General features: G+C 67.9%; 58 protein-coding genes, 1 pseudogene and 1 riboswitch (1 of these 60 cut by a window edge). Of the genes and pseudogenes, 38 read left to right on the top strand and 21 right to left on the bottom strand.

Going from position 1 to position 54,481, the window contains the following annotated elements:
- Positions 1-155, bottom strand: a 155-nt coding sequence (locus ACFQ9R_RS31860; RefSeq protein WP_378996142.1) for an FAD/NAD(P)-binding protein, incomplete at its 3' end; no start/stop codon positions are given.
- A gap of 190 nt (positions 156-345) precedes the next feature.
- Between ACFQ9R_RS31860 and ACFQ9R_RS31865 the strand changes: the two genes are divergently transcribed.
- The 3 genes from ACFQ9R_RS31865 to ACFQ9R_RS31875 all read left to right on the top strand — a co-directional run bounded on the left by ACFQ9R_RS31865 (position 346) and on the right by ACFQ9R_RS31875 (position 2,622).
- Complete coding sequence (locus tag ACFQ9R_RS31865) at positions 346-804, top strand: hypothetical protein (RefSeq protein ID WP_378996041.1); 459 nt, start codon at positions 346-348, stop codon at positions 802-804.
- Positions 805-849: 45 nt separating this feature from the next.
- Positions 850-969: riboswitch (SAM riboswitch) on the top strand.
- A gap of 17 nt (positions 970-986) precedes the next feature.
- The gene (locus ACFQ9R_RS31870; RefSeq protein ID WP_056815009.1) at positions 987-1,403 is read left to right on the top strand and encodes a rhodanese-like domain-containing protein; all 417 of its coding nucleotides are present in this window, start codon (positions 987-989) and stop codon (positions 1,401-1,403) included.
- Between the two features lie 10 nt (positions 1,404-1,413).
- Complete coding sequence (locus ACFQ9R_RS31875; protein WP_378996044.1) at positions 1,414-2,622, top strand: O-succinylhomoserine sulfhydrylase; 1,209 nt, start codon at positions 1,414-1,416, stop codon at positions 2,620-2,622.
- Positions 2,623-2,697: 75 nt separating this feature from the next.
- Here ACFQ9R_RS31875 and ACFQ9R_RS31880 read toward each other — a convergent pair whose 3' ends face one another.
- The 4 genes and pseudogenes from ACFQ9R_RS31880 to fgd form a co-directional block, all read right to left on the bottom strand.
- Complete coding sequence (locus ACFQ9R_RS31880) at positions 2,698-3,096, bottom strand: PIN domain-containing protein (protein WP_378633645.1); 399 nt, start codon at positions 3,094-3,096, stop codon at positions 2,698-2,700.
- Between the two features lie 98 nt (positions 3,097-3,194).
- Positions 3,195-3,344, bottom strand: a pseudogene (locus ACFQ9R_RS31885) (type II toxin-antitoxin system Phd/YefM family antitoxin); the annotation flags it as partial.
- A gap of 87 nt (positions 3,345-3,431) precedes the next feature.
- Positions 3,432-3,776: a hypothetical protein gene (locus ACFQ9R_RS31890; protein ID WP_378996046.1), complete on the bottom strand. Its 345-nt coding sequence runs from the start codon at positions 3,774-3,776 to the stop codon at positions 3,432-3,434.
- A gap of 100 nt (positions 3,777-3,876) precedes the next feature.
- Positions 3,877-4,887: a glucose-6-phosphate dehydrogenase (coenzyme-F420) gene (gene fgd, locus ACFQ9R_RS31895; protein WP_378996048.1), complete on the bottom strand. Its 1,011-nt coding sequence runs from the start codon at positions 4,885-4,887 to the stop codon at positions 3,877-3,879.
- A 159-nt stretch (positions 4,888-5,046) separates the two neighbouring features.
- Between fgd and ACFQ9R_RS31900 the strand changes: the two genes are divergently transcribed.
- The 4 genes from ACFQ9R_RS31900 (at position 5,047) to ACFQ9R_RS31915 (ending at position 8,218) form a co-directional block, all read left to right on the top strand.
- On the top strand, positions 5,047-5,805 hold the full coding sequence (locus ACFQ9R_RS31900) for an HAD-IIA family hydrolase (protein WP_378996145.1): 759 nt from the start codon (positions 5,047-5,049) through the stop codon (positions 5,803-5,805).
- A gap of 77 nt (positions 5,806-5,882) precedes the next feature.
- Positions 5,883-6,974, top strand: coding sequence for an LLM class flavin-dependent oxidoreductase (locus tag ACFQ9R_RS31905; RefSeq protein WP_378996051.1), 1,092 nt, complete (start codon positions 5,883-5,885; stop codon positions 6,972-6,974).
- A gap of 52 nt (positions 6,975-7,026) precedes the next feature.
- The gene (locus ACFQ9R_RS31910) at positions 7,027-7,641 is read left to right on the top strand and encodes an FMN reductase (protein ID WP_378996053.1); all 615 of its coding nucleotides are present in this window, start codon (positions 7,027-7,029) and stop codon (positions 7,639-7,641) included.
- Between the two features lie 28 nt (positions 7,642-7,669).
- Positions 7,670-8,218, top strand: coding sequence for a YceI family protein (locus ACFQ9R_RS31915; RefSeq protein ID WP_378996055.1), 549 nt, complete (start codon positions 7,670-7,672; stop codon positions 8,216-8,218).
- 66 nt (positions 8,219-8,284) lie between these two features.
- Here the strand turns inward: ACFQ9R_RS31915 and ACFQ9R_RS31920 are convergent, their stop codons facing one another.
- Both ACFQ9R_RS31920 and ACFQ9R_RS31925 read right to left on the bottom strand, forming a co-directional pair.
- On the bottom strand, positions 8,285-8,734 hold the full coding sequence (locus ACFQ9R_RS31920; RefSeq protein ID WP_378633660.1) for a MarR family winged helix-turn-helix transcriptional regulator: 450 nt from the start codon (positions 8,732-8,734) through the stop codon (positions 8,285-8,287).
- Positions 8,731-9,363 carry a DJ-1/PfpI family protein gene (locus ACFQ9R_RS31925; protein WP_378996057.1) on the bottom strand — a complete coding sequence of 211 codons (633 nt, stop codon included), beginning with the start codon at positions 9,361-9,363 and terminating at the stop codon, positions 8,731-8,733. Before ACFQ9R_RS31925 ends, ACFQ9R_RS31920 begins: the two co-directional genes overlap by 4 nt.
- 115 nt (positions 9,364-9,478) lie before the next feature.
- Here ACFQ9R_RS31925 and ACFQ9R_RS31930 point away from each other — a divergent pair, with 115 nt between their 5' ends.
- Entirely contained in the window at positions 9,479-9,697 is a 219-nt protein-coding gene (locus ACFQ9R_RS31930; RefSeq protein WP_056814983.1) for a hypothetical protein, read from the top strand.
- Positions 9,698-9,709: 12 nt separating this feature from the next.
- A complete protein-coding gene (locus ACFQ9R_RS31935) occupies positions 9,710-10,807 on the top strand; it encodes a flotillin family protein (protein WP_062986140.1) in 1,098 nt (365 codons plus the stop codon).
- A 56-nt stretch (positions 10,808-10,863) separates the two neighbouring features.
- On the opposite strand, the gene ACFQ9R_RS31940 is transcribed toward ACFQ9R_RS31935, so the two are convergent.
- Positions 10,864-11,286, bottom strand: coding sequence for a Rid family hydrolase (locus tag ACFQ9R_RS31940; RefSeq protein WP_378996060.1), 423 nt, complete (start codon positions 11,284-11,286; stop codon positions 10,864-10,866).
- Positions 11,287-11,380: 94 nt separating this feature from the next.
- Here ACFQ9R_RS31940 and ACFQ9R_RS31945 point away from each other — a divergent pair, with 94 nt between their 5' ends.
- Entirely contained in the window at positions 11,381-11,878 is a 498-nt protein-coding gene (locus tag ACFQ9R_RS31945; RefSeq protein WP_378996062.1) for a MarR family winged helix-turn-helix transcriptional regulator, read from the top strand.
- 10 nt (positions 11,879-11,888) lie between these two features.
- On the opposite strand, the gene ACFQ9R_RS31950 is transcribed toward ACFQ9R_RS31945, so the two are convergent.
- Positions 11,889-12,395: a nitroreductase/quinone reductase family protein gene (locus tag ACFQ9R_RS31950; protein ID WP_378996064.1), complete on the bottom strand. Its 507-nt coding sequence runs from the start codon at positions 12,393-12,395 to the stop codon at positions 11,889-11,891.
- 74 nt (positions 12,396-12,469) lie between these two features.
- On the opposite strand from ACFQ9R_RS31950, the gene pta reads away from it, so the two are divergent.
- Complete coding sequence (gene pta / locus ACFQ9R_RS31955; protein ID WP_378996066.1) at positions 12,470-14,548, top strand: phosphate acetyltransferase; 2,079 nt, start codon at positions 12,470-12,472, stop codon at positions 14,546-14,548.
- Positions 14,545-15,744, top strand: a complete 1,200-nt coding sequence (locus tag ACFQ9R_RS31960; protein ID WP_378996068.1) for an acetate kinase — start codon at positions 14,545-14,547, stop codon at positions 15,742-15,744. The genes pta and ACFQ9R_RS31960 overlap by 4 nt, the downstream gene beginning before the upstream one ends.
- A 2-nt stretch (positions 15,745-15,746) precedes the next feature.
- On the opposite strand, the gene ACFQ9R_RS31965 is transcribed toward ACFQ9R_RS31960, so the two are convergent.
- The 3 genes from ACFQ9R_RS31965 to ACFQ9R_RS31975 form a co-directional block, all read right to left on the bottom strand.
- Positions 15,747-18,059, bottom strand: coding sequence for a tetratricopeptide repeat protein (locus ACFQ9R_RS31965; RefSeq protein WP_378996148.1), 2,313 nt, complete (start codon positions 18,057-18,059; stop codon positions 15,747-15,749).
- Positions 18,060-18,637: 578 nt separating this feature from the next.
- Positions 18,638-19,594, bottom strand: a complete 957-nt coding sequence (locus ACFQ9R_RS31970) for a glutamate ABC transporter substrate-binding protein (protein ID WP_378996070.1) — start codon at positions 19,592-19,594, stop codon at positions 18,638-18,640.
- Positions 19,591-21,072: a hypothetical protein gene (locus tag ACFQ9R_RS31975; protein WP_378996072.1), complete on the bottom strand. Its 1,482-nt coding sequence runs from the start codon at positions 21,070-21,072 to the stop codon at positions 19,591-19,593. Before ACFQ9R_RS31975 ends, ACFQ9R_RS31970 begins: the two co-directional genes overlap by 4 nt.
- Positions 21,073-21,200: 128 nt before the next feature.
- Here ACFQ9R_RS31975 and ACFQ9R_RS31980 point away from each other — a divergent pair, with 128 nt between their 5' ends.
- Complete coding sequence (locus ACFQ9R_RS31980) at positions 21,201-21,839, top strand: NUDIX domain-containing protein (RefSeq protein ID WP_378996074.1); 639 nt, start codon at positions 21,201-21,203, stop codon at positions 21,837-21,839.
- A 56-nt stretch (positions 21,840-21,895) separates the two neighbouring features.
- On the opposite strand, the gene thiE is transcribed toward ACFQ9R_RS31980, so the two are convergent.
- Positions 21,896-22,594 (bottom strand): thiamine phosphate synthase, encoded by a 699-nt coding sequence (gene thiE, locus ACFQ9R_RS31985; RefSeq protein ID WP_378633686.1) that lies wholly within the window; start codon positions 22,592-22,594, stop codon positions 21,896-21,898.
- Positions 22,595-22,672: 78 nt separating this feature from the next.
- Between thiE and thiO the strand changes: the two genes are divergently transcribed.
- From thiO to ACFQ9R_RS32015, 6 genes are all read left to right on the top strand, one after another.
- Complete coding sequence (gene thiO / locus ACFQ9R_RS31990; RefSeq protein ID WP_378996076.1) at positions 22,673-23,764, top strand: glycine oxidase ThiO; 1,092 nt, start codon at positions 22,673-22,675, stop codon at positions 23,762-23,764.
- Entirely contained in the window at positions 23,761-23,976 is a 216-nt protein-coding gene (gene thiS, locus ACFQ9R_RS31995; RefSeq protein ID WP_378633691.1) for a sulfur carrier protein ThiS, read from the top strand. The genes thiO and thiS overlap by 4 nt, the downstream gene beginning before the upstream one ends.
- On the top strand, positions 23,969-24,727 hold the full coding sequence (locus ACFQ9R_RS32000; protein WP_378996078.1) for a thiazole synthase: 759 nt from the start codon (positions 23,969-23,971) through the stop codon (positions 24,725-24,727). Before thiS ends, ACFQ9R_RS32000 begins: the two co-directional genes overlap by 8 nt.
- 85 nt (positions 24,728-24,812) lie before the next feature.
- Complete coding sequence (locus ACFQ9R_RS32005; RefSeq protein ID WP_378633694.1) at positions 24,813-25,748, top strand: ABC transporter ATP-binding protein; 936 nt, start codon at positions 24,813-24,815, stop codon at positions 25,746-25,748.
- The gene (locus ACFQ9R_RS32010; protein WP_378633697.1) at positions 25,748-26,509 is read left to right on the top strand and encodes an ABC transporter permease; all 762 of its coding nucleotides are present in this window, start codon (positions 25,748-25,750) and stop codon (positions 26,507-26,509) included. Before ACFQ9R_RS32005 ends, ACFQ9R_RS32010 begins: the two co-directional genes overlap by 1 nt.
- Before the next feature lie 315 nt (positions 26,510-26,824).
- Entirely contained in the window at positions 26,825-27,679 is an 855-nt protein-coding gene (locus ACFQ9R_RS32015) for an adenylate/guanylate cyclase domain-containing protein (protein WP_378996150.1), read from the top strand.
- Here ACFQ9R_RS32015 and ACFQ9R_RS32020 read toward each other — a convergent pair.
- Entirely contained in the window at positions 27,662-28,000 is a 339-nt protein-coding gene (locus ACFQ9R_RS32020) for a hypothetical protein (RefSeq protein WP_378996081.1), read from the bottom strand. The two genes, ACFQ9R_RS32015 and ACFQ9R_RS32020, sit on opposite strands and share 18 nt — an antisense overlap.
- 49 nt (positions 28,001-28,049) lie before the next feature.
- The gene (locus ACFQ9R_RS32025; RefSeq protein WP_378633702.1) at positions 28,050-28,193 is read right to left on the bottom strand and encodes a hypothetical protein; all 144 of its coding nucleotides are present in this window, start codon (positions 28,191-28,193) and stop codon (positions 28,050-28,052) included.
- 85 nt (positions 28,194-28,278) lie between these two features.
- Here ACFQ9R_RS32025 and ACFQ9R_RS32030 point away from each other — a divergent pair, with 85 nt between their 5' ends.
- The 10 genes from ACFQ9R_RS32030 to ACFQ9R_RS32075 all read left to right on the top strand — a co-directional run bounded on the left by ACFQ9R_RS32030 (position 28,279) and on the right by ACFQ9R_RS32075 (position 38,901).
- Positions 28,279-29,994, top strand: a complete 1,716-nt coding sequence (locus ACFQ9R_RS32030; protein ID WP_378996084.1) for an acyclic terpene utilization AtuA family protein — start codon at positions 28,279-28,281, stop codon at positions 29,992-29,994.
- Positions 29,991-31,142 (top strand): acyl-CoA dehydrogenase family protein, encoded by a 1,152-nt coding sequence (locus ACFQ9R_RS32035; RefSeq protein WP_378996086.1) that lies wholly within the window; start codon positions 29,991-29,993, stop codon positions 31,140-31,142. Before ACFQ9R_RS32030 ends, ACFQ9R_RS32035 begins: the two co-directional genes overlap by 4 nt.
- Positions 31,139-32,737 (top strand): acyl-CoA carboxylase subunit beta, encoded by a 1,599-nt coding sequence (locus tag ACFQ9R_RS32040; protein WP_378996089.1) that lies wholly within the window; start codon positions 31,139-31,141, stop codon positions 32,735-32,737. The genes ACFQ9R_RS32035 and ACFQ9R_RS32040 overlap by 4 nt, the downstream gene beginning before the upstream one ends.
- A gap of 8 nt (positions 32,738-32,745) precedes the next feature.
- Positions 32,746-34,740, top strand: a complete 1,995-nt coding sequence (locus ACFQ9R_RS32045; RefSeq protein ID WP_378996091.1) for an acetyl/propionyl/methylcrotonyl-CoA carboxylase subunit alpha — start codon at positions 32,746-32,748, stop codon at positions 34,738-34,740.
- A complete protein-coding gene (locus ACFQ9R_RS32050) occupies positions 34,737-35,897 on the top strand; it encodes an acyl-CoA dehydrogenase family protein (RefSeq protein ID WP_378633713.1) in 1,161 nt (386 codons plus the stop codon). Before ACFQ9R_RS32045 ends, ACFQ9R_RS32050 begins: the two co-directional genes overlap by 4 nt.
- 61 nt (positions 35,898-35,958) lie before the next feature.
- Positions 35,959-36,741, top strand: a complete 783-nt coding sequence (locus tag ACFQ9R_RS32055) for an enoyl-CoA hydratase family protein (RefSeq protein ID WP_378996093.1) — start codon at positions 35,959-35,961, stop codon at positions 36,739-36,741.
- Positions 36,742-36,745: 4 nt separating this feature from the next.
- Positions 36,746-37,360 (top strand): TetR/AcrR family transcriptional regulator, encoded by a 615-nt coding sequence (locus ACFQ9R_RS32060; RefSeq protein WP_378996095.1) that lies wholly within the window; start codon positions 36,746-36,748, stop codon positions 37,358-37,360.
- 70 nt (positions 37,361-37,430) lie between these two features.
- The gene (locus tag ACFQ9R_RS32065) at positions 37,431-37,637 is read left to right on the top strand and encodes a hypothetical protein (RefSeq protein WP_056814932.1); all 207 of its coding nucleotides are present in this window, start codon (positions 37,431-37,433) and stop codon (positions 37,635-37,637) included.
- The gene (locus ACFQ9R_RS32070) at positions 37,628-38,059 is read left to right on the top strand and encodes a PIN domain-containing protein (protein ID WP_378996097.1); all 432 of its coding nucleotides are present in this window, start codon (positions 37,628-37,630) and stop codon (positions 38,057-38,059) included. The genes ACFQ9R_RS32065 and ACFQ9R_RS32070 overlap by 10 nt, the downstream gene beginning before the upstream one ends.
- Positions 38,060-38,133: 74 nt before the next feature.
- Entirely contained in the window at positions 38,134-38,901 is a 768-nt protein-coding gene (locus ACFQ9R_RS32075) for an SDR family oxidoreductase (RefSeq protein ID WP_378996100.1), read from the top strand.
- A 246-nt stretch (positions 38,902-39,147) separates the two neighbouring features.
- Here the strand turns inward: ACFQ9R_RS32075 and ACFQ9R_RS32080 are convergent, their stop codons facing one another.
- The 3 genes from ACFQ9R_RS32080 to ACFQ9R_RS32090 all read right to left on the bottom strand — a co-directional run bounded on the left by ACFQ9R_RS32080 (position 39,148) and on the right by ACFQ9R_RS32090 (position 43,196).
- Complete coding sequence (locus ACFQ9R_RS32080; RefSeq protein ID WP_378996102.1) at positions 39,148-41,205, bottom strand: glycosyltransferase family 39 protein; 2,058 nt, start codon at positions 41,203-41,205, stop codon at positions 39,148-39,150.
- Positions 41,202-42,500, bottom strand: a complete 1,299-nt coding sequence (locus tag ACFQ9R_RS32085) for a glycosyltransferase (RefSeq protein WP_378996104.1) — start codon at positions 42,498-42,500, stop codon at positions 41,202-41,204. The genes ACFQ9R_RS32080 and ACFQ9R_RS32085 overlap by 4 nt, the downstream gene beginning before the upstream one ends.
- Before the next feature lie 69 nt (positions 42,501-42,569).
- A complete protein-coding gene (locus ACFQ9R_RS32090) occupies positions 42,570-43,196 on the bottom strand; it encodes a class I SAM-dependent methyltransferase (RefSeq protein WP_378996106.1) in 627 nt (208 codons plus the stop codon).
- A 150-nt stretch (positions 43,197-43,346) separates the two neighbouring features.
- On the opposite strand from ACFQ9R_RS32090, the gene ACFQ9R_RS32095 reads away from it, so the two are divergent.
- The gene (locus ACFQ9R_RS32095; protein ID WP_378633734.1) at positions 43,347-44,072 is read left to right on the top strand and encodes a TetR/AcrR family transcriptional regulator; all 726 of its coding nucleotides are present in this window, start codon (positions 43,347-43,349) and stop codon (positions 44,070-44,072) included.
- Positions 44,073-44,218: 146 nt separating this feature from the next.
- Here the strand turns inward: ACFQ9R_RS32095 and thiD are convergent, their stop codons facing one another.
- Positions 44,219-45,067: a bifunctional hydroxymethylpyrimidine kinase/phosphomethylpyrimidine kinase gene (thiD, locus tag ACFQ9R_RS32100; RefSeq protein ID WP_378996108.1), complete on the bottom strand. Its 849-nt coding sequence runs from the start codon at positions 45,065-45,067 to the stop codon at positions 44,219-44,221.
- 89 nt (positions 45,068-45,156) lie between these two features.
- Between thiD and ACFQ9R_RS32105 the strand changes: the two genes are divergently transcribed.
- The gene (locus ACFQ9R_RS32105; protein ID WP_378996152.1) at positions 45,157-46,287 is read left to right on the top strand and encodes a GTP-binding protein; all 1,131 of its coding nucleotides are present in this window, start codon (positions 45,157-45,159) and stop codon (positions 46,285-46,287) included.
- Positions 46,288-46,390: 103 nt separating this feature from the next.
- On the opposite strand, the gene ACFQ9R_RS32110 is transcribed toward ACFQ9R_RS32105, so the two are convergent.
- On the bottom strand, positions 46,391-47,527 hold the full coding sequence (locus ACFQ9R_RS32110) for an epoxide hydrolase family protein (RefSeq protein ID WP_378996111.1): 1,137 nt from the start codon (positions 47,525-47,527) through the stop codon (positions 46,391-46,393).
- 89 nt (positions 47,528-47,616) lie between these two features.
- Between ACFQ9R_RS32110 and ACFQ9R_RS32115 the strand changes: the two genes are divergently transcribed.
- The 5 genes from ACFQ9R_RS32115 to ACFQ9R_RS32135 all read left to right on the top strand — a co-directional run bounded on the left by ACFQ9R_RS32115 (position 47,617) and on the right by ACFQ9R_RS32135 (position 51,495).
- Positions 47,617-48,264 (top strand): TetR/AcrR family transcriptional regulator, encoded by a 648-nt coding sequence (locus tag ACFQ9R_RS32115; RefSeq protein ID WP_378996113.1) that lies wholly within the window; start codon positions 47,617-47,619, stop codon positions 48,262-48,264.
- Between the two features lie 81 nt (positions 48,265-48,345).
- Entirely contained in the window at positions 48,346-48,768 is a 423-nt protein-coding gene (locus ACFQ9R_RS32120; RefSeq protein ID WP_378996116.1) for a VOC family protein, read from the top strand.
- 45 nt (positions 48,769-48,813) lie between these two features.
- Positions 48,814-49,620, top strand: coding sequence for an ABC transporter permease (locus ACFQ9R_RS32125; RefSeq protein ID WP_378996118.1), 807 nt, complete (start codon positions 48,814-48,816; stop codon positions 49,618-49,620).
- A gap of 91 nt (positions 49,621-49,711) precedes the next feature.
- The gene (locus tag ACFQ9R_RS32130) at positions 49,712-50,467 is read left to right on the top strand and encodes an ABC transporter ATP-binding protein (RefSeq protein ID WP_378996120.1); all 756 of its coding nucleotides are present in this window, start codon (positions 49,712-49,714) and stop codon (positions 50,465-50,467) included.
- Between the two features lie 32 nt (positions 50,468-50,499).
- Positions 50,500-51,495 (top strand): aliphatic sulfonate ABC transporter substrate-binding protein, encoded by a 996-nt coding sequence (locus ACFQ9R_RS32135; protein WP_378996122.1) that lies wholly within the window; start codon positions 50,500-50,502, stop codon positions 51,493-51,495.
- A 51-nt stretch (positions 51,496-51,546) separates the two neighbouring features.
- Here ACFQ9R_RS32135 and ACFQ9R_RS32140 read toward each other — a convergent pair whose 3' ends face one another.
- On the bottom strand, positions 51,547-52,791 hold the full coding sequence (locus tag ACFQ9R_RS32140) for a KasA/KasB family beta-ketoacyl-ACP synthase (RefSeq protein WP_378996124.1): 1,245 nt from the start codon (positions 52,789-52,791) through the stop codon (positions 51,547-51,549).
- Between the two features lie 39 nt (positions 52,792-52,830).
- On the opposite strand from ACFQ9R_RS32140, the gene ACFQ9R_RS32145 reads away from it, so the two are divergent.
- A complete protein-coding gene (locus tag ACFQ9R_RS32145; RefSeq protein ID WP_378996126.1) occupies positions 52,831-53,391 on the top strand; it encodes a TetR/AcrR family transcriptional regulator in 561 nt (186 codons plus the stop codon).
- Positions 53,392-53,549: 158 nt separating this feature from the next.
- A protein-coding gene (locus ACFQ9R_RS32150; protein WP_378996128.1) for an MFS transporter crosses the window boundary here: on the top strand, positions 53,550-54,481 show its 5' portion. 592 nt of this gene lie beyond the right edge of the window; only the first 932 of its 1,524 coding nucleotides appear in the window; it begins with the start codon at positions 53,550-53,552; the stop codon falls past the right edge of the window.

Here is a 54,481-nt window from a genome sequence, read left to right on the forward strand (position 1 = left end):
CGGATCAGGCCGAAGGGCGCGGGCATACGCTCGTAGAGGTCGATGCTCACGTCGGCATCGGACTTCATCAACGCGTCGGCGGCGTAGATACCGGCCGGTCCCGCACCCACGATCGCAATGCGAAGTGGGCGAGTCGCTGCACTCTGTTCGGTCATTTCTACGCGCACCCTTTGGTCGAGAACTGATTTGACGGCGTCAACTTAGCTTAGGCTAAGTCGGACATCCGCTTACTGGCAGCTGCCATCGACGTCGGCAGCCGACCGCAATCAAGGCGATTCTAGCTGCGGCGTTGCAGCCACCCGGCGCGCGGTGTAGCTGCCCGCGCGGGTCTGTCAGGATTACAGCATGAACGAGGAGCAAACAGGCTCGGATGACCAGCCCGTAGTGGTGGATCAGACCGACAAGCGTTCCATCGTCCCGTTCGTCGCGGCCGCGGTGATCGCGATCATCGTGCTCATCGGCATCGTGGCGGGTGGACTGCTCTCACCCGCTGAGAAAAATGTCACAGAGGCCGACCGTCTCGCGGCCGCCGTCACCAACTATATCGACGCGCGCTCGCGCAGCGACCTCCGTCCGCCGACCGGTGTGGCCTGCCCCGGGTTCGACGAGGAGAAATCCGGCCTCGGCGAACAGCTCGGTGGCCCGAAATCCACTGTCACGATCGACGGCAAGGGTTTCGAGAACGCCACCGTCAACGGCGACCGCGCCAAGATCGACGCGGCGCTCGTGGTCAACGGCAACCCGGCGGCGAGCAACTGGAAACTGACCCGCGTCGACAGCGCGTGGCTGGTGTGTTCCTTCTGAATCGTTTGACACGATGACCGGTGCCGAGGCAATCTCAGATCGCAAGGTCATGAGTGCCAGCGTCAAGCCCCGGCTCGCTGGTCGGCAACCCTCCTCCGCGGTGGGGTGCTCCGGGTGACGACCTGGCCGTGTGTTCGGGGATTTCCGGCACGGCAAGAGCGGATTCACGCAGGAGGATCGACATGACTTACGCCGGCGACATCACCCCTGAGAAGGCGTGGGAGCTGCTCACCGAGCATCCCGGCGCCGTGCTGGTCGACGTGCGCACCGAAGGCGAGTGGGCACACATCGGCATTCCCGACACCAGCTCCATCGAACGCCCGGCCCACTTCATCGAGTGGGTCGACGGCACCGGCACCCGCAATCCCGAGTTCGGCGTGCAGCTCGAGAAGGCACTCGCCGGTCGCCCCGACGACGCACCCGTGGTGTTCCTATGTCGCTCCGGTCAGCGTTCCGCGCACGCGGCGAACCTGGCGACCGCGGCGGGCGTGGCACCGTCCTACAACGTGCTCGACGGTTTCGAAGGTGGTCCCGACGCGTTCGGCCAGCGCGGCAGCACCGGTTGGCGCGCTGTCGGCCTGCCGTGGCGTCAGGCATAAGGAGAAAAGCATGATCACCGGTGGTTCGTTCGACAAGCCACTGCCCGAAGGCGTCGGTCCCGGCACGCTCGGCGTGCGCGGCGGTCTGCGCCGTTCCGGCTTCGACGAGACCTCCGAGGCGCTGTACCTGACCTCCGGTTTCGTCTACGAGAACGCCGAAGCCGCCGAGGCCGCGTTCACCGGCGACGTCGAGCACTTCGTCTACTCGCGTTTCGGCAACCCGACCGTGGCCATGTTCGAGGAGCGCATCCGCCTGCTCGACGGCGCCGAGGCGGCCTTCGCGACCGCGTCCGGCATGTCGGCGGTGTTCACCGCGCTCGGCGCCCTGCTGAAGGCGGGCGACCGGCTCGTCGCCGCCCGCAGCCTGTTCGGGTCCTGTTTCGTGGTCTGTAACGAGATCCTGCCGCGCTGGGGCATCGAAACCGTGTTCGTCGACGGTGACGACCTCGACCAGTGGGAGCAGGCCCTCTCCGTCCCCACCCAGGCCGTGTTCTTCGAGACCCCGGCCAACCCGATGCAGACCCTCGTCGATGTCCGCAAGGTCACCGAGCTCGCCCACGCCGCGGGCGCGAAGGTGGTGCTGGACAACGTCTTCGCCACCCCCCTGCTCCAGCGCGGTTTCGACCTCGGTGCCGACGTCGTGGTCTACTCCGGCACCAAACACATCGACGGCCAGGGCCGCGTCCTCGGCGGCGCCATCCTCGGTGCCCAGGACTACATCGACGGCCCCGTCAAAACCCTGATGCGCCACACCGGCCCTGCCCTGAGCCCCTTCAACGCCTGGACCTTGCTCAAGGGCCTGGAAACCATGCCGTTGCGCGTGCGCCACTCCACCGAGTCGGCCCTGCGGGTAGCCGAGTTCCTGGAGACCAAGGATTCGGTCGACTGGGTGAAATACCCCTTCCTGGAATCACATCCGCAACACGCACTGGCCAAAGAGCAGATGACCGGCGGCGGCACCGTAGTCACCTTCGCCCTCAACGGCGAAGACGGCAAGAAGCGAGCCTTCGAGGTCCTCAACCGCCTCCGCATCATCGACATCTCCAACAACCTCGGCGACGCCAAAACCATGATCACCCACCCCGCCACCACCACCCACCGAGCCATGGGCCCGGAGGGGCGTGCGTCAATCGGCTTGTCCGACGGGGTAGTTCGCATCTCGGTCGGTCTGGAAGACCTCGAAGATCTCCTCGGTGACCTCGACAACGCCCTGAGCTAGTTCGTCCGAACGGTCCCGAGTCGGCCTGTCGCAACGATCCACGTTCGGCAGGTCGACGTCGGACTCGTGGATCGCCTACCGGACCGGGTCGTAGACCGCGAACCCCAGGTGGCCCGCGACGGTGGCCATGTTCTTGTCGTGGGTCACCACCGTGAGATCGTCCAAGCCGCTGCGCAGTGCCGAGGCGAGATGAATGGCGTCGAGTGTCCGGATGTGCGAGATGATCGCTTCGGCTTCGTTCAGCACAGCGTGATCGATCGGAATGATGTCGATGTGGTCGATGATCTGACCTCGGTCGAGCACGGGCAGGCCTTCCCGGCGAAGGACGCGAGTGATCTCGGTGCGCAACAGTCGCGAAGAGACGATCCGGCACTCTTTGTCCGCGGTCGTCTCATCGAACCACCGTGCGGCTTCGATGGAATGCCCCAGCATGATCCGCATTGCCACCGAGGTGTCGAGGTAATAGGCCCTCACCACTCGCCCTTCTCGGACTCGAGGAGCTCGTCGATCGACGCAGCGCTGCGGAGTTCGTGCCGGGCGATGGCACTCGTGTGTGCCCCGCCGTCGACCGCGCGCCGGATGATCTGGGTCGACGAGACCGCGGGGACGATGTAGCCGACCCGATGGTTGTGGCGCGTCAACTCGTAGACCTCGCCGGATTCGACGTCGGCGACCATCGCGGACGGATTCTGGCGGAGTTCGCCGACACTGATCGACTTCATGAAATCAGTCTAGCCGAAAATTGTCTACTATTGTCTACAGCCTTCGGGGGTAGCTTCTCGGTGGCCTCGACCATGCCCTGTGCGGATTCACTGTCTTGCGGCGTCCAGAATCGCGATCGCCTCGTCGATCGGATCGATGACGAAAAGTTCGGTTCCGGCGTCGGTGTCGACGCGCAGACGAGTGCGCAGGCCGCCGCTGAACAGGCCGCCGTCCGGGCTTTGCTGCCCGACGGCGCGCAGCTGGGTCAGGCGCGCTTCCCAGCGCTTGCCGCCGGTGATCGCGTCGAGGTGATTGGGTACGAAGAGCAGTCGGGTTTCGGTCAGGTGGAGGCGTCCGCCGACGGCCCTGCTCCCTTGTGTTCGATTGGCGAGTTTCTGCCAGACGACCTTCTCGGTGGCGTTCAGCGCGGGGCTACCGATCCACAATCCCATGGTTCATTTCCTTGTGTCGTTCCGGTGTTCGTGACCATGGATCGATATCTGACCGGGCGCCGTTAATGGGCGCCCGGCCAGGGATCTGAGCAGACCGGTCTCAGCCGAGCGCGCGCAGGCGGGGGGCCAGGTCTCGCTTGAAGAGGTCGAGGAAGCGGAGCTGGTCTTGGCCGGGGGCGTGGAAGACCAGGTGGTTGAGGCCCGCGTCGAGGTAGGGCTTGATCTTGGCGACGGCTTCGTCGGGGTCGCTGGCGACGATCCAGCGCTTGGCGACCTGTTCGATCGGGAGGGCGTCGGCGGCCTTCTCCATTTCGATGGGGTCGGTGATGTCGTGCTTCTGTTCGGGGGTGAGGGAGAGGGGGGCCCAGAATCGCGTGTTCTGAAGTGCCAGTTCGGGATCGGTGTCGTAGGAGATCTTGATCTCGATCATCTTGTCGATCTCGGCGACATCGCGGTCGACCTTCTCGGCGCCCTCGGCGACGGCGGGCAGCAGCTTCTCGGTGTAGAGGTCCATGCCCTTGCCCGAGGTGCAGATGAAGCCGTCGCCCGCGCGACCCGCGTACCTGGCGACCACCGGGCCGCCCGCGGCGATGTAGACGGGGATGCCGCCCTTGGGAACGTCGTAGATGGAGGCGCCGACGGTGTGGTAGTACTCGCCGTCGAAATCGACGCGATCGCCGGTCCACAGCTCGCGCATCATCTTCACCGCTTCGCGCAAGCGGGCGAAGCGCTCCTTGAAGTCGGGCCATTCGCCCTTGTAACCGGTGGCGATCTCGTTGAGCGCCTCACCGGTGCCCACGCCGAGCATCACCCGGTTCGGGTACAGGCAACCCAGGGTGGCGAAGGCCTGCGCGATCACCGCCGGGTTGTAGCGGAAGGTCGGGGTGAGCACCGAGGTGCCGAGCTGGATGCGTTCGGTGCGCTCGCCGACGGCCGCCAGCCAGGCCAGTGAGAACGGCGCGTGGCCGCCGTCGTGGCGCCACGGCTGGAAGTGGTCGCTCACGGTCGCGCTGTCGAGACCGTGCTGCTCGGCGGCGACGCCGAGTTCGACCAGCTCTCGTGGCCCGAACTGCTCTGCCGATGCCTTGTACCCGAGCTTGAGCTCAACCATTCCAGCCACTCCTGTCGTCCGTTGACCCCTGCCAACACGACACTAGCGCGCAGCCCGTCATCCGCGCCCATGCCGTTTCGTCACCCACCACGCCGAGTTTTAGCGGACAATTAACTGGTGGCCACCAAGGATGAGCAGATCTTGTCGTACCTCACCGACATGGACGGCGTGCTGGTGCACGAGGATCAACTGATCCCCGGCGCCGACGAGTTCCTCGCCGAACTGCGGGCCAACGAGATCCCGTTCCTGGTGTTGACCAATAACTCGATCCGCACGCCACGCGACCTCCAGGCCCGCCTGCGCCACACCGGTCTCGACATCCCCGAGGAGTCGATCTGGACCTCGGCGCTGGCCACGGCGACCTTCCTCGACGACCAGCGCCCCAACGGCACCGCCTACGTGGTCGGCGAATCCGGTCTCACCACCGCGCTGCACGAGATCGGCTACGTGCTCACCGACAGCGACCCCGATTACGTGGTCCTCGGCGAAACCCGGACGTACTCCTTCGAGGCGATCACCACCGCGATCCGGCTGGTGGACAGGGGCGCGAAGTTCATCGCCACCAATCCTGATGCCACCGGACCCTCGCGCGACGGCGTGTTGCCCGCCACCGGTTCGGTCGCCGCGCTGATCACCCGTGCCACCGGTAAGGAGCCGTACTACGTCGGCAAGCCCAATCCGCTGATGATGCGCTCGGCGCTGCGCCAGATCGGCGCGCATTCCCAATCGACGGTGATGATCGGCGACCGGATGGACACCGACGTGATCGCCGGCTTGGAGGCGGGTCTGCGCACGGTGCTGGTGACCTCCGGCATCTCGACGAAGTCCTCGGTGGAGGCCTATCCGTTCCGGCCGACCATGGTGGTGGGCTCGGTGGCCGACTTGATCGGCCGAACGCGCCGGCCGTTCGCCGAGTAGTCATGTGATCCGCGTCTCGTCGGAATAGGTGCCCACCTGCCGTGGTTATAGTTGCCATGGCAACCAAAGGAGGGCCCGTGCAGTTCGGAATCTTTAGCGTCGGCGATGTGACCACCGACCCCACCACCGGCCGCACCCCCACCGAGGCCGAGCGGATCAAGGCGATGGTCGCGATCGCGCAGAAGGCCGAGGAAGTGGGTCTCGACGTGTTCGCGATGGGCGAGCACCACAATCGACCCTTCGTGCCGTCGTCACCGACGACGATGCTCGGCTACATCGCCGGCCGCACCGACAACATCACGCTGTCCACCTCGACCACGCTCATCACCACGAACGACCCGGTCAAGATCGCCGAGGACTTCGCGATGCTGCAGCACCTGGCCGACGGCCGCGTCGACCTGATGCTCGGCCGCGGCAACACCGGCCCGGTCTATCCGTGGTTCGGCAAGGACATCCGCGACGGCATCCCCCTGGCCATCGAGAACTACGCGCTGCTGCACCGGCTGTGGCGTGAGGACGTCGTGAACTGGGAAGGCAAGTTCCGTACGCCGCTACAGTCGTTCACCTCGACCCCGCGTCCGCTCGACGACGTGCCGCCGTTCGTCTGGCACGGGTCGATCCGGAGCCCGGAGATCGCCGAACAGGCCGCGTACTACGGTGACGGCTTCTTCGCCAACCACATCTTCTGGCCCACCGACCATTTCAAGCGGCTGATCGACCTGTACCGCAGGCGCTACGAGCACTACGGCCACGGCAGCGCCGACCAGGCGATCGTCGGGCTCGGCGGACAAGTGTTCCTGCGCAAGAACTCTCAGGACGCGGTCCGTGAATTTCGGCCCTACTTCGACAACGCGCCCGTCTACGGACACGGCCCGTCGCTGGAGGATTTCACCGAGCAGACCCCGCTCACCGTGGGCAGCCCGGAGCAGGTCATCGAGAAGACCCTCACCTTCCGTGAGCACTTCGGCGACTATCAGCGCCAGCTGTTCCTGGTCGACCACGCCGGACTCCCGTTGAAGACGGTGCTCGAGCAGCTGGACCTGCTCGGCGAGGAGGTGATCCCGGTGTTGCGCAAGGAGTTCGCGGCTCGACGCCCGGCCCACGTCCCGGACGCGCCGACACACGACTCGCTGCTCGCCGCCAAGACCACGGCGGAGGTCGGCGCGTGACATCCACGCCGCGTCGCGCACTCGGCGGCCCGCACACCACGGAGGTGATCGCATGACAACCCGTATCGCCGTGGTGTCGGCAGGGCTTTCACAGCCTTCGTCGACACGTTTGCTGGCCGATCGACTGGCCGCCGCGGCAGCTCGCGAGCTGCGCGCGACAGGCGCCGAGGTCGAAGTGGACTTCGTCGACCTGCGCGATCACGCGCGCGATCTGGCCGACAACCTGCTCACCGGCTTCCCGGCCCCCGCACTGCGCGCAGCGATCGACAAGGTCGTCACCGCCGATGGCCTGATCGCTGTGACGCCGATCTTCAGCGCCTCCTACAGCGGCCTGTTCAAGACGTTCTTCGATGTGCTGGAACCGGATTCGCTCGTCGGGATGCCGGTGCTGACCGGCGCGACCGGCGGCACCGAGCGTCATTCCCTGGCGCTGGAGCACGCGGTGCGCCCGCTGTTCGCGTACCTGCGCTCGATCGTCGTCCCCACCGCGGTCTACGCGGCGTCGACCGACTGGGGCGCGAACGGCGGCGACAAGGCGCTCAACAATCGAATCGACCGCGCCGCAGCCGAATTCGGCGCGCTGCTGCTCGGCAAGTCCGCCACTCGGCCCACCGATCCCTACACCGATACGACCCCGTTCGAAGACCTTCTCGCAGCAAATCACTGATGCACACCAACCCCCAAGGAGCACACTCATGACCACCGCCATCGCCAAGGGACTCACCGCGGGCACCTGGGCCATCGACCCCACCCACTCCACCGTCGGCTTCTCCGTACGCCACCTCATGGTGAGCAAGGTCCGTGGCCGCTTCACCGACTTCGACGGCGCCCTCGTGATCGCCGAGGACGGCACCGCCACCGCGCACGCCGAGATCCGCGTCGACTCCCTCACCACCGACAACGCTCAGCGCGACGGCCACCTGCGCACCGCCGACTTCTTCCACGCCGAGGAATTCCCGCTGATGACCTTCAAGTCCACCGGGTTCCGCGGCGAGGGCAGCGATTTCGTCGTCGACGGCGAGTTCACCGTGCGCGGCAACACCAAGCCGGTCACCCTCGAGGTCGAGTTCGTCGGCGTGAGCCCGGGCATGGGTAACGGCCAGGTCGCCGGCTTCGAAGCCAAGACTGTGGTCTCGCGCCGCGACTTCGGCCTCGACATCGACATGCCGCTGCCCGACGGCGGCGCCGTGATCGGCGACAAGATCACTCTCACCCTCGAGATCGAGGCCGTCCTCCAGGGCTGACCCGGACCGACGTGACGCCCCCATCACCTGTGCGGTGATGGGGGCGTCGGCCGCTGTGCGCCGTGGCTAGTCCTCGTCGGCGATGATCGTGTCGAGTGTCGCCGCGAGACGGGTGAGGGTCGCGACCGTCGCGGCGAACTCGGCCGGACCGAGCGCCTCGGCCAGCCGGTGCGCCATGGCCGCGTGCTGCGGATCGATGCGACGGATGGCGGCCGTGCCCTCCTCGGTCATCGCGACCAGCTTGGCCCGCTTGTGCGCGGGGTTGGGCCGGTACTCACACATGCCTTTGCCGACCAGCAGGTCCGCGATTCGCTGCACGCTCTGCCGGGTGATGCCCATCGCGCGGGCGATCCCGGCCACCGGCTGCGGCTGGTCCTGCACGGCGGCCATCACCTGCCACCAGGCCACCGAGATTCCGGCAGGCGCGGACAAGCCGTCGCCGATGGTCAGGAATTGACCGTTGAGCCGGAAGACGGTGAGGGCGGCGCCGTCGAGCAGGTCCTGTTCGGAGTTCAAGCCGCGTGGCTCCCTTCGTATTCGGCGAGCGTGGCGTACCCGGCCGGGTCCTTGCGCGCATACAGCTTGTACCAGGCATCGAGTACCCGCGGTTCGTACAGGTCGAGCCGCGCGAAGATCTCTCTGGCGAATTCGAACGGCGACATGCCGTCCGCGGTGATCACGTCACGGTCGGTGACCGCGGGGGCCTCGACGTAGTGCTGCGCACCCGAATATCCGCTGTAGACAAGGAATTCCGCCGCATTGCTGGTGTGTGCGCGATCATCGAGCAGGCCCGCCGTGGCCAGTCCGAAGGTCGCGCCGCAGATCGCGGCCACCGGCACCCCGGCGTCGGCGAACTCTTTCGCCTTGTGCGCGAACGTGATCAGGTCCTCGCCCAGCCACAGATCCGCGCCGGGCAGGATCAGCATCGCGCTGTCGGCCGGGTCGAGATCGGCGACGGCGAGGTCGGGCGTCACGCGCAGACGCCCCATGGTGGTGATCGGTTCGGTGGTGAGGCCGACCGTCGCGACCTCGAACGTTCCGGGCTCCCGGTGCCAGTTGCCGTTGGCGATGTGCGCCGTCGCGGCCCCCACTTCCCAGTCGGCGAGGGTGTCGTAGACGGCTACGTGAACTGTTTTCTTCGGCATGACAGCATCCTGTCATATTTGACAGGATGCTGTCAATAAGAATTTTGCTACCGGCTTATAGCCGACCCTCCGTACGCTGACGGCATCCGGTGCGAGACAGGGAGGTTCACCCGCGATGACCGACTCCGTGCACGGCATGACGGGTACCATCACGTCACCGATTCGGGAGGCGGGCGCACTGGGTGAGGTACTGATCTCGATTCGCGGGGGCACCGAGCTCTATCTCGCCCGAGCCGACGAACCGATCGCCGCCTGGACCACCGTGTTGATCGTCGCGGTCCACCCGGGTCGCCTGGTCGACGTGGTCACCTGGATTCCGCTTCCCTCTGAATGAAAGGGGCCCGCGATGCTGGGCTATCACGTTCCCGATCCCGACGAAGCCATGCTGGTCAGTGGCGCCAAGACCAAGGACGACACCCCGTTCAAGGTGGTCATCGGGCGCGGCACCTGGGTGGTGCCGCTGTTCCGCAAGGTCCGATACCTGTCACTGGCCATGTTCGAGTCCGAGATCCGCGAGCGCTGTGTCACCAAGCAGGCCATCCAGCTCGATGTGCGTGCGGTGATCGCGTTCAAGGTCGCCAACGACACCCAGTCGATCGTCAATGCGGCACAACGCTTCCTGTCCGAACAGGAGCAGGAGATGTCGGTGCTGACAGGGCGGATCTTCTCCGGCCATCTGCGCTCGATCGTGGGCTCGATGACCGTCGAGGAGATCATCCGCGAACGTCAGAAGCTGGCCGACGAGGTGCTCATCGCCTCCAAGGTGGAGATGAGCAATATCGGCCTGTGGGTCGACTCGTTCCAGATCCAGTCCATCGACGACGGCAACCTCGGCTACATCAATGCCCTTGCGGCACCGCACAATGCGGCCGTCCAGCGCGATGCCCAGATCGCTCAGGCCCAGGCCGCGCAGCGCTCCGCCGAAGCCGAGCAGGAGTCGTTGCGCCGTCGCGCCGAATACGAACGCGAAACCTCGATCCTCAAGGCCGAGTATCAGCGCGACATCGACAAGGCCAACGCCGAAGCGGCACAGGCGGGCCCGCTCGCCGACGCCATCGCCAGGCAGGCCGTGCTGCACGCCCAGGCCGAGCAAGCCCGCAAGAACGCCGAACTGCGCGAACAGCAACTCCAGGCGGAAGTGGTGAAACCCGCTGAGGCGGAGGCGGAACGAGTCCGCATCCTCGCGGTGGCCGAGGCCGACCGCACCCGTATTCAGGCCGAGGCGGCGGCGTCCAACAACCGCATCGCGCTGGACCAGATGCTCATCGAGCAACTCCCGGAAATCGTCAAGCAGGCCTCGCACGGCCTGGCGGGCGCCAACCTCACCGTCCTCAACGGCCCCGACGGCGTCGGCGAGCTGCTCAACGGCATGGTCGGCCAGGGTCTGACGGTCTTCAACTCCCTGCAGAAGGCCCTGTCGAACGGCGAGGTCGACAAGGTCTGATCGCCGCCGCGGCATGGCCCGAGCACTCGAACCGGCAGGGCTGACCGGATACCAGGTCAGTCCTGTTGGTTCACGAGTGCGGTCACCCGGATCTCGACGCGCATGCCGGGAGCGCCGAGGGCGGCGACGCCGATTTGGGTCCAGATCGGCGCGCGCTCGCCCATGCGCTTGCGGAACTGCTCGACCATGACGCGGTTGTGCGCGTCGCCGATCGTGTCCTCGACCGCCGGGATGTGGAAGCTGTCCACGGCTATGACATCGGTCCAGGTCGCCCCGACCGTCGCGAGCGTGCGCTCCACGTTCTCGAAGGCCTGGACGATTTCTTCCTCGAGGGATTCGGGGAAGGTGATGTCGTCGTCCCAGCCACCCTGGCCCGAGATGTCGACGCGGTCGCCGACGCGGACCGCCTGTCGGTAGTGAAGCAGGTCGAAGAGGGTCCGGCCGTATCCCGGGGTGCTGGCGAAGGTGGCGGTGCTCATCGCGACAAACCTTTCATTTGACTTCAACTATGAAGTCAAACTAGCACGGAATGACTTCACGTGTGAACTCAATTGGCCTCGCTATGATTACCCGATGACTGCGGTGACCCCAGGATCCGACGGCGCGGACGCCGAGGCGCCGGCGTGGCTGAACGCGGAGGAGAAGGAAGCCTGGACCGGCCTGGTCTCACTGATCCTGCTGCTGCCGGGCCGTTTGGAGGCGCCGCTGCAGGCAGAAGCGGGGCTGACGCTCTTCGAGTATCTCGTGCTGAGCCATCTGTCCGAGGCTCCCGAGCACCGGATCAGGATGAGCGAGCTGGCCTTCCTGGCGAACGGATCGCTGTCGCGGCTCTCGAACGTCGTCAAGCGATTCGAGCAGCGGGGCTGGGTAACCCGAGCGCCCGACCCCGACGACGGTCGGTACACGGTCGCTTCGCTCACCGACTCCGGGTACGCGACGGTCGTGGCGGCGGCGCCGACGCATGTGCGCGCGGTCCGCGAGCGCTTCCTCGATCAGGTGAGCGCCGCCGATGGACGAGCGCTGGCCCGGATCGCCGCCAAGCTGCGCGTGCGCCCCGCCGATCTGGCCTGAAAACCAGCGGTTACGCCCGGCGCAGGGCGAACATGCGCAGGTCGCGGGTGGTGCGGTCGCGGTAGGCGGCGTAGGCGCCGGTGATGTCGATGAAGCGGGCGAAGATCGCGTCCTTGTCCGCGTCGGTGACCGGGGTGGCGGTCACCGGGATGCGTTCGCCGGCGATGGCGACGGTGGCTGTCGGATCGGCGAGCAGGTTGCCGGTCCAGGCCGGGTGGTGGGCCTGGCCGAAGTTGGAACCGACCACGTACAGAGTGTCGCCGTCGTGGACGTAGAGCAGCGGCTGGGTGCGCGCGACGCCGGACTTGCGGCCGGTGGTCGTGAGCAGGATCACCGGGGCGCCGATCGGGCCGAGCACGGTGTACTTGGCGTCGGTGCGCTCGAGCAGGGCGCGGTCGAGCGGGGTGATGGTGCGGATCAGCCAGGAACCCGGCTTGGTCGCGGCGAATCGGTTGGCGGCGCGGGACAGCGGATTGGCGCGGGAGCCCCACTGGCGATCCGGGAACTGCGATGTCATGGGCCGGACTATAACGCGACCGATCGGACCCCACCGAACCCCTGAATCGCCGACGATTCACTAAGCTCGCGAGCATGGTCGAACAAGCGCCGTCCACCGTGTACATCGCCTCGCCCGAGGGCGACACCGGAAAATCTACGGTGGCACTGGGTGTCCTCGGCATGCTGTGCGCGACCACCGCACGCGTCGGCGTGTTCCGTCCGATCACCCGCTCCACCGACGAACCCGACTACATCCTCGAACTGCTGCTCGAGCACAGCACCGCCGATATCAGCTACGAACAGGCCATCGGCGTCACCTACGAGGACGTGCACCGCGACCCCACCGCCGCGATCAGCGACATCGTGATGCGTTTCCACGACGTCGCCAAGGCCTGTGACGCGGTGGTGATCGTCGGCAGCGACTACACCGACGTCGCCAGCCCGAGCGAGCTGCGCTTCAACGCCCGGATCGCGGTGAACCTGGGCGCGCCCGTCCTGCTGGTCGTTCGCGGCGCGGAACGGACGCCCGGTGAGGTCAAGCAACTGGTCGAACTGTGTACCGCCGAGCTCACCACCGAGCACGCCCACCTGGTCGCGATCGTCGCCAATCGCTGCGCACCCGACGAGCTCGACGACATCGCGACCGCACTGGCCGGTTTCGACGTGCCGTCCTGGACGCTGCCCGAGGTGCCGCTGCTGATGGCGCCGACCATGGGCGAGCTGTGCGAGGCGATCGACGGCGAAATCTACAGTGGCGACCCGGAATTGCTGCAGCGTGAGGCGCTGCGCATCATGGTCGGCGGCATGACCGCCGAACACATCCTGGAGCGACTGTCCGACGGTGTGGTGGTGATCGCTCCTGGCGACCGCTCCGACGTGCTGCTGAGCCTGGTGAATGCCCATGAGGCAGAGGGGTTCCCGTCGCTGGCGGGCGTGATCATGAACGGCGGCCTTCGCCCGCATCCGGCCATCGCCCGGCTGATGGAGGGCCTGCACCCCAGGCTGCCGATCCTGGCCACCGAGCTGGGGACCTACGACACCGCCAGTGCCGTGCACGGCACTCGCGGCCGGATGTGGGCGGGTAGCCCGCGCAAGGTCGACACCGCGCTCGCGCTGATGGAACAGCGGGTGGACGCGCCGGAACTGTTGCGGCGCATCCAGGTTCCGTCCTCGACCGTCGTGACGCCGCAGATGTTCGAGTACCGGCTGATCGAACGCGCCCGCGCCGACCGCAAACGCATCGTGCTGCCGGAAGGCGACGACGACCGCATCCTCCGCGCCGCCGGCCGGGTGCTGCAGCGCAAGATCGCCGACCTCACCATCCTCGGTGACGAGACGTCGGTACGGGCCCGCGCCGCCGAGTTGGGTGTGGATATCGCCGACGCTCAGGTGATGGCGCCGCGCACCTCGGGCTACCTCGACGAATTCGCCGCCGAATACACCGAATTGCGCAAGCACAAGGGCATGACGCTCGAGCGCGCGCGCGAAACCATGTCCGACATCTCGTATTTCGGCACCATGATGGTCTACAAGGGGATCGCCGACGGCATGGTCTCCGGTGCCGCGCACACCACCGCGCACACGATCCGGCCCTCGTTCGAGATCATCAAGACGGTGCCGGGCGTCTCCACGGTGTCGAGTGTGTTCCTGATGTGCTTGGCCGATCGTGTACTCGCCTATGGCGATTGCGCGGTGGTCCCCGATCCGACCTCGGAGCAGCTGGCCGATATCGCGGTGTCCTCGGCGGGCACGGCGGCCCGTTTCGGGATCGACCCCCGGGTGGCGATGCTGTCCTACTCGACCGGCGCATCCGGCACCGGCGCCGACGTCGACAAGGTGCGCACGGCCACCGAACTCGTGCGTGAGCGTGCGCCGGAACTGCCGGTGGAAGGCCCCATCCAGTACGACGCGGCGATCGAGCCCGCCGTCGCCAGCGCCAAGCTGCCCGATTCCGAAGTGGCGGGCAAGGCCACGGTGTTCGTCTTCCCCGACCTCAATACCGGCAACAACACCTACAAGGCGGTGCAGCGCAGCGCCGGCGCGGTCGCGATCGGGCCGGTGCTGCAGGGTCTGCGCAAGCCGGTGAACGATCTTTCGCGCGGCGCGTTGGTCGCCGACATCGTCAACACGGTGGCGATCACCGCCATCCAGGCTCAGGGGGATGGCAAGTGAGTGACCTGGTTCTGGTACTGAACAGCGGCTCCTCGTCGATCAAATATCAACTGCTGCACGCTGTCTCGGCCCAGGTGCTGGCATCGGGCCTCGTGGAGAAGATCGGCGAGTCGCACGGCGGCAGGATCGTGCACGAGGCGGGGCCCGCGAAACTCGACTACGACGGGGCGATACCCGACCACAGAGCCGGTCTGCTGCGGGCGTTCGAGATGTTCCGCGAGACCGGCCTCGACCTGACCACGATCGGCATCGGCGCGGTCGGGCACCGGGTGGTGCACGGCGGCGAGGTGTTCTGGGAACCGACCCTGATCACCGACGATGTGCTGCACGCGATCGACGAACTGTCGGTGCTCGCGCCGCTGCACAATCCCGCCAATGTGGTCGGCATCGAGTCGACGCGGGAGCTGCTGCCCGGCATTCCCGAGGTCGCGGTCTTCGACACGGCGTTCTTCCACACCTTGCCCGACGCCGCCAAGACCTACGCGATCGACGCGAAACTCGCCGCGGCCCACGGTATTCGCAAGTACGGCTTCCACGGGACCTCGCACCAGTACGTGTCGGAGAAGGCCGCGCAGTACCTGGGGAAACCGGCCGAAGAGCTGAACCAGATCGTTTTCCACCTGGGCAACGGGGCGTCCGCTTCGTCGATCCGCGGGGGCATCGCGATCGACACCACCATGGGGATGACCCCACTCGAAGGTCTGGTGATGGGAACCAGGCCGGGCGATCTGGATCCCGGTGTCACGCCGTATCTCATGCGGGCGGCCGATCTGGACGTGAGTCAGGTGGAGCAACTGCTCAACCGCAGTTCCGGCCTCAAAGGCATGAGCGGGGTCAACGACTTCCGCGAATTGCAGCAGCTCATCGACAGCGGCGACACCCAGGCGAAGCTCGCCTACGACGTCTACATCCACCGCCTGCGCCGCTATCTCGGCGCCTACCTGGTGGAACTCGGCACCGTCGACACCATCATCTTCACCGCCGGTGTGGGGGAGAACAGCTCGGCGGTGCGCGCCGACGCACTGGCGGGTCTACAGGCGCTCGGTATCGAAATCGACCCGACCCGCAATGAGAAGAGAGCACCGGGCATCCGCCGCATTTCGCCGGAGTTCGCCCCGGTGACCGTGCTGGTGGTCCCTACCAACGAAGAACTGGCCATTGCCCGCGCGGCCCACGAGCTGGTCGGCGGGCACTGAGCTCAGAACCAGGATTTCGGTCGTAGCGAGTTCGCCAGATCGACGAGGGCGTAGCGGTGCGTCCGGTCCGGGGCGTTGCGGGCGAGCGAGCGCAGGCCGGATTCGGTGCCGTCGCGCAGTTCGCGTTCGGTGAAGGCGCGGCCGAACAGCTTGGCGTCCTTACGTTTCGGTGTGTTCCCGGCCTGTAGCCAGGCCAATGCCGAGCCCTGGACCAGCGTGCGCATGAGGGTGGCGCGGTGCTCGCCCGCTGGGATGGACTGGGCGCGCGAGGCGGCCAGCCGCAGGATCTGCTCGTCGAGTTCGGCGACGGGAGAGCTGGTGAGCAGCAACAGGATCGCCGTGGTCTGAGCGGTGGTGAAGTGGCGGGACGCGGCGGGCACATCGTCGAGGGCGTGGACCGCTTCGCCGACTCGCCCGGCCACCGCCAGTTGTCTGGCCAGGCCGAATGCCGCGCTCACCACCGCCCTGTCGGTGCGCCAGACAGTGTCGTAATAACGTTCGGCGAAACTTCGCCACTGTTCGGGAGCGTCGGAATCCCAGTGTTGCAGAATGAGTTCCGCGGTGGCGGCCAACGCCAGCTTCGGCGCGATCTCGCCCGGCAGCACTCGCAATACCGCCTCGAACGACGCGAAGGCGGCCTCGAAGTCGAGTTCGAGCAGATGGGCCTGACCGGTGAACCAGTCGGTGCGCCAATCGGATTCGCTGGGCACCCGATCGAGCATGTGCAACACCGCCGCCGACTCGCCCAGTTCCAGCCGCGCTCGCGCCTCGGCGAAGAGCAATTCGCCCGCCAGGGTGTCGGGTGCGTTGTCCGGATCGGCCTCGGCCCGCTCGCGGGAGTCGTGCAGTGCCTCGAGTACCCGCTCCGGCTCTGGATTGGCGGTGGCGGCCAGCAGTGGTGCCGACGGATCGGCGGGGTCGATCAGCGGAATCGGCAGTGCAGCCACCACATCGCGGGAATCCAGCAGCGGCGAGCGACCCACACCGTCGAGATAGGCGTCGGTCTGGCTGATCAGTTCCTCGGTCCCGAAGCTGGTGCGCTGTGGACTGAACACTGTGGACAGCTGTGGATGTTCCGTGCCGGTGTCGTAGGCGAGGATCTCGCGCAACACCCCGGCCAGCTGCGCCGACATCGCCCGCGCCGACGGAAAACGCTGTGCCGGATCGGGATCGGTGGCGGTGAGCAGGAATCGATGGAAGAACTCGTAGCGGGCCAGCAGTGGTTCGTCGGCGGGGTCGGGGATGCCGTCGAGGTAGCGGCCGTGTTCGCTGGGCAGCGCCAACGTGAGCGCGGCGATCGTCCGGCCCACGGTGTAGACATCGGAGGCGGGCGTCGGCCCGGTGCGGGCGATCTCGGGCGCCTGGAAACCCTTGGTGCCGTACAGGTTGCCATAGGCGTCGATGGTGGCGACCGCGCCGAGGTCGATGAGCTTCACCTGATCCTCGGTGACCATCACGTTGTCGGGCTTGAGGTCGTTGTAGGTGAGGCCGATCGAATGCAGATGTTCCAGCGCGGGCAGGATCTCCAGCACATACGCGATGGCCTCGGCCAGCGGCATCTGCTCGCCACGTGGCCTGGCATCGAGAATGTCGCGCAGCGAATGCCCGCCCACATACTCCATCACGATGTAGCCGATGGACCCGTCACCCGCGGTGTGCTCGACGAAGTTGTGGATCTTGACGATGCTCGGGTGCGCCACCTCGGCCAGGAACTGGCGCTCGGCCACCGCGACGGCCTGCGCCTCGGCGTCACCCGCGTGCAGCAGGCCCTTGAGTACCACCCACCGATCGCTCACATTGCGGTCGATGGCCAGATAGATCCAGCCGAGACCGCCGTGCGCGATGCACCCCTGGATCTCGTACTGCCCGGCGACCATATCGCCCTCGTGCAGCGACGGCCGGAAATCGTAGGCGGCCCCGCAGGTTTCGCACTCACCGCTGGTCGAGGCGGCTCGCGCCGGCGTCGACCGCCCGACCGGATTGCCGCAGCGCCAACAGAACCGACGGCCTTCCGAGACCATCGGATCGGCCAGCACGGCGTCCCGAGGGTCGGCCGGGGTGACTGTCGGAATCGGCACCAGCCCGGCGCCGAGCCGCCGCGTGGGCCGCGACCTCGCGGTCCGCACACTGCGCCCCGACCGCGCGGTACTCACCCCGGTCTGTGGCGCGGACGGCCAGGAATCGGACGTCGCTCGTGCGCCGGGATGATCGTCGCGCTGGGCTGCCTCGGTCGCCGCGTGCGGTGCGTTCACCGGAACCCGCTGTGCCGCTTCGGTCGCCGCGTAGGGCGCGGTTTCGGCGGGGCGATGTGCCATTTCGGTTGCCGCGTAGGACGCGGTCTCGCGGGTGCGCTCGGCCGCCGCGTTCGGGGCCTCAGGGGCGCGTTGCGTCGCTTCGGTGGGGACATACGCGGCGGATTCTTGTGCCGTCGGCGCGGGGCGGCTCGCCCGCTGCGTAGCGAGATGGTCCCGCGCGTGTTGCGAGGCTTCGACGTCGGCCGGGGGAACGTCGCCCTGTTGGACGGGTCCGGACGCTTCGGCGCGCCGGGTGGCATCGGTCGCGGGGGTCTGGTCGCGGCTGCTCGCCTGCTTCCTGGCGAACTCCGAGGCGGCCTCGGCGGTGAGTTTGGGCAGCGGCCGCGTCTCGTCGTCGCCGGGCAGCGTCCACCCACCGGGCAGCGTGCCAGGACGGTGGCGCTGGGTCAGCTGGGTCGGCTCGCGCCGTTCCTGGTCGTCCGGTGCCGCGGCGTGGGGTGTCGATTCGGCGGGTGCCGGGTCGTGGTCGGCGTCGTGCCGGGCTCGGGGGTGCACCGGCGATTCGGCGGGCACCTGATCCTCCGGGGCCGGATCGCGTCGCCCTGGCTCTTCGCTGGTCGGGTTCGTGCTCATGGCCGTCAGTCCTGGTACTTCGGTGCGGGCGGGCTCGGCGTCTCGCCGAGCGTCGCGAGCCAGCGGCGGTGGATGCGGGTCCAGGTGCCGTCGTTGCGGATGCGGTCCAGGGTGGAGTTGACGAAACGCACCAGGTCGTCGTTGCCCTTGGGAATCCCGATGCCGTACGGCTCGGCGCTGATGCTCCCGCCCACCACTTCGGTGTAGGGGTCCTGGGCGGCCAGGCCCGCCAGGATCGAGTCGTCGGTGCTCACGGCGTCGACCTGGCGTTGTTGCAGCACCACCAGGCAGTCGGCCCAGGTGGGCACCGTCAGGATCGTGGCGGCAGGCTGGTCGCGGCGGATGTGGTCGAGCGAGGTGGTGCCGCGCACCACGCACACCCGCTTGCCCGCCAGATCGGCCAGGCCGTCGATGCCCGAACCCTTCACCGCGAGCACCCGCTGGTCGGCCCGCAGGTACACCGTCGAGAACGCCACCCGCTGACGTCGCTCGCAGGTGATCGTCATCGTCTTCGCGATCAGGTCGACCGTGTGATCCTGCAATGCCCGCTCGCGCTCTTCCGAAGCGAGACTGCGGTATTCGATCAGATCAGGATTGCCGAGCAGGTCGCGGGCGATCTCGCGGGCGATGTCGGCGTCGAATCCGACGATGCGACCGGTGAGTGGATCGCGGAAGCTGAACAGGTTGCTGCCCGCGTCCAGGCCCACGACGAGCCTGCCGCGCGCGCGAATGGCATCGATCGTCGGGCCGGTGGCGGTGCTCGGTCGCAGACTCGCGGTCGGATCGCCACACTGTTCGCCGCCGGTGGGCGGCACCGGGGTGTCGGTGCCGATCGGAATGGCCTTGGCGGGCAACGGAGGTTCGGAATAGACACCCCGCTCAGCGGGCGCGGGGGCGCCCTCGGAGCAGCCTGCGAGCAGTCCGGCCAGCATCAGTGCCGCGATAACTCGGCCGCGCCTCATCGGTACTCCCGCAGTCGCGGCCACAAACCGAGCGCAACGCATGCCGCCGCCGCGATCCCGAGCACGAACGCGCCGGGGGCGAGGAACGACAGCACATCGATCGCCTGCGACACCCTGGCGCGCAGGGTATCTCGCGTCACCGCGCCCGCCTTGTCCAGTGCCCGATCGAGTGCGTCGACCTGGGCGGCGGAATCGGCGGCGCTCGGACCGGTCGCGACGGTGGCCGCGCCCACGAAATCGCCCCGCTGGAGGGTGTCGTTCATCCGCTGGTGGGCCGACTGCCAGCGGGTGAGCGCGGCGCGCGCGTGCGCCACCTCGTCGCGGGCAGGCGCGTCCGCGGGGTAACCGGCGAGCAGCTCGTTGAGCCGGGTGGCGTTCGTATCGAAGGTGCGGTCGTAGTCACCGGTCGCGTCGCGGCGGACCAGCTTCACCATTTCCGCTGATCTGGCTTGCTGCACGAGGATTCGGCTCTCGGCCAATCGTGCCGATGGCACCGCGCCCTCGTCCCGGCAGCGAATCATCGCCACCGCGGAGAGCGAACCGGCCGCCACCGTCCAGATCAGGGTCAGCGCCAGCGCGCCGGTGCCGACCAGCAAGCCCATGTTGAAGAATCGGCGCGAGCGCCGCGCCAGCTCGACCTGCACCCAGATCAGCGCGCCGAGCGCCACCACGAGCAGCACGATCGCCGTCCACGGTGGTTGCACGTGCCGGTACTGCGCGGCGGTGACCGCGTCGAAGCGGTGGTCCTCCAGCTCCTCGGCCATCGGCAGCAGTCCGGTCTGCATCTGATGTGATGCCTCGCTCAGATAGGCCGCGCCGACGGGATAGCCGTTGCGATTGTTCACCCGCGCGGTCTCGATCAGCCCGCTGTAGACGGGCAGCCCGGTCGCGATGCCGGTACGCAGGCGGCGGTCGGTGCCCGACGGATCGGCCGCCTCTTCGTCGGAGACGTGCCCGGCCTGGGTCACCAGTTCGGCGGCGGCCTCACCGATGGCCTGGGTATAGCGGTCGCGCACCGCTTGGGGTTCGAGTCCGCCCGCGATGAACGCGGTGCCCGCGGCGGCGTCGGCGATGGAGAGCGAGGTGTAGAGGTGATTGGCCGAATGCGCGTCGGGTTCGGTGTCGTCGAGCAGGACGCCGAGAGCTTGCTGACGCTCGCTCACGGTCGTCGAAGTCACCGCGCCCGCGGTGACGCACAGCACCATCAGGACCAGTCCGGCGGCAACGAGCCGACCCGGCGAGGACTGCGCGAAGCTGCGCAACCGGGCGGGTTGGAACTGCGCGCGCAACGCTCTGACGTCGGGCGCGGGCGGCCGGTCGACCGGCGCGGCCGGTCGGCGCAGCGGCGCCCAGCGTGGTGTCACCGGCGCCGCGCCGACCGTCTCGGAGTGCTTCGCACCCGTCGTGGCCTGCGGTGACGGGCGAACACGGACGGCCGCCACCTCCGTCGAGGCATTGCGATTCCCCGGTTCGACCATCGTTCACCTCCCGGCGCTGTCCGTGCACACCTACCTGTGCGGAGTTTATTGTGGGCCTACGGGTAGCGCAGCCCCTCACACACCCCCGCAGCGGTTGCTGTCCGGCTGCTCGGAGGAAAGAGTATGGGATGCGCGGCGACGGAGACGGCTGGTTCAAGGGCCCCGATGGGGCCAAGCACTGGGGAAAATACGGTGCGGCGGGTCTGCTGCTGCGCGCACCGCTGCCCGGTGGCGGGTCCGCGGTGCTGTTGCAGCACCGGGCGCCGTGGAGTCATCAGGGCGGCACCTGGGCGCTGCCCGGTGGGGCGCGTGACTCGCACGAGTCGCCCGAGCACGCGGCGGTCAGGGAGGCCGAGGAGGAAGCGGGCATCGCCGCCGCCGATCTCAGGGTCAGGGCCGAGCGCTTGACCATGACCGCCCCGAGCGGCTGGACCTACATCACTGTCGTCGCCGACGCCGACAAGCCGCTGCCCACGGTCGCCAACAAGGAGAGCGCCGAACTGGCCTGGGTCCCCGAGGACGAGGTCGCCGATCTGCCGTTGCATCCCGGCTTCGCCGTCGCCTGGAACGAACTGCGCGCGGTGCCGTTGCGCGTGCGCCTGGACGCCGACGCCGAGCTCGCGCAAGCGCTACCCCGCACAGTCGAACTGCCCGACCAGGGCTTCTTCTGGCTGCACGCGCGGGTCGACGGCCCCGGCGTCGAAGTCGTTCTCGACGGTGAGCCCACCGAAGGCCCGGTCCTCACCCGGGCAGACGTTCTCGCCTGAGTCCGTACCTCCTCGACCCGACTGCGCGCACATCGCAGCCACGCCGGTCGTGGCACTCAGTCAGCGGCGAGGAGGGCTTGCTTCAGTTCGCGAGCCGCGGCTTCCGGATCGGCGGCTTCGGTGATCGCACGGACGACGACCACGCGGCGGGCACCGGCGGCCAGCACCTCGGGGAGTCGTTGCGCGTCGACGCCGCCGATGGCGAACCAGGGGAGGGTGGGATGGGACTCGGCGGTCGAGCGGACGAAGTCGACGCCAGCGGCCTGGCGGCCGGGCTTGGTCGGCGTGGTCCAGATCGGGCCGGTGCAGAAGTAGTCGAGGTGGCCGTCGATCGCGGCCAGACTCGCCTGGTTGCGGTTGTGGGTGGAGCGGCCGATCACCACATCGGGGCCGAGGACGCGTCGCGCGTAGGACGGCGGCAGGTCTCCTTGGCCGAGGTGCAGCACATCGGCGCCCGCGGCGAGTGCGATATCGGCGCGATCGTTCACCGCGAGCAAGGCGCCGTGGCGACGGGTCGCGGCCTTGATCTCGGCGAGCGCACCGAGCTCGGCCTTCGCCTCGAGCGGCCCGAATTCGGCCTCGCCCGGCGATCCCTTGTCCCTGAGCTGCACGATGTCGACTCCGCCTGCCAGCGCCGCGTCGACGAAGCGGGACAGATCACCTTTTTCCCGCCGCGCATCGGTGCACAGATACAGCAGTGCACTCGACAGGCGCTCCCTTGGCGGGACGGAACGGTTCGGATGGGAGGGCTGCACGTTCTCGACGGTAGTCGCGCTACCGTTGGAGTGCGAACGCCGTGGCGGGCGGTAGGCGAAAAAGACAGGTGGAACGGGATGCGAACTCTGGCGGTCGTTGGCGGCGGCGCCGTCGGACTTGCCGTCGCATGGCGGGCCGCCGAGGCGGGCTGGACGGTCACCGTCTACGACCCCGAACCCGCGCGCGGCGCCTCCTTCGTGGCCGGTGGAATGCTGGCGCCGCTGTCGGAAGGCTGGCCGGGGGAGGACCGGGTGCTCGCCTTCGGCGCGGCCGCGCTGGCGCAGTGGCCCGCTTTCGCCGAACGGCTCCGAGCGGTCTCGGGTGAATCGATGTTCGTGGCCGAGGAGACGCTCACCGTCGCCCTCGACAGCGCCGATGTCACAGACCTGCGCACCGTCTCGGACTGGCTGGCCGGCTTCGGTCACGATCTGCGGGTGCTCGATCGTGCGGGAGTCCGCGCGCTGGAACCCGCGCTCGCGCGTACCGTCCGCGCCGGCCTGCACGCGAAAACCGAACCCGCCGTCGACAATCGGCGCGTACTGCGTGCGCTCCGATCCGCCTGCGCCGGAGCCGGTGTCGAGATCCGTGCCGAAGCCGTTGCCGCGCTGGAGGAGCTACCGCACGACCGGATAGTCCTCGCGGCGGGCGCCCGCTCCGCCGAGCTCTGGCCCGGCCTGCCGGTGCGTCCGGTGAAGGGTGAAATCCTCCGGTTGCGTCGCAGGCCCGGCGTCAGCCCGCCACCGACCAGGGTGATCCGCGCCCGGGTCCACGGCAGGCAGGTCTACCTGGTCCCCCGCGAAGACGGAATCGTTGTCGGTGCAACACAATACGAGGCGGGCTTCGACACCACCGTCACCGTCGGCGGTGTCCGTGACCTGATCGCCGACGCCGAAACCATCCTGCCCGGCATCGCCGAATACGAACTGGCCGAAGCGAACGCGGGCTCGCGGCCGGGAACCCCCGACAACCTGCCGCTGCTCGGCCACCTCGACGACCGGGTCGTTGCCGCCACCGGTCACGGCCGTAACGGCATGCTCACCCTCGCGCTCACCGCGGCGGTCGTGCCCGCGCTGCTCGACGGCGAGACCCCCGTGGTCGTCGAAGCCGCAGCACCTCAACGTTTTCCGGCATCGCAGATGCCATCTCTGTCGCAAGGAGGAGTTCGATGACCTCGACCATTCCGATCGGCGTCACCGTCAACGGTGTCGACCACGAGTTCCCCGAGCCGCTCAGCGTCCGCGAACTGCTGACCAAGCTCGAATTGCCCTGCCAGGGTGTGGCATTGGCGGTCGACGGCGCGGTCTTCTCGAAGTCGCGCTGGGACGAGCCGGTCGGGCGCGGCTGGACCATCGAGGTGCTCACGGCGGTGCAGGGTGGCTGAGTCGCCGTTGCGGATCGCCGACAAGGAGTTCGGCTCCCGCCTGATCATGGGCACCGGGGGCGCCGAAAACCTCGCCGTCCTCGAACAGGCGCTGATCGCCTCGGGCACCGAGCTCACCACCGTCGCCATGCGCCGGGTCGACGCCGCGGGCGGCACCGGCGTGCTCGACCTGCTCAAGCGCCTCGACATCACCCTGCTGCCCAACACCGCGGGCTGTCGCACCGCCGCCGAAGCCGTACTCACCGCCCAGCTGGCCCGTGAGGCGCTCGACACCAACTGGGTCAAGCTCGAGGTGGTCGCCGACGACCGCACCCTGCTGCCGGACCCGTTCGAGCTCCTCGACGCCGCCGAGAAGCTCGTCGACGACGGTTTCGTCGTCCTGCCGTACACCAACGACGACCCGATCCTCGCCCGCCGCCTCGAAGAAGCGGGCTGTGCCGCGGTGATGCCGCTCGGCTCCCCGATCGGCACGGGCTTGGGCATCGGCAACCCCCACAACATCGAGATGATCGTCGCCGCCGCCGGGGTCCCCGTGATCCTCGACGCGGGCATCGGCACCGCCAGCGACGCCGCTCTCGCCATGGAACTCGGCTGCTCGGCAGTCCTGCTCGCTACCGCCGTGACCAGGGCGAAAGAGCCCGAACTCATGGCGTCGGCCATGTCGGCCGCCGTGCGTGCGGGCTATCTGGCCAGGCAGGCGGGCCGTATCCCCCAGCGTTTCTGGGCTCAGGCTTCTTCCCCAGCCGTCTAGGGGTCGAGGGTCATCCTCGAGGATGACCCGACTCGCTACTTCTCGGCGACGCGCGGCACGGCGATCGTGAGGCAAGCTGGGGCGCATGATCGAGCTGAAGGGCCTGACGAAGCAATTCGGCCAGACCGTCGCGGTGCAGGACCTCACGTTCACCGTCCGACCAGGACTGGTGACCGGGTTCCTCGGACCCAACGGTGCCGGTAAATCGACGACCATGCGGATGATCCTCGGATTGGACAAGCCGACGGCGGGCAGTGCGCTCATCGACGGCAAGCAGTACCAGCAGCTGGAACGCCCGCTCACGCAGGTCGGCGCGCTGCTGGATGCCAAGTGGGTGCATCCGAACCGCTCGGCGCGCGCCCATCTGGAGTGGCTGGCCGCCTCCAACGACATCCCGAAGTCGCGGGTCGAAGAGGTCCTGCGACTGGTCGGCCTGTCCGAGGTGGCGAACAAGAACGCGGGCGGATTCTCGCTCGGTATGTCCCAGCGTCTCGGACTGGCGGGCGCGCTGCTCGGCGACCCGAAGGTGCTGCTGTTCGACGAGCCGGTCAACGGCCTCGACCCGGAGGGCATCCTGTGGATCCGCCGGTTCATGCAGCGCCTGGCCGCCGAGGGACGCACGGTGCTCGTGTCGAGCCACCTGCTCTCGGAGATGTCGCAGACCGCCGAGCAGCTCATCGTCATCGGTCGTGGTCAGCTGATGTTCGACGGCACCACCCAGGAGTTCATCGACCGCGCGTCCGAGCAGTCGGTGCGCGTGCGCAGCCCGCAGCTGGATCAGTTGCGTAGCCTGCTCACCTCGCACGGCATGACCGTGAAGGAAGACGGCGACGCCGCGCTGATCGTCGCGGGCGTCACTTCCGACGAGGTCGGCAAGGTGGCGGGCACGAACAACGTCACGCTCTACGAGCTGGCACCGCAGCAGGCCTCGCTCGAGGAAGCGTTCATGCGGATGACCGGCGGCGCCGTGGAGTACCACGGTGAAAGCTTCGATCAACAGGCGATGGGAGGTGCGCTCTGATGGGCGTGCTCGCAGCGGAACGAATCAAACTCACCTCCACCCGCTCGCCCTGGTGGTGCTCGGCGGTCGTGGTGGTGCTCGGCATCGGCCTCGCCGTGCTGATCGCCTTGGTCACCAACGCCGACTCCACCGGGGATTCCGGCGAGGGCCCGCCGTTGCTCACCCCGAGCGTGGCGGTGTCGGGTGTCGCCGGCTTCGGCGTCATGGTCCTGATGATCATGGCCGCGCTGACGGTGACCAGCGAATATCGCTTCGGCGTCATCCGCTCCAGCTTCCTCGCGGTCCCGAACCGATCCAAGGTCGTGCTGTCGAAGACCGCGCTGGTCGGTTTCTACTCGGCCGTGCTCACCGGTGTGCTCGCGCTCATCGCGTTCATCGTGGCCAAGCTGATCACCGGTGACGACGCTCCCGGTCTCGTGCTCGACGGCAACTGGCGAGCCATCTACAGCGTGCCGATCTACGCGTTCCTGTGCGTCATGCTCGCCATCGGTGTCGGTGTGCTGGTGCGCCAGTCCGCCGCGGCGATCTCGCTGATCGTGCTGTGGTCGCTGCTGCTGGAGAACCTGCTCGGCGCGTTCGGCAGCTTCGGCCGCACCGTCAAGCCGTTCCTGCCCTTCCAGAACGCGAACCGTTTCCTGAGCGTCGAGGAGTACGCGGGCGACTGGCACTGGGGCGTGTGGGGAAGCCTGATCTACTTCGCCGTGTTCGTGGCGATCGTGTTCGCCGGCGCACTCGTGCTGGTCAACCGCCGCGACGCCTGACAATCCTGCCCGGGCCGCCCTCGCATTGGCCCGGGTCGCGAGGGCCGCGACCTTGTCGGGAGGTCGCCCCTGCACGAGCCCCCGGCGTCCGCTGCCCGGACGCCGGGGGCTCGCGCATATCCAGTGAGTACCTGGGTAACTCGCCGGGCACGGGCGAACGCGCCCACGCACGGAACCGCCGGACGCGTCACCTCGTCCCCACTCACCTGAGTCTGGCTGGAAGTCTCGGGGAGGCGGATCGGCTAACCTTTGAGCGTGAGTGAAACGCCTTCTGGCGGGGTGAATCCGCGGCGGCGCGACGCCGCGGACGTGTCCATCCCGTTGGAGCCGATCGTGAGTGAATCCGCCGAGTCCGACACCGATGCGCGCGCGAGCCGCAAGCGCGCCCAGATCTCGTCGAAGCTGCAAGCGGCCAACCGCCGGGCGGACCTGATCGGCGCCTTACGCAAGGCGCGCCACCAGCTGCCGGGCGACCCGTCCTTCGGCGACCCGCTGTCGGTGACAGGACCCGGCGGTGCGCGCGCGGTGGCCCGGGCGGCGGACAAGATCGCGGGCGGCGCCCCGACCGCGGCCAGGGAAATCGGTTTCGGTGCCCTACAGGTGTGGCAGGCGGGGCTGGAGCGGATCGGGCGTGGGCGTGGCTCCGAGGAGGTGACCATCGTGTTCACCGACCTGGTCGGGTTCTCGAGCTGGTCGCTGTCGGTGGGCGACGAGCGCACCCTGGAACTGCTGCGCAAGGTCGCCAAGGCCATCGAGCCGCCGATCGTCGAGCGTGGCGGTCAGGTGGTCAAGCGGATGGGCGACGGCCTGATGGCGGTGTTCTCCTCACCCGATCGTGCCGTGCGCGCCGCGCTGGCGGCCCGGCGCAATCTCGCCGGGGTCGAGATCAACGGCTACACCCCGCGTATGCGGGTGGGCCTGCACACCGGCTCGCCCCGGGAGATCGGCGGCGACTGGCTCGGCGTCGACGTCAACATCGCCGCCAGGATGATGGAGGCGGGCGGTAACGGCAACACGATGATATCCAGCATCACGTTGGCCGCGCTGCGCCCGGAAACCCTCGATGAGCTGGGCGTTGTCGCCAAACCCTACAAGCGGAACTTCTGGGCGGCGCCGCTGAACGGCGTCCCGGAAGACGTCAGGATCTTCAAGCTACACACGTCGGGCTGAGCGCTTTTCCAGCCGATCCTGTTCCTTCCAGTACTCGCGGAAGGCCTTCTGGGTCGGGGTGGGCTTGTCGGTCAGCGCCTGCCAGTTCGTCGAACGCACGAAGTCGATGATGAGCAGCACCGGCAGGATGAACGCGTGGAAGAAGATCAGGTAGTCGCCGCCTTCGAACACGAACCACAGGTATCCCGCGTACCCGAGGAACGCGATACCGAACACCGCGTTGAGCCCGCGCGAGAGCTGGCTGCGCCCGTTGTCGACGTTGGCCATGATGATCATCGCGAGGCCGCTGAGCGCGAGCAGGCCGACATACCAAGTGAACATGTGGGCAAGCCAACAGCCCTCGCCTTGCCCTGATCTTGCGAAAGTCTTGCTACTCCAGCCAGAGCGCGGCGCCGAGGCCCGCGAGGACAGCGGCGACGATCAAACCGATCGCCACCGGGCGGTTGTTCTTCCAGGTCGTGTACGCGCCGCCGAGCAGGAATCCGGCGAGGGCGAAGAGGAGGACGGACAGCATGGGTTCCATCTTGCCTGGTGGATTGCATGGAATTAACAAGCACGCATGCTTGCTTTTTTTCTGAACCGCTGCGATCCTGGGTGCCATGAGTGCTCTCTCCGCTGACCCGGACCTGATCCGGATCGGGAATTGTTCCGGGTTCTACGGTGACCGGCTCAGCGCCATGCGCGAGATGCTGGAAGGCGGTCAGCTCGACGTGCTGACCGGCGACTACCTCGCCGAACTCACCATGCTGATCCTGGGCCGCGACCGGATGAAGGATCCGAGCCTCGGCTACGCCAAGACCTTCGTCAAGCAGATCAAGGACTGCCTCGCGCTCGCGCTCGAGAAGAACGTCCAGATCGTCACCAATGCCGGCGGGCTGAATCCGGCGGGGCTGGCCGAGCAGTTGCGCAAGGTCGCCGCCGAGCTCGGGCTCGACGCCGAGATCGCACACGTGGAAGGCGACGACCTGGTAGCGCGTGCCGCCGAACTCGACCTCGGTCAGCCGCTCACCGCGAACGCCTATCTCGGCGCGTGGGGGATCGTCGAGTGCCTGAACTCCGGCGCCGATATCGTCGTCACCGGCCGCGTCACCGACGCCTCCGTGATCGTGGGTCCGGCGGCGGCCCACTTCGGGTGGGCCCGTACCGATTACGACGCGCTCGCCGGTGCGGTGGTCGCGGGCCACGTGATCGAGTGCAGCACTCAGGCCACCGGTGGTAACTTCGCCTTCTTCACCGAACTCGGTGACATCGGCCGCCCCGGCTTCCCGATCGCCGAGATCCGTCGCGACGGGTCCTGCGTGATCACCAAGCACGACGGCACCGGCGGCGCGGTCACTGTCGACACCGTCGAAGCCCAGCTCATGTACGAGATCCAGAGCGCGCGCTACGCCGGACCCGACGTCACCACCCGCCTGGACAGCATCGTGCTGAGCCAGGAGGGTAAGGACCGGGTATTGATCAGCGGCGTCACCGGTGAGGCCCCGCCGCCACAGCTCAAGGTCTCGCTGAACACCCTCGGCGGCTTCCGCAACGAGATGTCGTTCATCCTCACCGGACTCGATATCGAGGCCAAAGCCGCACTGGCACAACGACAGCTGGAATCCTGGCTGCCGGACAAACCCGCCGAGCTCACCTGGACCCTGGCTCGCCTCGATCGCCCCGACGCCGAGACCGAAGAGCAGGCCAGCGCGATCCTGCGCTGCGTGGTGCGCGATGCCGACCCGAACAAGGTCGGTCGCGGGTTCTCCAGTGTCGCTGTGGAATTGGCGCTCGCGAGCTACCCGGGCGCCAGCTTCACCGCGCTGCCCGGAAACGGTTCGCCCTACGGTGTCTTCACCCCGGGTTTCGTCGACGCGCACGAGGTGCCGCATATCGCCGTGCTGGCGAACGGTACCCGTGTCGACATCGCCCCCGCTACGGAAACCGTTGTCCTCGAACCTGTTTCCGAACCCGAACTGCCCGCACCTCCGCCGCCCGCCGAAACCCGTCGAGTCCCGCTCGGCACTATCGCGCTCGCGCGCAGCGGCGACAAGGGCGGCGACGCCAATATCGGCGTGTGGGTGCGCACCGACGACCAGTGGCGCTGGCTCGTGCACACCCTCACCGTCGAGAAGCTGCGAGAACTTCTTCCCGAGACGGCCGACCTGACCGTCACCCGCCACGTGCTGCCCAATCTGCGCGCGGTCAACTTCATCATTTCCGGGCTGCTGGGCAAGGGCGTCGCCTACCAGGCACGTTTCGACCCGCAGGCCAAGGGGCTCGGCGAATGGCTGCGCTCCCGCCACATCGATATGCCGACGGAGCTGTTCGCATGACCTCAGTTTGGGAAACGCCGGAGCGAAAAGAGCTGCGCGCCACTGTGCGCGGGTTCGTCGAACGGGAGATCCTGCCCGACCTCGATGCCTGGGAGCGGGCCGGCGAACTACCGCGCGAGCTGCACAAGAAGGCAGGCGAACTCGGCCTGCTCGGCATCGAGTACCCGGAATCGGCGGGCGGCGAGGGCGGCAACGCCATCGACTCGGTGATCGTGGGCGAGGAGATCCATGTCGCCGGTGCGTCCGGCGGCCTGTGGGCCTCGCTGCTGACCTGTGGAATCGCGCTGCCGCACATGATCGCCTCGGGCAACCAGGCCCAGATCGACCAGTGGGCCAAGCCGACGCTGGCCGGTGACCTGATCGGTTCGCTGGCTATCACCGAACCCGGCGGGGGTTCCGATGTCGGCCACCTCACCACCACCGCCGTGCGCGACGGTGAGGACTTCATCATCAACGGCGCCAAGACCTTCATCACCTCGGGCTGTCGTGCCGACTTCGTCGTCACCGCGGTGCGCACGGGCGGCCCTGGCGCGGCCGGTGTTTCGCTGATCCTGGTGCCGAAGGACACGCCGGGCTTCACCGTCAGCCGCAAGCTGGAGAAGATGGGCTGGCTGGCCTCGGATACCGCCGAGCTGTCGTACGTGGACGTACGGGTGCCCGCCTCGAACCTGGTCGGCGCCGAGAACAGCGGCTTCGCGCAGATCGCCGCCGCGTTCGTCAGTGAGCGGGTGGGCCTCGCGGTGCAGGCGTATTCGCTGGCCCAGCGCGCGCTCGACCTCACCGTGCAGTGGTGCCGCGATCGCGAGACCTTCGGCCGGCCGCTGATCAGCCGTCAGAAGGTGCAGATGACACTCACCGATATGGCACAGCGCGTGGATATCTCGCGCACGTACACCCGGGCGCTGGTCGAGCGCTACGTCGCCGGCGACGAGAACCTGATCGCTCAGGTGTGCTTCGCCAAGAACAACGCCGTCGAGACCGCCGAATGGGTGGCCAACCAGGCCGTGCAGTTGCACGGCGGGATGGGCTACATGCGCGAGGCCGAGGTCGAGCGCATCTACCGCGATGTGCGCATCATCGGCATCGGCGGCGGCACCAACGAGATCCTGACCATGCTGGCGTCGAAAGTATTGGGGTACCAGTCGTGACGACCTTCCGTTCCCTCATCGACACCGCCTCGCCCGAGTACACCGCGGCCGCCGAGGCGATGTCCACCAAGCTCACCGAGGTCGAGGCGGAGTTCGCCAAGGCCATCGCCGGTGGTGGCCCCGACAAGGTGGCCCGGCACCACAAGCGCGGCAAGCTGACCGCGCGTGAGCGCATCGAACTGCTGCTCGACGAGGACTCGCCGTTTCTCGAGCTGTGCCCACTCGCCGCGTGGGGCAGCGACTTCCACGTCGGCGCGTCGACGATCGCCGGCATCGGCCTCGTCGAGGGCGTCGAGTGCATGATCGTGGCGCCCGACCCGACGGTGCGCGGCGGTACGTCGAACCCGTGGACGCTGCGTAAGACACTGCGTATCAACGACATCGTCCGGGAGAACCGGCTGCCGGTGATCTCGCTGGTCGAGTCCGGCGGCGCGGACCTGCCGACGCAGAAGGAAGTGTTCATCCCGGGTGGCGCGATGTTCCGCGACCTCACCCAGGCCTCGGCGGCCGGAATCCCCACCATCTCCCTGGTTTTCGGCAACTCCACCGCCGGTGGTGCCTATATCCCCGGTATGTCCGACTACGTGGTGATGGTCAAGGAAGCCGCGAAGGTCTTCCTCGCGGGCCCGCCGCTGGTGAAGATGGCCACCGGTGAGGACTCCGACGACGAGACCCTCGGCGGTGCCGAGATGCACGCCCGCACCTCCGGTCTGGCCGACTACATGGCCGCCGACGAGCAGGACGCGATCCGCCTCGGCCGCAATATCGTTCGTCGCCTGAACTGGAAGAAACAGGGACCGGAGCCGCGCGCGGAGGTGATCTCGCCGATCTACGATCCCGAGGAACTGCTCGGCATCGTGCCCTCGGACCTGAAGATCCCGTTCGATCCCCGCGAGGTCATCGCCCGCGTGGTCGACGGTTCCGACTTCGACGAGTTCAAGCCGCTCTACGGCTCGAGCCTGGTCACCGGCTGGGCCGAGATCAACGGCTACCCGATCGGCATCCTCGCCAACGCGCGCGGCGTGCTGTTCTCCGAGGAATCGCAGAAGGCCACCCAGTTCATCCAGCTGGCCAACAAGAAGAACACGCCACTGTTGTTCCTGCACAACACCACCGGCTATATGGTCGGCAAGGAGTACGAGCACGGCGGCATCATCAAGCACGGCGCGATGATGATCAACGCGGTCGCCAACTCCACGGTCCCGCACATCTCGCTGCTGATCGGCGCCTCCTACGGCGCCGGGCACTACGGCATGTGCGGGCGCGCGTTCAACCCGCGTTTCCTGTTCGCCTGGCCGAGCGCGAAATCCGCCGTCATGGGTGGGGCGCAGCTGGGCGGCGTGCTCACCATCGTGCAGCGCGGCGCGGCCGAGTCCAAGGGCCTGCCGTTCGACGAGGAGGCCGCCGCCGGTCTCGCCGCGATGGTCGAGGCGCAGATCGAGGCCGAGGCCATGCCGATGTTCCTGTCGGGCAGGCTGTTCGACGACGGCATCATCGACCCCCGCGACACCCGCACCGTGCTGGGAATGGCTCTGTCGGCCGTTCACACAGCCCCGATCAAGGGCGCCGAGGGCTTCGGCGTCTTCCGAATGTGAGATGCGCTGTGGCCATTACGAATGTCCTCGTTGCCAATCGTGGTGAGATCGCTCGCCGCGTCTTCGCCACCTGCCGTCGGATGGGCATCGGCACCACCGCGGTCTACTCCGATGCTGATGCCGCGTCGCCGCACGTGTCCGAGGCCGACGCGGCGATCCGGCTGCCCGGAAACACCCCGGCCGAGACCTATCTGCGCGGTGAGCTGATCATCGAGGCCGCTTTGTCGGCCGGTGCCGACGCGATCCATCCCGGCTACGGATTCCTCTCCGAGAACGCCGAATTCGCGCGGTCCGTGCTCGACGCGGGTCTGGTGTGGATCGGCCCGCCGGTCGCGGCGATCGAGCAGATGGGCTCCAAAGTCGAGTCCAAGAAGATGATGGACGCCGCCGGTGTCCCCGTCCTCGCCGAGCTCGATCCGGCCGAGGTCACCGACGCGCACCTGCCCGTGCTGATCAAGGCGTCCGCCGGTGGTGGCGGACGCGGTATGCGCGTGGTGCGCGAGCTGGGCGAACTGCAGGATCAGATCGCGGGCGCTCGGCGCGAGGCCGAGTCGGCCTTCGGTGATCCGACGGTGTTCTGCGAGCGCTACCTCGAGACCGGCCGTCATATCGAAGTTCAGGTCATGTCGGACACTTTCGGCAAGACCTGGGCCGTCGGCGAGCGTGAGTGCTCGATCCAGCGTCGTCATCAGAAGGTCGTCGAGGAAGCGCCGTCGCCGCTCGTCGAGAAGATCGACGGCATGCGTGATCGCCTGTTCGAGGCGGCGCGTCTGGCCGCCGAGGCGATCGGGTACGAAGGCGCGGGCACCGTCGAGTTCCTGGCCGACGAGAAGGGTGACTTCTTCTTCCTGGAGATGAACACCCGTCTCCAGGTGGAACATCCGGTCACCGAGCAGACCACCGGGCTCGACCTGGTCCGCCTGCAGTTGCAGGTGGCGTCCGGCCTGCCGCTGCCCGCGACCCAGCCCGCCCAGCGTGGTCACTCGATCGAGGTTCGCCTCTACGCCGAAGACCCCGCGCACGACTGGCAGCCGCAGAGCGGTCCGGTGCACAAGATCGAGATCCCGTTCACCGCCGGTGAATTCACTGTTCTCGACCAGCCGGGCGTGCGCCTGGACACCGGTGTCGTCGACGACTCGGTGGTCGGCGTCCACTACGATCCGATGCTCGCCAAGGTGATCTCCTACGCCGAAACCCGCGCGGAGGCAGCACATCTGCTCGCCACCGCGCTCCAGCGCGCCAAGATCCACGGCCTGGTCACCAACCGCGACCTGCTCGTGCGCGTGCTGCGGCACCCGGCGTTCCTCGCCGGTGACACCGACACCGCCTTCTTCGCCACCCACGACCTGGCCGTGCTCGCGGCGCCGCTGGTATCGGAGGCCGATGAGGCATTGTCGATTGCCGCCGCGGCACTTGCCGATTCGGCTGCCAATCGCGGCACCTCGCGCCTGGCCGGACTCACCCCGAGTGGCTGGCGCAACCTGTCTTCGCTGCCGCAGACCAAGTCGTACGAAAGCCGGACCTCCGGCACCCACGAGGTGCGCTACCGCTTCACCCGCACGGGTGTGGCGGTCGAGGGCCACGACGGTCTCGAGCTGATCTCGGTCGCGCCCGATCGGGTAGTCCTCGGTGTGCCGAATGAACGTGGTTCGGTGCGCAGGCAATTCGAGATCGCCCGCTACGGCGATCACGTCGCGGTCGACTCCCCGCTCGGCCCGGTGGCTGTGCGCAGGCTGCCCCGCTTCACCGATCCGTCGGAGCAGGTGGCCGCCGGTTCGCTGCTCGCGCCGATGCCGGGCAGCGTGATCCGCCTCGGTGCCGCCGAAGGCGACCACGTCAAGCAGGGGCAGCCCATTCTGTGGCTGGAGGCGATGAAGATGGAACACACCATCGCGGCCCCGGCGACCGGCATTCTCAGTGCACTCAACGTGACCGTCGGCCAGCAGGTCGAGGTCGGAACCGTCCTCGCCGTCGTCGAGGAAGAAGAGCAGGAGCAGGCATGAGTTTCATCGAGACCGAAGAGCAGAAGGCGCTGCGCGCGGCGGTCGCCTCGCTGGCGAGCAAGTACAACTACCGCGACTACGTGCTGCCGCTCTCGCGCAAGAACGAGCCCCTCACCGAGCTGTGGGACGAGGCGGGCAAGCTCGGCTTCCTCGGCGTGAACCTGCCCGAGGAGTACGGCGGCGGTGGCGCGGGCATGTACGAGCTGGCGCTGGTGCAGGAGGAGCTGGCGGCGCAGGGCGCCGGGCTGCTGCTGATGGTCGTCTCGCCTGCCATCTGCGGCACCATCATCACCAAGTACGGTACCGAGGCGCAGAAGCAGAACTGGCTGACCAAGCTGGCCGACGGCTCGTCGAAGATGGTCTTCGCGATCACCGAGCCCGACGCGGGCTCCAACTCGCACCAGATCACCACCACCGCCCGCCGTGACGGCGGCGACTGGATCCTCAACGGCCGCAAGATCTTCATCTCCGGTGTCGATCAGGCCGAGGCCATCCTGGTGGTCTCGCGGACCGAGGACCACAAGACGGGCAAGCTCAAGCCCGCGCTGTTCATCGTGCCGGTGGACGCGCCCGGCCTGGTGAAGAACGTCCAGGAGATGGACGTGATCGAGCCGGACAACCAGTTCACGCTGTTCTTCGACGACGTGCGCCTGCCCGCCGACGCCCTCGTCGGTTCCGAGGACGCGGCCATCGCCCAGCTGTTCGCCGGATTGAATCCCGAGCGCATCATGGGCGCGGCCATGGCGGTCGGCCTCGGTCGCTACGCCATCGACCGGGCGGTGGAATATGCCAAGGAGCGCACGGTCTGGAAGACGGCGATCGGTGCGCACCAGGGTATTTCGCATCCGCTGGCCCAGGTGAAGATCGAGCTGGAACTGGCCAAGCTGATGATGCAGAAGGCCGCGACGCTCTACGACACCGGCGACGAGTTCGGCGCCGCCGAGGCGGCCAACATGGCCAAGTACGCGGCCGCGGAAGCCAGCATCAAAGCGTTGGACCAGTCGATTCAGACCCACGGCGGTTCGGGTCTGACGCGTGAGGTGGGGCTGGCGGCGATGCTGCAGGCCGCGCGCATCTCGCGCATCGCACCGGTCAGCCGCGAGATGATCCTGAACTTCGTCGCCCAGCACTCGCTGGGTTTGCCACGCTCGTACTAGGCACAACGGTGGTCGCCCCGGCGGTGGGGCGACCACCCCTACCGGATGAACAGGAGTCCCGATGAGTGACGCGACGGAAGCACCGTTCGTCCGCTACAAGGTCGTCGACGGGTTCGCCAGGCTGACCTTCGACTCGCCGCACAACCGCAATGCGCTCTCGTCCAGGCTGGTTCGCGAGCTGCTCGCCGGATTCGACGCGGCGGCCACCGATCCCGCCGTGCGCGGCATCGTGCTGGCCCACACCGGTGACACCTTCTGCGCGGGCGCTGACCTCAAGGAGGCGAGCAACGCCGATCCCGCGGTGGCCGCCGATGAGCGCACCCGCGTGATGATCGACGTGCTGCGCGGCATCCTCGCCTCGCCCAAGCCGGTGATCGCGCAGATCGACGGCAATGTCCGGGCCGGTGGCATGGGCATCATCGGGGCCTGCGATCTGGTCGTCGCGGGGCCGGGCAGTAGTTTCGCGCTCACCGAGGTGCGCATCGGGATGGCGCCGTTCATGATCTCGCTCACGCTGGTGCCGCGGCTGGACCAGCGGGCCGCGAGCCGCTACTTCCTGACCGGCGAGAAATTCGATGCCGCGACCGCGCAGGAGATCGGCCTGGTCACCGTGGCCGCGCAGGACGCCGCCGCCGAGGTGAAACGCCTGAGTGGCGAGCTGCGCAAGGGGTCGCCGCAGGGACTGGCCGAGTCCAAGAAACTGGTCAACGCGGCGGTGCTGGCTACGTTCGACGCCGAGGCCGAAGCACTGGCCAAGCGGTCGGCGAGCTTCTTCGGCACCCCCGAGGTGATCGAGGGCATGACGGCCTTCTTCCAGAAGCGTCCGCCCAGCTGGGCACAATAGTCCGATGGCGACACCCCACGAACCCAAGCAGGACCGCAGCCGGGCCACCCGGCAGCGGCTGCTGGAGGCGACCATCGACTGCCTGGCCGAAACCGGCTGGGCAGCCGCCACCGTGTCGGTGGTCGCCGAGCGGGCCGGGGTGTCGCGCGGTGCCGCCCAGCACCATTTCCCCACCCGCGAGGATCTGATCACGGCCGCGCTCGAGTTCATGTTCGAGTTCCGGATGGACCAGGCCAAGGCCGAGGCCGAAACGGTGAACGCGGTCGCCCAGGGTGCGGGCCGCACGCGCGCCGTCGTCTCCGCGCTCGTCGAGTCCTACACCACCCCGTTCTTCAAAGCCGCGCTCCAGGTCTGGACCCACGCCGCCGCCGACCCGGCCCTGCGCGAACGCATCCTGCCCCTCGAGGCCCGGTTCGGCCGTATCTCCCACCGCCGCGCCATCGAGGCCCTCGGCGTCGACGACTCCGACCCGGTCACCCATCACCTCGTCCAGGCCACCCTCGACCTGGCCCGCGGCCTCGGCCTCGCCGACGTCCTCACCGACGACTCCGCTCGCCGCAAACTGATCGTCGACCAGTGGGCCGCCACCCTGCACACCGCCCTGAACCTGTCCCACTGAACCCTTGTGACCTGATCGTTTCGAGGTATATAGTTCGGGCATGGGGGAATATATATCGAGGGACTGTGCGATGACCAAACGCCTGATCGAGATCGACGACGAGCTACTCGAGTCCGCGCAGGACGCGCTCGGGACCGCAGGTGTCTCCGATACCGTTCGTGCCGCGCTGAACTCGGCCGTGGTGGCGCATGCGCGCGCCAGCGAAGTCGAATGGTTGGTCAACGGCGGCATGGCCGAAATGGCCGACAAGGATCGGCGCGACGACGTATGGCGATAACGGCGCGCTATCTCATCGACACCAGCGCGGCCGCTCGAATGCGTCATCCGGACGTGGGGGCCGCACTCGGGCCGCTGCTCGAGGCCGGGTTGATAGCCACGTGTGCACCGCTCGATTCCGAGGCGCTCTACAGCGCCCGAAGCCCGGCTGAATACGAACAGATTCGGTTTCGGCGCCGCGCAGCCTATGAGTACCTGCCCACCAATGACGAACACTGGCAAAGCGCCTTCACGATTCAGCGCGAACTCGCGCGGTCGGGCCGCCACCGCGCGGTCGGCATCCATGACCTGCTCGCTTCGGTGTTGGCGATAGAACACCGCCTTGTCCTGTTCCACTACGACTCCGATTTCGAAACGGTCGCATCGGTGGTGGACCTCAATCACCGCTGGGTCGCGCCTCGGGGGAGTCTCGAGACATCGTGACCAGGTGATGTCACACTCCGGTCGCCTACGTCGTCGTCTCTGTGAACCCGCAAGAAGCGGTGAAGGAGTGGATCATGGTGGAGCAGAAGAAGATCGCGGTGGCGGGCGCAACCGGGCGGCTGGGTCGGCACGTGGTGGATGTGCTGGTCGAGCGTGGGTATGACGTTGTCGCCTTCTCGCGCGCCGACGGTGTCGACATCGAGACCGGTGCGGGTCTCGACGAGGCGTTGACCGGGGTCGACATCGTTATCGACGCGTCGAGTACGCCGTCGGCCGATCAGCAGGTGGCGACCGAGTTCTTCACCGCTTCCGCGCGGAATCTGCATGCGGCGGGGGAGCGGGCCGGGGTCGAGCGGCTGGTGGTGGTGTCCATCATCGGGATCGACGGTTCGCTCGCCGGGTACAACGCCGCCAAGCTGGCTCATGAGCAGGAACTGCTCAAAGGTGCACTGCCGGTGCAGATCCTGCGTGCGGCGCAGTTCCACGAACTCGTCGAGGTGATGGTCGGGTGGGGCACGCAAGGCTCCGTCGCCTACGTTGCGGGTATGCGTACCCAGCTGGTCGCCGCTCGAACAGTTGCCGAGGCGCTGGTCGATCTCGCCGCGAATCCGATTGCCGCCGAAGATATTCCGTTCCCCGAGATCGCAGGCCCGCAGCCGGAGACCATGGCCGGTGCGGCCGCCGTTCTGGTCGAGACCCGCGGGGACGCGCTACAGATCATCGAAACCTCCGACTCGGCCAACCCCGACCGCGAGCAATTCGAAAACGGCACCCTCCTGCCGTCCCCGCACGCCACCCTGGCCGGTCCCTCCTTCGCCGAGTGGGTCGCCGCTGCGCTCTAACGCTGCTCGGCGCTCCAGTGCTGCTCGGCACATCAACGACGCTCGCCTGTCCGATGTTGCTTCCCCGGGGAGCTCGTGCAAAGGCTGCTGCTCCCGCTCTCCGACGTCGGGCCGAATTGTGATTGCGTGGTGGACGAAATCTGGGCGGCAACGCAGGGTGCCGGCGGCGCGATGGGGTGAGGCGACACGAAGGCTGGGCCCGGCGGATCGGGGTGATCCGCCGGGCCCAGCCTGTCGTCGAGACGGCTACGACTTCGGTTGGGTGAGGTCGTAGAGCGTTACCCCGTCGACCGTCGTCGCCGAGTAGTTCGCCGTCACCCATGCGGTGATCGCCGAGCTGGTCGACGCGCTGTTCCCGCCGGGACCACCGCGCCCACCGGCGACGAAGTAGTGGATCTTTCCGTCGGCCACGTACTGCTGGAACTGTTCGAGGGTGGGCGACGGGTCGCTGCCGTTGAACCCGCCGACCGGCATCACCGGCAGTTCGGTGGCCAACTGATACCCGGCGGCGCTGTTGGAACCGACGGCCGCCGCGACCCAGGTGTAGTCGGTGCCGTTCGACTCGAGCAGGGTGACGATCTGATCGCTCGGCCGTGATCCGCCCAGCAATCCGCCGGCGCCACCCATGCGCTGGTCGCCGTTCGTTCCCTGCGCGGCACCGTCCGGCGTCGCCGCGCCGTCCTGCCCCAGCGCGGCACCGTCCGGCGCACCCGTGGCCGCACCGTCCGGGGTCGTCCCGCCAGGTGCGGCACCGTCCCTCGCGGATCCGTCGGCGCCGGGCCTACCACCGTCGCCCCCGGGACGCATACCGGGTCCCCCCATACCGTGCATCCCGCCGGAACTCGGTCCGGCGGAAGGGATCGCACCGGAATGCGCGGACGCGAGGGTGTCGATCGAGTAGGCGATCGGCCCGGCGAGGCCGAGGAAGGCCGCGGCGAGCGCCACGATCACCGACTGCTTGCGAGCCAGTGGGAACACGAACGCGACGGTGGCGACGACACCGACGACAAGGATCGTCCAGCGCAACCACGGCTGGAAGGAAGCGCTGCGTGACAACAACATCCACGCGGTCGCCGTGGTGAGCGCAATGGCCACCGCGCCCGCGCACCGCACCCACAGCCGATCACGCGAACCCCAGATCTGCACGGCGCCGATCCCGACCAGCGCCGCCACGGCGGGCGCGAGCGCCACCGTGTAGTACTGGTGGAAGATCCCCGCCATGAAGCTGAACACCAGTTCGGTGACGAGAAGCCAACCGCCCCAGAGGATCAGCGCGGCCCGCCGAGCATCGGTGCGCGGCGCGCGTCCGCGCAAGGCGAGCCCGACCACGAGCGCGAGCAACGCCGCCGGAATCAGCCACGCGATCTGACCGCCCTGCGCGGGTTCGAACATCCGGGTGAGCCCGGTGCTTCCCCACATCCCGTTGCCGCCGGCGGGCAGTTCCCCGCCGGGGCCGACACTGCCGGTCTCGTTGCCGTTCAACCGGCCGAGTCCGTTGTATCCGAGAGTGAGCTCGATGATCGAATTGTTCTGTGACCCACCGATCCACGGCCGCGAATCCGACGGCCACAGCTCCACCGCCACTATCCACCACCCCGCGCCGGCCACCATCGCCGCTCCGGCGGCGAACAATTGCGCGACCCGCTTTCCCAGCTTCGGGGGTCCGGCGATCAGATACATCAGGGCCAACGGTGGCACCACCAGCAGCACCTGCAACTGCTTGGCCAGGAACCCGAATCCGATGAACGCGCCGGTGAGCAGCAACCATCGCCACCGTCCGTCCGCGACCGCTCGTGTCATCGCCCACGCGGCCGCGATCATCAGCAAGACGAGCAGCGCGTCGGGATTGTTGAACCGGAACATCAGCACCGCGACGGGAGTCACCGCGAGCACCGTGCCCGCGATCAACCCCGCCGCAGGTCCGAACGACCTGCGCACCGTCGCCCACAACAGTGCGACGCTCGCGACGCCGAGCAGCACCTGCGGCACCAGCATGCTCCAGCTGTTGAGCCCGAACAGCCGGACCGACAGTTCCATCACCCACAGCGAAGCGGGCGGTTTGTCGACGGTGATCGAGTTCGCGGCGTCGGAGGAGCCGAAGAAGAACGCCTCCCACGATTGCGAACCTGCCTGTACCGCAGCGGCATAGAAGTCGTTGGCCCAGCCGTTGGCGCTCAGATTGATGAGATAGGCGATCAGTGTGCCGAGCAGCAACGCCGCCAATGCGGGTCGCTCCCAACGCTTTCGGGTCGGCGTGGTCTTCGCGATGCCGGCGGGTGGGGTGGGTGCGATGGTCGTGGTCATCGACGGACCTCCACCGCGTGCGTGCGCGCTGCCGACTCCGCGCTCTCGGTGGCTGCGAACACCGGCGAGACGCTCGTGCTCCGGTCGGCGCCCGCGTGCCGGAACACCCAGCGCAGGCCGACGAAACGAGCGAGTGTCGCCACGAGATTGGCGGTGATCAGGACGGTGAGTTCCACCGCCACGGGTGCGTCGGGTGCCCAGCGGTGCAGGGCGAACAGGGACCCGCTGGTGACCGCCAGCCCGAACGCGAAGATGGCCAAGCCCTGGAACTGGTGCGAGATCGCGTTGCCGCGTCCGCGCACGCCGAAGGTGAATGCCCGGTTGGCGGCCGTATTGCCCACCGCGGTGACCAGCAGCGATATCAGATTGGCGCCCTGACTGCCGAGTAGCGGCTGCAGCAGCAGATACAGGACGATGTAGGCGAGGGTCGAGCTCACCCCGACGATCGCGAACCGCACCAGCTGCCCGACCATGCCGAGGGGTACTCCGGCGACCAGCGGTTCCCGCCCGACAGCGGCCCGCAGCTCGTCCAGCGGGAGGGCGCCGGTGGTCAGCGCCCTGGTCAACCGCCAGATTCCGCGCAGGTCCTTGCGTGCGGTATCGATGATGTCGACCCGGCTGTCGGGATCGTCGATCCAGTCGACGGGCACCTCGTGAATCCGCAGACCCGCCCGCTCGGCCAGCACCAGCAGCTCGGTATCGAAGAACCACTCGCCATCCCGAACCAGCGGCAGCAGTTCGCGCGCGACCTCGGTGCGCACGGCTTTGAATCCGCACTGTGCATCCGAAAAGCCCGCCCGCAGCGTGGTTTTCAGCAGTAGGTTGTAGCAGCGGGAGATGATCTCACGCTTGGGTCCGCGCACCACGCGAGCCGACGCGTCGAGCCTGGTGCCGATCGCGAGATCGGAATGCCCGGACACCAGCGGCGCGATCAGCGGCAGCAGCGCGTCCAGGTCGGTCGACAGGTCGACATCCATGTACGCGACCACCGCCGCGTCCGAGGCTTCCCACGCGGCCCGCAGGGCCCGCCCACGCCCTTTGGCGTCCAGGTGCAGCACCTCGACGCCGTCGAGTTCGGCGGCCAGCAACTCCGCCACCGCGAGGGTGGCGTCGGTGCTGGCATTGTCGGCGATGGTGATGCGGGCCGTGAACGGGAATCCGGCGCGCAGATAGGCATGTAACCGCCGCACGCACAGGCCGAGATCGACCTCTTCGTTGTACACGGGTATCACTACGTCGAGCACCGGCGCGCGGCTGCTCTGCATGGCCTTCTGCTCGGCCTCGGTCTGAGTCATGACACCCAGACTCGATGGCCGCGCTGCCACCGAGCTGGGACCGAGCTGGGAGGTTGCTGGGGATCGTGGTCAGCCGCGACGCAGGCGCAGCACGCTGTCGGCGCGCTCGCCGACCACACCGTCGGGGCTGGTCGAGGGGGTGTGGACCAGCTCGGCGGTCTCGACCTGCCACTCGGGCCCGAGCTCGAGCTGCTCGAGCACCTGCTCGATGGTCGGGAACACATGAGCGTGCATCTGGCTGGAGGCCCAGCTCGGCGCGGCCGCGTGCGCGCCGACCACCAGTACGCCACCCGGCGCGACGGCGGCCGCCGCGCTGCGCAGAATCCCGGCCCGCTCGTCCGGCAGTTCCACCGGGGAGTGCAGGAACTGCGCCGACACCAGGTCGAAGGTGCCTGCCGGGAAGCTCGCCTGGAGGTCGTGGCGCTCCCACACGATCGTCACGCCCACCTCGGCGGCCCGGCGCGCGCCACGCTCCATCGCGGTCGCGGAGATGTCGGCGGCGGTGACCTGCCAGCCGCCCTCCGCCAGCCAGATCGCGTCGGCACCCTCGCCGCAGCCCAGGTCGAGGGCGGTCCCGGGGGTCAGCTCGGAGACCTCGCGCACCAGGAGGGGGTTCGGGTTACCGGTCCAGATCTGCGCACGTTCGCGGTAGAAGTCTTCCCAGAACTCTTCGGCGTTCGCCACGGTCTCGGTCATCGATGCTCCTGGTCAGTCAGGGTGAAAGGATCATCCGATAGTGCATCGGCGGCTCCGACGGGCGCCAGAAATCTTGCTGTTTCAGCAAATGTGTTCCCGCTCTCGGTGGGGTGCGTAACCCGCGGTACGGCCCGCCCTAGTATTACTACCGTGACGCGCGGTTACCCCAAGACGGACGAGGCGCCGCGGCGTCGTGTCGACGCGCGGACCGAACGCTGGCGTGAGCATCGCGTGCAGGTGCGGATCGAATTCGTCGACGCCGCGTTCCGGGCGCTCGATCAGGTCGGGCCCGATGTGAGCATGGGCGATATCGCCAAGGAAGCCGGTGCGGCCAAGCCGAAGCTGTATCGCCATTTCGAGGACAAGACCGACCTCTACAACGCGATCGTCGACCGGGTACGCGACATGCTCTGGGAGCGCGTGCTCACCAGCGTGAATCTCACCGACGATTCGATCAGCGAACTCGTCCATACCGCGGCCACCGAATACGTGGCGGTCGTGTCGGCGCATCCGAACGTCTTCCGGTTCATGCTGCACAGCCATTTCAGCCAGCAGGCCAAGGAAACCGAACGCGCGCTGGTCGCGGCCCGCCAATCGGCGCGGCGGGCGGCGGAATTCTTCGCGGGCCTGCTGCCGACCGAATCGATCGACGTGACCGGGATCGAATTGGTGAACTATTCGATTTTCGGCGCGGTCGCCTCGGCCACGGACTGGTGGCTCGGCGCGAACCAGCGCGAAGTATCGGCGATGCCGGTCGAGCGCTTCGTCGACTATCTGGCCGAGAGCATCTCGGCGCTGGCGCAGGCGCACGCTCGCTTCAACGGGGTCAAGATCGACCCGTCGGAACCGCTGCGCTCGGCTTTCGGTCTCGACTGAGATCTCGCGCCCGACACGAACTCCGTTGTTCTCGTCGATCACGTCGTTGGGGTCGACGGGGGTGCGATGGGTTCAGTATGAACCTGGGTACCGACATGTTCGGGACGCCACGCTAGGCATACCTCGGCCGTGCGCGGCCGCGCCGATCATGCGTCGACGTGAAGTCTCCAGAGCGGTGATACGGGGCCGTGGCCTGCGCCGAGATCGTAGGAGGCGGCGAGGCATCGGTAGGTCCACTCTTTGGCGAACTCCACCGCGTCGGGAACCGGGTAGCCGTTGGCGAGCGCGCTGGCGATCGCCGCGGCCAGGGTGTCGCCGCCGCCGTGATCGTTGCCGGTGGCGATGCGCGGTGCGCTGAACTCGCGGAAGGTGTCGCCGTCGTAGAGCAGGTCGGTGCTGAATTCCGAGGCGCGCAGGTGGCCGCCCTTCACGATCGCCCACTGCGCGCCCAGCGCGTGCAATGCCTCGGCGGCCTTGCGCGCGGTGGCGTCGTCGACCACCTCGATGCCGGTGATCAGACGCACCTCGTCGAGGTTGGGGGTAACGACGGTCGCCAGCGGAATCAGCGTGTTGCGCACTGCCTCCAGGGCCTCCGCGTGCAGCAGTGGATCCCCGTGCATGGAAGCCGCGACGGGGTCGACCACCAGGGGGATGGTGCCCTCGCGCCCGATTCCGAGCTCGCGGCACACCCCGGCGACGGCCTCGATGATCGCGGTGGAGGCGAGCATGCCGGTCTTGGCCGCGCCGATGCCGATATCGCGCACGACCGCCCGTATCTGATCGGCCACGACCTGCGGCGGAATCTCGTGAAACCCGCTGACGCCCACCGTGTTCTGCACGGTCACGGCGGCCACCGCCACGCACGCGTGCACGCCGCACAGCGCCATGGTGCGCGAATCGGCCTGGATGCCCGCGCCGCCACCGGAGTCGGTGCCCGCGATGGTGAGCGCGCGAACGGGGGTCTGGCCATCGGGGGTCAGCGGCAACATCTTCACGCCCCAACCCTACGACCGCACTCGCCGTCGCGAGACCCCACCTGGGCACTGCAAATGAAAACCATTATCATTAACTCGTGACCAACACCCTGACACCTCTGCCCGTCACCGTCCTGTCCGGCTTCCTCGGCGCAGGCAAGACCACGCTGCTCGATCACATCCTCGCCAACCGCGACGGCCGCCGGGTCGCGGTGATCGTCAACGACATGAGCGAGGTCAATATCGACGCCGCGCTGATCGCGGGCCAGGGGCACCTCGACCGCACCCAGGAGAAGCTGGTCGAACTCACCAACGGCTGCATCTGCTGCACCCTGCGCGAGGACCTGATCGAAGCCGTCGCGCGTCTGGCACGCGAGGGCCGCTTCGACCAGCTGGTGATCGAGTCCACCGGCATCTCCGAACCCATGCCGGTGGCCGCCACCTTCGACTGGGAGTTCGACGACGGGTTCCGCCTCGGCGACATCGCCCGCCTCGACACCATGGTCACCGTCGTCGACGCCTCGACCTTCCTGGCCGAACTCGTCCGCGGACAGGCGCTCACGGAACGCGACCTCGAAGCCGGCGAGGGTGATGCCCGCTCGATCGCGGATCTGCTGGTCGATCAGGTGGAGTTCGCCGACGTGCTGTTGATCAACAAGACCGACCTGGTCAGCGCGAACGCCGCGGCCACGGTGGAGGCGACCGTGCGAAGGCTCAACCCGCGAGCGCACGTGCTGCGAACCGAAAAAGGCGTCGTGGATCTGCGCGAAGTGCTTGCCACGGGACGCTACAACCTGGTGGTCGCGGCCGAATCCGAAGGCTGGGCAGAGGAATTGGCGGGGGGACACGCTCCCGAGACCGAGGAATACGGGATCAGCAGCATCACCTTTCTCGCCGACCGGCCCTTCCATCCGCAACGCCTCGCCGCCGTGCTGGAGCGATTGCGGGGGATGTTGCGCAGCAAGGGATTCTGCTGGATCGCGAGCCGTCCCGAGCTGGCGGCGATCTGGTCGCAGGCGGGCCCGAATCTGACCTTCGAACCCGGCGCGTGGTGGTCGGAACTGGAAGTGCCTGCCGGACAGGAGCTCGTGTTCATCGGAGTACGCCTCGACGCCCCCGCCGTGCGGCGCGAACTTGACGCCGCGCTGCTCACCGACGCGGAGTTCGCGGCGGGCCCGAGCGCGTGGACCGGCTACGCCGATCCGTTTCCGGCCTGGGCCGACCTGCACGAGCATCACTGATTGGCATCTTTGCTGCGCGTATCACACTGCGCTGGTGCATGATTCGAATGGGTCGCGACCCACGCACCGATGAGGGGAGCGTGGGCCGCGGCACCTGGACGAATCAGGCCAGCCCGGCGAAGAACTCGCGAATGTCGCCGACCAGCACCGCGGGCGCCTCGTGCGCGGCATAGTGCCCGGCCGCGTCGTTCGCGCCGCCCGTACCCGCGCTGGTGTCGTAGGAATTCCAGCTGACGATCTTGCTGTGGTCGCGCTCGGCGAACCGGCGGATCGACTGGAAATCGCCGGCGAACATGGCCAGCCCGGTCGGGACCGTGGTCGGCTCGGTCGGCTGCTCGGTGGCGTGCGCGTCCTCGTAGTAGAAGCGCAGCGACGAACCCGCTGTCCCGGTGAGCCAGTACAGCGCCACATTCGCGATCACGAACTGCGCGTCGAGCGACTCGCCGAACAGCTGCGCGTTCCAGCCGAGCAGACCCACCGGGGAATCGGCGAGCGCGTAGGCCAGCGTCTGCGGCTGCTGGCTGTGCAGGGTATTGAAGGCCATCTTGTTCTCGTGGAACCACTGGAGATGCTGCAGCGCGGCCATATCCGCCTCGGACAGGCCCTCGAACTCGGCCGGGTCGCCGGACGGGAACGAGAACAGCTGGGTGACGTGCACGCCGATCACCGTGTCGGGCGCGATCCGGCCGATCTCCGGGGAGACCATCGAGCCGCCGTCGTTGCCGATGGCGCCGTAGCGCTGGTAGCCCAGGCGCGTCATCAGCTCGGCCCAGGCGCGGGCGGTGCGGTAGCGGTTCCAGCCGGTGCTGCGGGTGGGGCCGGAGAAGCCGAAACCGGGCAGCGAAGGGATGACGAGATGGAAGGCGGGCGCGTCGGCCGATTCCGGCTCGGTGAGGGGTGCGATCACGTCGAGGTATTCGAGGATCGAGCCGGGCCAGCCATGGGTGAGGATCACCGGCGTCGCATCGGCGCGCGAGGAGCGGATGTGCAGGAAGTGGATGTCCTCGCCCTCGATCTCGGTGGTGAACTGCGGGTAGGCGTTGAGCTCGGATTCCAGCGCGCGCCAATCGAACTCCTCGAGCCAGTACTCGGCGAGAGTGCGGACGCGACCGGCCGGGACGCCGTAGGCGTCGCCGACGCCGGGCAGTTCGTCGGGGTACAGGGCGCCGCGCAGCCGGTCGGCGAGGTCGTCGAGGCGGGCCTGCGGAACGTCGATTCGGAACGGGGTGATGGTGGCCATGTCGACTCCTCAAATTGAAACGGAATGTTTCGTTCTGTTCCAAACGTAGCAGAACGGAGCATTCCGTTTCAAATGGTAGGCTGATATTCATGGCGAACCAGACCGAAACCGCAGATCAGCCCCGCTTGCCCGGTCGCAAGGCGCAGGCCGCGCGCAACGACGGACTGATCCTCGACGCCGCCCGCGCGGTGTTCCTCGACGATCCGAACGCACCGATCGCCGCCGTGGCCGAACGGGCGGGCGTCGGGATCAGTGCGCTCTACCGGCGGTATCCGAGCAAGGAGGTACTGCTGCGCACCCTCTGTCACGAAGGGCTACGCCGATTCAACGCGGAAGCCGATGCGGCGCTGGCGGATTCGGATGGCTGGCGCGGGTTCGTCGGATTCTTGGAACGGGTCGTCGAGGCCGACGTGCACTCGCTCACCGTGCGTCTGGCGGGCACCTTCACGCCCGACGAGTCGATGCTGCCCGACGTCGTGCACTCGGGGGAGGCCGGCGAGGAACTGGTCCGCCGCGCCCACGCCAGCGGTCGCCTTCGGCCCGATGTCGACGCCCTCGACCTCGGCTTGATCCTCGAGGCCTGCTCGGCCATCACCATGCCCGACCCGGCGCGCACCGCCGAACTGCGCCAACGTGTCCTCGCGCTGATGGTGGACGGGCTCACCGCCGAGGGTGAGTTACCGGGCCCACCCCCGGCGACCGGCGAGTTCGCCTGGCGATGGGAACGCAAGCCCTGACCGCCGCCGATACGGCTCTGCTCCCGAGCGCGCAGCTGGCAGACTTGGCGCATCACCCGGACTGCAACGCGGAGGCGCGTAGTGAACTGGACCCTGGAAGTTGTGATCGTCCCGGTTTCCGATATCGATCGGGCCAAAGATTTCTACGCGCGTCAGCTCGGGTTCGCCGTCGACCACGACACGGTGATCTCCGACGACGTGCGCATCGTGCAACTCACCCCGCCTGGCTCGGGCTGCTCGATCGTCATCGGCAAAGGGGCGGTGCCGCAGATGCCGCCGGGCTCGCTGAAGGGCCTGCAACTCGTGGTTCCCGATATCGAGCAGGCGCACGCGGAGCTGGTGGCGCGGGGAGTCGAGGTCAGCGAGGTGCGCGAGCTCGGCAAGAATCCACGGCCCGTCCCGCACCCGCTCGACAATGTCGGTTTCGTCTTCTTCAGCGATCCCGACGGGAATAGCTGGGCGGTGCAGCAGATCTCCAGCCGAGCCGACAAATCCTCGAGCTGATTCGAACCCTGTCGGTATACCGCTTCGGGCGGGCACCATGCTCGCATGCTGTTGGAGAGGCCCACCGAAACCGGCGAGCGACGGATCCCGCTGTACCGTCGCCCCGGGTTCCTGCGCGCGCTCTCGCCGCTCGCGGTGTTGGTCATCTGGCAGCTCGCCAGCGCCAGCGGCTCGATCCCGGCCAAGAAACTGCCCGCGCCGTCCGCGGTGCTGGACGCGGGTCTGGAAACCTACCGATCCGGCCAGCTCACCGAGGCCCTGCTGGTCTCCGGCCAGCGCGCGCTGTACGGCTTCGCCCTCGGCGCGGTTCTCGCGCTGGTACTCGGCGTGCTCGCCGGCCTGAGCAAGATCGGTGAGTACGCGGTCGACCCGCCGCTGCAGATGATCCGCACCATCCCGCTGTTCGGCCTGATCCCGCTGTTCATCATCTGGTTCGGCATCGGCGAGGAGCCCAAGGTCTACCTGATCGCCCTCGGTGTGTTCTTCCCGCTGTACCTCAATACCTTCTCGGGCATCCGCCAGCTCGACCCGAAACTGCTCGAACTCGGCAGCGCCCTGCACCTCGGACTCGTCGAACGGCTGCGCCTGCTCGTGCTCCCCGGCGCCCTGCCGCAGATCCTGGTCGGCGCCCGGCAGAGTCTCGGCATCGCCTGGCTCTCGCTCATCGTGGCCGAACAGATCAATGCCAGTGCCGGACTCGGCTTCGTCGTCAACAATGCCCGCGAATTCCTGCGAACCGACATCGTGGTGTTCGGCCTGGTGGTCTACAGCCTGCTCGGCCTGCTCACCGACTCGATCGTGCGGCTGCTCGAACGCCGCGCACTGCGCTGGCGCCCGGCGGTGCACCGCTGATGTCCGCTTCTTCCGCCGGCTCGAGGACCCACCCCGTCCCGAGAGCAGGCAGGCCCGCTACCCGCCGCCGTTCGATCGCGAGGTTCACCCCATGACCGCTGCCGCAGCCACGACCGTCACCCCCATCTCGTCGCGATCGGCTCGCGTGCCCGCCGCCCGGATCACCGCTCTCAGCAAGCGATTCGGTGACCGCACCGTGCTCGACGGGATCGATCTCGAGATCGGCGCGGGCGAGATCGTCGCACTGGTCGGGCGCAGTGGATCGGGCAAGTCCACGCTGTTGCGGATCATCGGCGGCCTCGATACCGCCACTCGCGGTGCGGCTTCCGTCGAAGGCAGGCCGACGATCGTCTTCCAGGAACCCCGCCTGATCCCGTGGCAGCCGGTGGTGCGCAATGTGGCCCTCGGCAGGCCGAAGCCGCGCAATCGACGTGCCGACGAGCAAGCCGCCCGCGACCTGCTCGCCGAGGTCGGCCTCGCCGGTCGCGCCGACGCGTGGCCGCTCACCCTGTCCGGTGGTGAGGCCCAACGTGCCGCGCTGGCACGGGCATTGGTGGCCGAGCCGACGCTGTTGCTGCTCGACGAGCCCTTCGGCGCGCTCGACGCGCTGACCCGGCTGACGATGCACGAGCTGCTCCTCGGCCTGCACACTCAGCGCGAGTTCGGCGTCCTGCTGGTGACCCACGACGTGCTGGAGGCGATCACCCTGGCCGACCGCGTTCTCGTTCTCGACGACGGCCGTATCGCCGCCGACGTGCCCATCGAGCTACCACGCCCCCGCACCGCCGCCGCGCCGGAAGTCGCCGAGTACGCGACGCACCTGCTCGCGCTGCTCGGCGTGCACTGAACCCTCCGCACCATCGCACGAAAGTTGTTCCCGTGAAACGCACTCCGATGTCCCGTCTGGCAGGCCTTGCCCTCGCCGTCGTCGCAACGCTCGCACTGAGCGCCTGCGGCGACGACACGGCGACCGAGGCCGCGCCCTCGGGCCCGGTCGACCTGAGCACCGTCACGCTGAAAGTCGGTGACCAGAAGGCGATTTCGATCGAGGTGTTGCTGAAGGCATCGGGTCAGCTGGAGAACCTGCCCTACAAGATCGAATTCTCCACCTTCACCGCCGGTCTGCCGCTGGTCGAGGCGGCGAGTGCGGGCGGCATCGACATCGCCCAAACCGGCAACACCCCGGTGATCTTCGGCGCGGCCGCCGACGCCGACATCAAGATCGTCGGGGCGCTCTCGGCCACCGGCAAGGGTGACGCGATCCTGGTCGGCAAGGACTCCACAATCGGTTCGGTCGCGGCCCTCAAAGGCAAGAAGGTCGCCGTCTACAAGGGCAGTTCGGCCAACGCGAACCTGCTCCTGCAACTGCAGAAGGCGGGCCTGTCGCTGAGCGATGTCGAGCCGGTCTACCTGGCTCCCGGCGACGGCTACACCGCGCTCACCCGCGGTGACGTCGACGCCTGGGCCACCTGGGACCCCTACACCGCCATCGCGGAGAAGGAGATCGGCGCCAAGTCGATCGCCACCGCCGACCAGGCCGCCAACGGCTACAACTTCTGGGTGGCAGGCAACAAGACCGTCGCCGACGCGGGCAAGTCCGCCGCTCTCGCCGACTTCTTCCAGCGCTACGCCGCCGCCACCAAGTGGTCCTCGGACAATCTCGACACCTGGTCGACCAAATACGCCGAGCTGACCCAGATCAGCGTCGACGCCTCCCGCACCACCTGGACTCGCTCGATCAAGGAGCCGATCAAACTCACCGACCAGGTCATCGCCTCCGAACAGGAAATCGCGGATGCCTTCACCAAGGCCAAGGCCATCCCTGGCAAGGTTGACTTCAAGTCGTTCGTCGACACCCGCTTCGACAAGGCGTAAGTCGCGCTGAGCCGTCACGGCGCCGTCGATCCCACCGGATCGGCGGCGCCGCTACGCTTTTCCGAACGCGAGCGCGACATTGTGGCCGCCGAATCCGAACGAGTTGCTGAGGGCGTAGTCGATCTTGTGCGGTCGTGCGGCCCCGGCGACGATATCGAGATCGATCGCCGGGTCCGCGTTGTCGAAATTCAGTGTGGGCGGGACGATCTGCTCACGCAGGCTCAGGATCGTGAGCACCGCTTCGAGAGCGCCCACCGCGCCGATCGAATGACCGAGCGCTGACTTCGGGGCGTACACCGAGGCATCGGGAGCGACCGCGGTGATCGCCGCCGCTTCGGAAGCATCGCCGATCGATGTCGACGTCGCGTGCGCGTTCACGTGATCGATGTCGCGAACCCGCAGCCCCGCAGTGTGAACGGCCTTGCGCATCGCCCGCGCCGCACCGGTGCCCGCCGGGTCGGAGGCCACGATGTGGAAGGCGTCGGAGGTGATGCCCGCACCGAGCACTCGCGCGTGGATGCGCGCACCACGCGCCTTCGCGTGCCGTTCGGATTCGAGCACGAGCAGCGCGCCGGCCTCGCCGAAGACGAAGCCGTCGCGGTCGCGGTCGAACGGCCGGGAGGCGCGTTCGGGCTCGTCGTTGCGGGTACTCATCGCCCGCATCATCGCGAAGCCCGCGATGGGGACCGGGTCGATATGCCCTTCGACGCCACCGGTGACCACCACATCGGCCTCGCCGGTGCTGATCAGCCGCCATGCGTGCGCGATCGCCTCCGACCCCGACGAGCAGGCCGACACCGGCGCGAAAACCCCACCCTGCGCGCCGATGTCGAGTCCGACGGTGGCGGCGGGTCCATTGGGCATCACCATCGGCACGGCCAGCGGCGAGACCTTGCGGTAGCCGCCCGCCCGCATCGCGTCGACGGCATCGATCAGTGCGTCGCCGCCCCCGAGGCCGGTGCCGATGGCCACGGCGAGCCGCTCACGGTCGACTTCCGGCGCGCCCGCGGCCTGCCAGACCTGTCTGCCGAGGACCAGCGCCATGCGTTCGACGTAGGAATGCCTGCGCTGCTCGATCCGCGTCAGCTCGGCATCGGGCGAGGTGACCAGTGGTCCGCCGATTCGCACCGGCAGATCGTGCTCGGCGAGGAACCGCGTGGGTAGCGCGCGGATTCCGCTCTCGCCGCGCAGCAGGCGCGACCAGGTCTCGTCCATGGTGTCGGCCAGTGCGGTGGTCGCCGCGTACGCGGTCACCACCACGCCGCCCCGAGTTTCTGAAGCGATCGGTACAGTCACGATGACATGAATACCTGTAGCACTCGCTACAGTCAACCCATGGCCCGTCCCCTCGACCACCGCAAGCGCGCCGAGATGCTGGCCGGTGTCGTCACCTACATCGCCTCGCACGGCTTGGCCGAGCTCTCGCTGCGACCGCTGGCCGCGGCGCTCGGAACCAGCTCGCGCATGCTGATCTACTACTTCGGAACCAAGGAAGAACTGCTGGTCCAGGCGTTGGCGACGCAGCGACCCGACCTCGCCGCGGTCTTCGCCGAAATCGCCGAGCCCGCGCAGCTATCCGCGCGGCTGATCGGGTTCTTCGACGTGAATTCCGAGGGTGCCGAGGCCGACAGCGTGCGAGTGCTGCTGCAGGTGCTGGGTGCCGCGTGTGCCCCCGGCTCGCCGTACCAGGACTACGCCGAGGCCGCGATCGCCACCTTCGTCACCGAACTCGCCGCCGCGCTGCGCCGGACCGGGCTGGCCGAAGATCCCGAGGTGGTGTCCACGCTGCTGGTCTCCGGATTGCGCGGCATCATCCAGGACCGCGTGATCACGGGCGACCGGGAACGTACGGGCCGCGCCGCGCGCACCCTCATCGCGGCGGTCCTGCCCGGCTGAGCGCCCGTCGGTGATCGGGTCTCATCCGGCCCGGATCGGCCTTCGCGTGCCCGGATCGCGGCTGGACCTGCCGCGAGCATTGCCAGGCGGGCGTCACTGGTGTGGGTAGCTTGTCGTCAACGGACGTCGAGGGCCGAGCGGCCGGTGAGGTGGCCAGGGTGAGCGAAGCGCGGGACGAGTCCTACGGGTCGGTGCGCTGGGTGATGCTCGGGGTGCTGTGCGCCAGTCTGTTGCTGGTGGCGATGGATGCCACGATTCTCAATGTGGCGCTGCCGTCGCTGATCGAGGATTTGCAGGTCGGGCCGATGGAACAGCTGTGGATCATCGATATCTACGGGCTCGTGCTCGGCGGCTTGCTGATCACCACCGGTGCGCTCGGTGATCGGGTGGGGCGAAAGTTGTTGTTCATCAGCGGGTTCGTGCTGTTCGGCATCGCGTCGGTGGTCGCGGCTACCGCCGGGAGCGCGGCGCAGTTGATCGGCGGGCGGGTATTGCTCGGGATCGGCGGTGCGATGGTGATGCCGTCGACGCTGTCGCTGATCCGCAACATCTTCACCGACGTGCGCGAACGCACCATGGCCATCGGGATCTGGGCGGCGGTCGCCGGGGTCGGCGCCACGGTGGGGCCCATCGTCGGTGGGTTCCTCGTCGAGCACTTCGGGTGGTCGTCGGCGTTCTGGCTCAATGTGCCGGTGGTGGTCGTGACGGTGGTGGTGGGGCTGTGGGTGTTGCCGGAATATCGTGCGCCGCAGGCGGGGAGCCTGGACTGGTTCGCCGCCGCGCTGTCGGTGGCAGGCATCGTCTGTCTGGCGTGGGGCGTCAAGCATCTCGCGAAAGGTGAAGCGAGCGAGGTGGACTGGGCGATCCTGCTGATCGGCATCGCCGCGCTGGCCTGGTTCACCCGACGTCAGCTCACTGCCACCGACCCGCTGCTGGATGTGCGGCTGTTCCGCAACGGCGCGTTCACCGCGGCGGCCGTCGCGACGCTGCTGGCCATGATGGCGATCGGCGCGGCCATGTTCCTGATCTCGCTGTGGCTGCAATACGTCCACGGCTACAGCCCGTCGCAGGCGGGCATCCGGATGTTGCC

Source organism: Nocardia sp. NPDC056541 (assembly GCF_042794235.1).
Lineage (GTDB): Bacteria > Actinomycetota > Actinomycetes > Mycobacteriales > Mycobacteriaceae > Nocardia.

Bases quoted from the DNA above. Each gene is read 5' to 3' on its own strand.
- ACFQ9R_RS31940 (WP_378996060.1), bottom strand. From the start codon at position 11,286: ATGAGCACCGCCACCTTCGCCAGCACCCCGGGATACGGCCGGACCCTC.
- ACFQ9R_RS32025 (WP_378633702.1), bottom strand. From the start codon at position 28,193: ATGCTGTCCGTCCTCCTCTTCGCCCTCGCCGGATTCCTGCTCGGCGGC.
- pta (WP_378996066.1), top strand. From the start codon at position 12,470: ATGGTCGAACAAGCGCCGTCCACCGTGTACATCGCCTCGCCCGAGGGC.
- ACFQ9R_RS32050 (WP_378633713.1), top strand. From the start codon at position 34,737: ATGAGTTTCATCGAGACCGAAGAGCAGAAGGCGCTGCGCGCGGCGGTC.
- ACFQ9R_RS32020 (WP_378996081.1), bottom strand. From the start codon at position 28,000: ATGTTCACTTGGTATGTCGGCCTGCTCGCGCTCAGCGGCCTCGCGATG.
- ACFQ9R_RS32065 (WP_056814932.1), top strand. From the start codon at position 37,431: ATGACCAAACGCCTGATCGAGATCGACGACGAGCTACTCGAGTCCGCG.
- ACFQ9R_RS31935 (WP_062986140.1), top strand. From the start codon at position 9,710: ATGCTGGGCTATCACGTTCCCGATCCCGACGAAGCCATGCTGGTCAGT.
- ACFQ9R_RS31915 (WP_378996055.1), top strand. From the start codon at position 7,670: ATGACCACCGCCATCGCCAAGGGACTCACCGCGGGCACCTGGGCCATC.
- ACFQ9R_RS32005 (WP_378633694.1), top strand. From the start codon at position 24,813: ATGATCGAGCTGAAGGGCCTGACGAAGCAATTCGGCCAGACCGTCGCG.
- ACFQ9R_RS31945 (WP_378996062.1), top strand. From the start codon at position 11,381: ATGACTGCGGTGACCCCAGGATCCGACGGCGCGGACGCCGAGGCGCCG.
- ACFQ9R_RS32055 (WP_378996093.1), top strand. From the start codon at position 35,959: ATGAGTGACGCGACGGAAGCACCGTTCGTCCGCTACAAGGTCGTCGAC.
- ACFQ9R_RS31870 (WP_056815009.1), top strand. From the start codon at position 987: ATGACTTACGCCGGCGACATCACCCCTGAGAAGGCGTGGGAGCTGCTC.
- ACFQ9R_RS32035 (WP_378996086.1), top strand. From the start codon at position 29,991: ATGACCTCAGTTTGGGAAACGCCGGAGCGAAAAGAGCTGCGCGCCACT.
- ACFQ9R_RS31925 (WP_378996057.1), bottom strand. From the start codon at position 9,363: ATGCCGAAGAAAACAGTTCACGTAGCCGTCTACGACACCCTCGCCGAC.
- ACFQ9R_RS31875 (WP_378996044.1), top strand. From the start codon at position 1,414: ATGATCACCGGTGGTTCGTTCGACAAGCCACTGCCCGAAGGCGTCGGT.
- ACFQ9R_RS31910 (WP_378996053.1), top strand. From the start codon at position 7,027: ATGACAACCCGTATCGCCGTGGTGTCGGCAGGGCTTTCACAGCCTTCG.
- ACFQ9R_RS32130 (WP_378996120.1), top strand. From the start codon at position 49,712: ATGACCGCTGCCGCAGCCACGACCGTCACCCCCATCTCGTCGCGATCG.
- ACFQ9R_RS32085 (WP_378996104.1), bottom strand. From the start codon at position 42,500: ATGACTCAGACCGAGGCCGAGCAGAAGGCCATGCAGAGCAGCCGCGCG.
- ACFQ9R_RS31970 (WP_378996070.1), bottom strand. From the start codon at position 19,594: ATGAGGCGCGGCCGAGTTATCGCGGCACTGATGCTGGCCGGACTGCTC.
- ACFQ9R_RS31900 (WP_378996145.1), top strand. From the start codon at position 5,047: ATGGACGGCGTGCTGGTGCACGAGGATCAACTGATCCCCGGCGCCGAC.
- thiS (WP_378633691.1), top strand. From the start codon at position 23,761: ATGACCTCGACCATTCCGATCGGCGTCACCGTCAACGGTGTCGACCAC.
- ACFQ9R_RS32075 (WP_378996100.1), top strand. From the start codon at position 38,134: ATGGTGGAGCAGAAGAAGATCGCGGTGGCGGGCGCAACCGGGCGGCTG.
- ACFQ9R_RS32010 (WP_378633697.1), top strand. From the start codon at position 25,748: ATGGGCGTGCTCGCAGCGGAACGAATCAAACTCACCTCCACCCGCTCG.
- ACFQ9R_RS32125 (WP_378996118.1), top strand. From the start codon at position 48,814: ATGCTGTTGGAGAGGCCCACCGAAACCGGCGAGCGACGGATCCCGCTG.
- ACFQ9R_RS31975 (WP_378996072.1), bottom strand. From the start codon at position 21,072: ATGGTCGAACCGGGGAATCGCAATGCCTCGACGGAGGTGGCGGCCGTC.
- ACFQ9R_RS31930 (WP_056814983.1), top strand. From the start codon at position 9,479: ATGACCGACTCCGTGCACGGCATGACGGGTACCATCACGTCACCGATT.
- ACFQ9R_RS31965 (WP_378996148.1), bottom strand. From the start codon at position 18,059: ATGGCACATCGCCCCGCCGAAACCGCGCCCTACGCGGCGACCGAAGCG.
- ACFQ9R_RS32070 (WP_378996097.1), top strand. From the start codon at position 37,628: ATGGCGATAACGGCGCGCTATCTCATCGACACCAGCGCGGCCGCTCGA.
- ACFQ9R_RS31865 (WP_378996041.1), top strand. From the start codon at position 346: ATGAACGAGGAGCAAACAGGCTCGGATGACCAGCCCGTAGTGGTGGAT.
- ACFQ9R_RS32145 (WP_378996126.1), top strand. From the start codon at position 52,831: ATGGCCCGTCCCCTCGACCACCGCAAGCGCGCCGAGATGCTGGCCGGT.
- ACFQ9R_RS31950 (WP_378996064.1), bottom strand. From the start codon at position 12,395: ATGACATCGCAGTTCCCGGATCGCCAGTGGGGCTCCCGCGCCAATCCG.
- ACFQ9R_RS31890 (WP_378996046.1), bottom strand. From the start codon at position 3,776: ATGGGATTGTGGATCGGTAGCCCCGCGCTGAACGCCACCGAGAAGGTC.
- fgd (WP_378996048.1), bottom strand. From the start codon at position 4,887: ATGGTTGAGCTCAAGCTCGGGTACAAGGCATCGGCAGAGCAGTTCGGG.
- ACFQ9R_RS32030 (WP_378996084.1), top strand. From the start codon at position 28,279: ATGAGTGCTCTCTCCGCTGACCCGGACCTGATCCGGATCGGGAATTGT.
- ACFQ9R_RS31980 (WP_378996074.1), top strand. From the start codon at position 21,201: ATGCGCGGCGACGGAGACGGCTGGTTCAAGGGCCCCGATGGGGCCAAG.
- ACFQ9R_RS32110 (WP_378996111.1), bottom strand. From the start codon at position 47,527: ATGGCCACCATCACCCCGTTCCGAATCGACGTTCCGCAGGCCCGCCTC.
- thiO (WP_378996076.1), top strand. From the start codon at position 22,673: ATGCGAACTCTGGCGGTCGTTGGCGGCGGCGCCGTCGGACTTGCCGTC.
- ACFQ9R_RS32060 (WP_378996095.1), top strand. From the start codon at position 36,746: ATGGCGACACCCCACGAACCCAAGCAGGACCGCAGCCGGGCCACCCGG.
- ACFQ9R_RS32115 (WP_378996113.1), top strand. From the start codon at position 47,617: ATGGCGAACCAGACCGAAACCGCAGATCAGCCCCGCTTGCCCGGTCGC.
- ACFQ9R_RS32080 (WP_378996102.1), bottom strand. From the start codon at position 41,205: ATGACCACGACCATCGCACCCACCCCACCCGCCGGCATCGCGAAGACC.
- ACFQ9R_RS32090 (WP_378996106.1), bottom strand. From the start codon at position 43,196: ATGACCGAGACCGTGGCGAACGCCGAAGAGTTCTGGGAAGACTTCTAC.